Below are 55,419 nucleotides of genomic sequence, written 5' to 3'. Positions count from 1 at the left end.
CGCCGGAATCGGATGATATTCAGACCGTTCATCAACAGGAAGCTGCCTTCAATCAGGGTGCCGCCGAGCGAGCCCAGCCAAAAGTTGTGGATCACCCAGCAGGCGGTCGAACACCACATGACGCAGCGGACGGTTAGACCCGAGCAGCGAAAGAGCGCCCAAGTACTGGCCAGGGTGCCAATAATCGGCAGCAGCTCCATGGAGTGCTGCAGCTTCGCCAGCCCCAGCACCAGGGTGAGCACGATAAACAGGGCCATCACCCACAGCCTGCGGGTGCGCATGGAGATCAGGGTGCGGACGGTATTCAGCTCGGCGCTCATTCCCGCCGGCCAGGCGCCCATCAAAAAGAAATGCACGCCAATAGTGGCGCTATAGACGGCCAGCTGTAGCTTAAAGCGATGCTCATCGCGGTTGAAAAAGGTCGTAATCCCGATCAGAAAGGCGATAACGCCGACGCCCTGGGCAAGCCAGTATGCGGTCATGAAAAGTCCTTATATACCCGTCATACTTCAAGTTGCATGTGCGTTAGCTGCGTTCGTTCACCCCGGTCACTTACTTCAGTAAGCTCCCGGGGATTCGCTCACTTGCCGCGTTACTCGGCCTGCGGTCTCGCCCCTTCGGGGCCAGCGCCAGCGCTGTTCAAAGCACAAGTGCTTTGTCCTGCAACTCGAATTATTTAGGGTATAAGACAAAACGGCGCATCATACTCTGAAACGCCGCTTTTGAAACGACTCCCTTTATTACTCAACAAGGTTTCACGCCGCAGCTGTGGCGTGAAAGATAACGAGTAATTAAAGGGTGACGCCGCTTTTGAATATCGCCAGCTCGCGGAAATCATTACGCTCATTGCAGGTCTGCTTACCGTTCGCAAAGGCCACAATGGTATCGACAAACTCCTCCAGCAGCTGCGGCATCGCTTTACCGTGAATCAGCTGACCGGCATCGAAGTCGATCCAGTGTTTTTTCTTTGCCGCCAGCTCGCTGTTGGTGGCAATTTTCACCGTTGGCACAAAACCGCCGTACGGCGTGCCGCGACCGGTGCTGAAGAGCACCATATGGCAGCCCGCGCCGGCCAGGGCGCTGGTCGCAACCGCATCGTTGCCCGGGGCGCTCAGCAGGTTCAGGCCGTGCACTTTTAGCCGCTCGCCATAGCGCAGGACGTCGACCACCTGGCTGGAGCCCGCTTTCTGCGTGCAGCCCAGCGACTTATCCTCCAGCGTCGTGATACCGCCCGCTTTGTTGCCCGGCGATGGATTCTCATAAATCGGCTGGTCATGAGCGATAAAGTACTGTTTGAAATCATTAACCATCGTCACCAGCTTGCCAAACGTCTCTTCATCGCGACAGTGGCTCATCAGCAGCTGCTCGGCGCCGAACATTTCCGGCACTTCGGTCAGCACGGTGGTGCCGCCGTTGGCAATCAGATAATCCGAGAAGCGGCCCAGCATCGGGTTTGCGGTGATGCCGGACAAACCGTCAGAGCCGCCGCACTCAAGACCAAACTTCAGTTCGCTCAGCTTACCCGGCTCGCGCTTGTCGTGGCGCATCACCTCATACAGCTGGCGCAGATGCTCCAGCCCGGCTTCCACTTCGTCATCCTGGTGCTGGCAGATCATAAAGTGGACGCGGTCAGGGTCGAACTCGCCCAGCGTTTCGCGGAAGGCATCAACCTGATTGTTTTCGCAGCCCAGACCCACCACCAGTACCGCCCCGGCGTTCGGGTGGCGCACCATATTTTGCAGCATGGTACGGGTGTTGATGTGATCGTCACCGAGCTGTGAGCAGCCGTAGGTATGGCTGAAGAGATGAACGCCGTCGATACCTTCCGCGTCGTTGGTTTCCTTCAGAAAACGGTTCTGCATCTGGCGCGCCATGGCGTTGACGCAGCCGACGGTCGGCAGGATCCACAGCTCGTTGCGCACCCCGACTTCGCCGTTGGCGCGACGATAAATCTGGATGTCGCGATCCGCCGGCTGCGCGGCGGGTTCGATCAGATCCGGTTGATAGCTGTACGCGTCGAGATCGCTTAAGTTAGTACGCGTATTATGGGAGTGTATATGTTCCCCCGGCGCAATATCCGCCAGCGCATGCCCTATCGGCAGACCATACTTAATGACGTTGTCTCCCTTCGCAATGCCGCGCAGCGTAAACTTATGCCCGCGCGCAATATCCTGCGCCAACGTGACCGTATCGCCGTCAATGGTGACTACCGTGCCTGCCGCCATATCCGCCAACGCTACCGCGACGTTATCGTGCGAATGGATTTTAATGTATTGCATATCAACCGACCTCTGGTCTTAGTTCAGTTCAATGGCGAAGTAGTCACGCGCATTGTTAAAGCAAATGTTTTTCACCATCTCGCCCAGCAGCTGAATATCCGCCGGCGCTTCTCCCGCTTCAACCCAGCGGCCAATCATCTGGCACAGGATGCGGCGGAAGTATTCATGACGGGTGTAGGAGAGGAAGCTGCGGCTATCGGTCAGCATCCCGACAAAGCGGCTCAGCAGGCCAAGCTGCGCCAGCTGGGTCATCTGACGTTCCATACCGTCTTTCTGATCGTTGAACCACCAGCCGGAACCGAACTGCATCTTGCCCGGCATGCCTTCGCCCTGGAAGTTGCCGATCATGGTACCCAGCACTTCGTTGTCGCGCGGGTTCAGGCAGTAGAGGATCGTTTTCGGCAGCAGGTTTTCTTCGTTCTGTTTGCTGAGCAGTTTGGACAGCTCTTCCGCCATCGGGCGGTCGTTAATGGAGTCAAACCCTACATCCGGCCCTAACAGTTTGAACTGGCGCAGGTTGTTGTTGCGCAGCGCGCCGATGTGGTACTGCTGCACCCAGCCGCGGCGGGCGTATTCCGCGCCGAGGAAGACCAGTACCGCCGTTTTGAACTGCGCGACTTCATGCTCGCTGAGGGCTTCACCCGCCAGACGACGCGCCAGGATGCTATCCAGTTCGCTTTCGTTGGCTTCGGCGAACAGCACCACGTCGAGCGCGTGGTCAGACACTTTACAACCGTGAGCGGCGAAGTGATCCAGACGTTTGGTCAGCGCGGACTGGAGGTCGGCAAAGCGGCGAATATCGGTGTCAGACACTTCACCCAGCTTCACCATGTAGTCGTTGAAGGTGGCCTGTTCGATGTTGAAGGCTTTGTCCGGGCGCCAGCTCGGCAGTACTTTCACGGAGAATGAACTGTCTTTAGCGACGGCGGCGTGATGCTCCAGCGAATCGACCGGATCGTCGGTGGTGCCGACCATTTTCACGTTCATCTGCTGCATGATGCCGCGAGCGGAAAAGCTATCCTGCGCCAGCAGATCGTTGCACTGATTCCAGATTTCATCCGCCGTCGCCGGAGAGAGAACCTTACCTGTAATACCAAAAGGACGGCGCAGCTCAAGATGCGTCCAGTGGTATAACGGGTTACCGATGGTATGCGGTACGGTGGCCGCCCAGGCGTCAAATTTCTCGCGATCGGAAGCATCGCCGGTGCACAAACGCTCGGCTACGCCGTTAGTACGCATCGCGCGCCATTTATAGTGATCGCCTTTCAGCCAGATGTCATACAGATTTTTGAAACGATAATTCTCCGCGATCTGCTGCGGCGGCAGGTGGCAGTGATAGTCAAAAATCGGCTGGTCTTTCGCGTAATCGTGGTACAGGCGGCGGGAAAACTCGGTATCAAGCAGAAAATCTTCGGTCATAAACGGTGTCATTTTCGTGTCCTCTTCGCCCCCTGGGGAGCCCATCAGATGATTGACTATAATGCTGACAAAGTTATCACACCAATTTCCACAGGCCGAAGTATTTTTCGTGAGTTAGATCAATAAACGATGACAAAAAAAGTACCATCAAAGGAGTAAACGCCCCGCCAGAGCGCGCCAGCTCTGGCCTTTTTCGCATGAACGAATGCCCACACAAACTTTCCCACTTTTGTGACGTCACTCAACTTTTGAAGTTGTATGACAAGTTATCTTGCTGCCGTCGAAACATATAAACCGACGGAATGCATTACCGACGAACTATCACGTCGGATTTACCGGTATGGACACCGAATTAGACACAACAGTTAATGGCAAGGTTCGGGCCATACGAGGTTTCCTCTCCTGAACCCTCCGTTTCACCTTCTTCGCCTCAGTTACAGGGCTGGAAGATAGCCGCACCCGCTGCGGATATATAACAAACGATGAGGTTTACATGCGTAAAATTAAAGGGTTACGTTGGTACATGATCGCACTGGTGACGTTAGGTACCGTGCTGGGGTACCTGACGCGTAACACTGTGGCGGCAGCTGCGCCGACTCTGATGGAAGAGTTACACATCTCCACCCAACAGTATTCCTATATCATCGCGGCCTATTCCGCTGCCTATACCGTTATGCAACCCGTTGCCGGCTACGTGCTGGATGTTTTAGGCACTAAAATCGGCTATGCCTTCTTTGCTATCGCATGGGCGGTGTTCTGCGGCTCTACGGCGCTGGCGGGAAGCTGGGGCGGTCTGGCACTGGCGCGCGGCGCGGTGGGTGCCGCCGAAGCGGCAATGATCCCTGCGGGCCTGAAAGCCAGCTCCGAATGGTTCCCGGCAAAAGAGCGTTCTATCGCCGTTGGCTACTTCAACGTCGGCTCCTCGATCGGCGCCATGATTGCCCCACCGCTGGTGGTTTGGGCCATCGTGATGCACAGCTGGCAGATGGCGTTTATTATCTCCGGCGTTCTGAGCTTTGCCTGGGCGATGGCGTGGCTGATTTTCTACAAACACCCGCGCGATCAGAAAAAATTAACTGAAGAAGAACGCGACTACATTATCGGCGGCCAGGAATCTCAGCATCAGACCAACAACGGCAAGAAAATGTCGCCGTGGCAGATTCTGCGCAACCGTCAGTTCTGGGGTATCGCCCTGCCGCGTTTCCTTGCCGAGCCGGCGTGGGGGACCTTCAACGCCTGGATCCCGCTGTTCATGTTTAAAGTCTACGGCTTTAACCTGAAAGAGATCGCGATGTTTGCGTGGATGCCGATGCTGTTTGCCGATCTTGGCTGTATCGTTGGGGGCTATCTGCCGCCGCTGTTCCAGCGCTGGTTTGGCGTTAACCTCATCGTTTCGCGCAAAATGGTCGTCACCCTGGGCGCGGTGCTGATGATTGGCCCGGGGATGATCGGTCTGTTCACCAGCCCGTTTGTCGCTATCGCCCTGCTGTGCGTCGGCGGCTTTGCTCACCAGGCGCTGTCCGGTGCGTTAATTACCCTCTCTTCCGACGTGTTTGGGCGTAACGAAGTAGCGACGGCGAACGGCATGACCGGTATGGCCGCCTGGCTGGCGAGCACGATGTTTGCCCTGGTGGTTGGCGCGCTGGCGGACACTATCGGCTTTAGCCCGCTGTTCGCCGTGCTGGCGGTTTTCGATGTGCTGGGCGCCGTGGTTATCTGGACCGTGCTGAAAAATAAATCGGCGGATGACGACACGACACCGCTGGAAACGAGTAAACCCGCCACGCAAAGCTAGAGGCACGCGAGTTATCCCCTCCGAAAGCCGCCTTGATTAAGGCGGCTTTTTCGTCTCTTCTTATGGTGAGAAGCGCGTAAAAGTGGTATAACAAATCCAATATTGTCGCCATCTCCCGGGAGCGAATATGGAAATCACTGAATCGCGTCGTCTGTATCAGCAGCTTGCTGCTGAGCTTAAAACGCGCATTGAACAAGGTGTCTACCTTGTGGGCGATAAGCTACCCGCAGAGCGGTTTATCGCTGATGAAAAAAGCGTAAGTCGTACCGTGGTTCGCGAAGCCATCATTATGCTGGAAGTTGAAGGCTACGTTGAGGTCCGCAAAGGCTCCGGCATCCACGTCATCTCTAATCATCCAAAACATCAGCAAATTGCCGACGAATCGCTGGAATTTGCCAATTATGGTCCTTTTGAGCTGTTGCAGGCCCGTCAGCTGATAGAAAGCAATATTGCCGAATTCGCGGCGACTCAGGTGACCAAGCAGGACATCATGAAGCTGATGGAAATCCAGGAAAAAGCGCGTAAAGAGAAGTGCTTCCGCGATTCCGAATGGGATCTTCAGTTCCATGTCCAGGTCGCGCTGGCGACGCAAAATACGGCGTTAGCCGCTATCGTCGAAAAAATGTGGACCCAGCGCGTGCATAACCCGTACTGGAAAAAACTGCACGACCATATCGACTCACGTACCGTCGATAACTGGTGCGACGATCATGACCAAATTCTTAAAGCGCTGATTCGCAAAGATCCGCATGCGGCTAAGCTGGCGATGTGGCAGCATCTGGAAAATACCAAGCTGATGTTGTTCAACGAAACCAGCGACGACTTTGAATTCAATGCCGATCGCTACCTGTTTGCCGATAATCCCGTGGTTCATCTCGATACGGCCGCCAACGGCGTAAAATAGACGTTCTCCTTCTGCAGGGCAGCGATTCCTCCGCTGCCCGTAAAGCCTCAGGGTAAGCAAAGCATATATAGTGTCAGCCTGTGTAAATACACTCGCCACCCTCCTTCGCAATCAGCAAAATCAGAATGCAACAAACTGCAATTTCTATGACGTAAAGTCAGCGGGTTTGTTACAATTAGATGCATTTTGTCGTTCTGAGAGTTAGCTTTGGCTTACTTCACTTTTAAACAGGGAACCGTTCAGAGCGCAGTAGCGACCATAATCTAATAAAAAGCTATGTCGCCGTGCATATACCGCGTTCAGACGTGCCGTTAACCGATGTACCAGGAATCGTGAATGGAACTATTAACCCAATTATTGAACGCCTTGTGGGCTCAGGATTACGAAACTCTCGCTAATCCCTCCATGATTGGCATGCTGTACTTTGTCTTATTTATGATTTTGTTCCTTGAGAACGGTTTGCTGCCCGCCGCCTTTTTGCCCGGCGATAGCCTGCTTGTGCTGGTCGGCGTCCTGATAGCCAAAGGCGCGATGGGCTTTCCGGAAACGCTGCTGCTGCTCACCGCGGCGGCAAGTCTCGGCTGCTGGCTGAGCTATATTCAGGGCCGATGGCTTGGCAATACGCGAATCGTACAAAACTGGCTATCGCACCTCCCTTCGCACTATCATCAGCGCGCGCATCACCTGTTCCATAAGCACGGGCTTTCCGCACTGCTGATTGGCCGCTTTATCGCTTTCGTTCGTACGCTGCTGCCGACCATCGCCGGGCTATCAGGCCTGAGCAGCGCACGCTTCCAGTTTTTTAACTGGATGAGCGGGCTGCTGTGGGTTCTGATTCTGACCTCGCTGGGATACCTGCTGGGGAAAACGCCGGTATTCCTGAAGTATGAAGATCAGCTGATGTCCTGCCTGATGCTGCTGCCCGTCGCGCTGCTGGTGTTTGGCCTGATAGGTTCGCTGATTGTCCTGTGGAAGAAAAAATACAGAAGCCGGGGCTAACGATGGAGATGACACGCTCCTCTCTGCGTCAGATAAGCTGGGTGCTGGGCGGTTCGCTACTCCTGTGCGGCCTGTTCTGGCTCTGGCTCACCGTGCAACAGCAGGAATCCACGCTGGCTATTCGTCCCGTTAGTCAGGGTATCAGCATGCCGGACGGTTTTTCCGTCTGGCACCATCTCGATGCTAACGGTATCCGTTTTAAAAGCATTACGCCGCAGAATGACGGTTTGCTTATCAAGTTTGACTCCAGCGCTCAGGGCGCTGCGGCAAAAGAAGTTTTGGGCCGCGCTCTACCGCATGGTTATATTATCGCTTTAGTGGAAGACGATGATTCGCCTACCGCCTGGATTTCGCGCCTGCGCGATACGCCGCACAGATTCGGGTAATCCACGAAAATTCCGAATATATTCACCCTGTTTGGTGATTTCCCGGTTTACTTACTATCATTAAGTTTGCGGGCGTCACCAGACTCACGTTACTCAACTGGATAGGGGATATCCTGAGATATTCCCCCACACAATGGAAGGTCGTATCCATGAAACACCGCATCGCTTTGATCCTGGTTCTGTCATCACTGAGCGCCAGCGCCTTTGCCATCTCCCCTTGCCAGGAAAAAGAGCAGGATATCCAGCGGGAGATCAGCTACGCAGAAAAGCATCATAACCAGCACCGTATTGACGGTCTGAAAAAGGCGCTGAGCGAAGTAAAAGCGCACTGCAGCGACAGCCAGCTCAAAGCCGATCACCAGAAAAAAATCGCCAAACAGCAGGAAGAAATTACCGAACGTCGGAACGACCTGCGCGAAGCCGAACAGAAAGGCGATGCTGACAAAATCAGCAAGCGTCAACGTAAACTTGATGAAGCGCAGCAGGAACTGAAAGAGCTGCAGTCTCGCGAGTACTAATCGATTAAGCAAGACCAATATGGACCACTTTAACAGGAGATAAACATGGCTAAAGATAACGTTGCAGAAGACCTGCGTGCGGAACTGAAGACGCTGGCTGATACCCTGGAAGAAGTGCTGAACTCCTCCACGGATAAGTCGAAAGAAGAGATTGGTAAGCTGCGCAGTAAAGCCGAAAGCGCGCTGAAGGAAAGCCGTGTTCGCCTGGGTGAAACCAGCGATGCTCTCCTGAAGCAAACGCGAGAAACCGCTGCGCGTGCAGATGAATACGTCCGTGAAAACCCCTGGACCGGCGTGGGAATTGGTGCTGCCGTCGGGCTGGTACTGGGTGTCCTGCTGACGCGTCGTTAATTATGGCGAACTCTAAAAGCACGCAAGGGCCTGGGCAAAGCGTTTTCGGCATCGGACAGCGAATAGTCACTTTGCTGGTCGAGATGGTGGAAACGCGCCTGCGCCTGGTCGTCGTGGAGCTGGAAGAGGAGAAAGCCAATCTCTTCCAGCTGTTCCTGATGCTCGGGCTGACGCTGCTGTTTGCCGCGTTCGGGCTGATGAGCATGCTGGTGCTCATCATCTGGGCCGTCGATGCGCAGTATCGGCTCAACGTGATGATCGCCACCACCGCTATCCTGCTGCTGGCAGCGCTCATTGGCGGTATCTGGACCTTACGCAAAGCCCGACGTTCAACGTTCCTGCGCTTCACGCGTCAGGAGCTGGCTAACGACCGCGCATTGCTGGAGGACGATAAGCCATGAGCCGCGAACAGCAGGAACGCGAACGACAAAAAGCGCTTTTGCTGCGCCTGATCCAACAGCAGCGGCTGGACCTTAGCGCCAGCCACCGCCACTGGATTGAAGCGACCGCGCCCATTGATCGCGGCTGGAACACCTTCCTCAATCTGCGTTCATGGGCAATGGTCGGCAGCGGCATCGTGGCAATATGGTCCGTTCGCCATCCGCGCTTTTTGATGCGCTGGGCAAAGCGCAGCCTCGGTATCTGGAGCACCTGGCGGATGGCACGCAATCTGCTGCGTCAGTCCACCTCGCGCTAAGGCTAATGACCGGGTCCGGCGCCAGCCGCCGCCCGGCATCCCTCTCGCCCCACTGTCCCCGTCAGGTTTGCCCCTCTTCTTGCTCACCAGCAGAACGCTTTCGCCTTTCAGCGTCTGCCATCATTTTGCGCAGCACCGCCTGTACGACCCGTTACATCCCCTCTTACATTCATGTCCTTTATCAATAATTACTCAGAAACTTTGAAAAAGATCTACAGTTTTCCTTGCTAACAATCACATCTCATCCTCGCTAATATCCTCTCCATCGACAGCAAGCCCGCGTAACTACGCAGGATTGCACCAAAAAACAAAATCGCCGCCCTTTGGGTTTTCTGGAGTAAGAAATGAAAAAATTAGAAGATGTTGGTGTACTGGTAGCGCGCATTCTGATGCCCATTCTGTTTATCACCGCAGGTTGGGGAAAAATCACCGGTTATGCGGGTACTCAACAATATATGGAAGCCATGGGCGTCCCTGGGTTTATGCTGCCGCTGGTTATCCTGCTTGAATTCGGCGGCGGTCTGGCGATTCTGTTCGGTTTCCTGACCCGCACCACCGCGCTGTTCACCGCAGGCTTCACCGTGCTGACCGCGTTTCTGTTCCACAGCAACTTTGCTGAGGGCGTGAACTCGCTGATGTTCATGAAAAACCTGAGCATCGCAGGCGGCTTCCTGCTGCTGGCTATCACCGGTCCAGGCGCCTTTAGTATTGACCGCGTCCTGAATAAAAAGTGGTAAGCGCACTATACTAGTAAATAAAAAAGCGAGGGGACTTCTCCTCGCTTTTGCTATCTGAAGGAGGAAATAATGGGACAATTAGTTGACGGCGTCTGGCACGATACCTGGTATGACACCAAATCCACCGGAGGGCGATTTAAGCGTTCTGTGTCCGCCTTTCGCAACTGGCTAACCGCCGACGGCGCGCCGGGCCCAAGCGGCGAAGCCGGGTTCGCTGCGGAAAAAGACCGTTACCATCTGTACGTTTCTCTGGCCTGCCCATGGGCGCATCGCACCCTGATCCTGCGCAGCCTGAAAGGACTGGAGCCGTTTATCTCCGTCTCCGTGGTCAACCCCCTGATGTTCGAGAACGGCTGGACTTTCGACGATAGCTTCCCGGCAGCGACGGTCGATACCCTCTACCAGCACGAATTTCTTTATCAGCTTTATCTGCATGCCGATCCCCACTATAGCGGGCGCGTCACGGTGCCGGTATTGTGGGACAAAAAGCAGCAAACCATCGTCAGCAATGAGTCGGCGGAAATCATCCGCATGTTGAATACCGCGTTTGACGGACTGGGTGCCCGCGCTGGAGATTACTACCCGCCTGAGCTGCGCGCGCAAATTGATGAGCTGAACGGCTGGATCTATGACAACGTCAACAACGGGGTCTATAAAGCCGGATTCGCCACCAGCCAGCAGGCCTATGACGAAGCGGTCGATGCGGTGTTTACGTCTCTGGAGCGTCTGGAACAAATCCTTGGTCAACACCGCTTCCTGACCGGTAACCAGCTGACGGAGGCCGATATTCGTCTGTGGACCACCCTGGTTCGTTTCGACCCGGTGTATGTGACTCACTTTAAATGCGACAAACGCCGCATCAGCGATTATCTGAATCTTTATGGCTTCCTGCGCGATATCTACCAGATGCCGGGCATCGCGGAAACGGTGGATTTTGCCCATATTCGCAACCATTACTACCGTAGCCATAAGACGATCAACCCAACCGGGATTATCTCCGTCGGCCCGCAGCAGGATCTTAACGAACCGCACGGCCGCGATCTTCGCTTCCGCTAATCCGTTGGGCGCCATTTACCGCGCCCAATAATTCACAAAACAAATATTTACCAGCATTTCATTCACGTCTATTCTTATTTCGATCGCTTTAAAAACAAGTGATTGACGGTTAATCGAGGCGTAAAAATGGACTGGTATCTTAAAGTATTAAAAAACTACATTGGATTTGGCGGCCGCGCCCGGCGCAAAGAGTACTGGATGTTTATTCTGGTCAACATCATCCTGACCGGCGTACTCAGCATTATTGATAAAATGCTCGGATGGCAGCGCGCCGGAGGGGAAGGCATTCTGACGACCATCTATGGCGTGCTGATATTCTTACCGTGGTGGGCGGTGCAGTTTCGTCGATTGCACGACACCGACCGCTCGGCATGGTGGCTGTTATTACTGCTGATCCCCGTGATCGGCTGGCTGGTGATCCTGGTCTTCAATTGCCAGAACGGCACTCCAGGCAATAACCGCTTCGGGCCGGACCCGAAACCGACCTCTTACTGACCATGCGCCCCTCGTCAAAAAGGGGCGCATTTTGTTTTATCTTGCCATAAATAGCTTCGGGATTTCCCGCAGACACCATGATTTTGCCTCACCCATGCTGTCCCGGCGCCAGGCCATAATAATGTCGATCTCGTTGCTGTACTCCGGGCTGACCACCCGCAGGCGCCCTTCGGCAATATCCCGCTCAACCAGCGGATAGGGCATCGTGGCGACGCCCAACCCTGCCAGCAGCGCCTGGCGTTTATCTTCGATCGAGCTCACGGTTAATCGCGGCTGTTTATCAAGCAGCTGCACCGTCAGCACCGGACGTTCGCGGGCGGTGTCCGCCACCGCCACGCCGCGATACTTCACGCGCGTGACTTCAGAAAGCGGCTCAGGCTCGAGGTGAATGGGATGGTCGGGGGCGGCAACGTAGACGCTCATAACCGAATAGAGCTTACGGGAGTTAATTTCCGAGGAGGAACGAAAATGCATATCCGGCGCAACGACAATATCCGCCCGCCCCTGCTCAAGGCGCTCCCATGCCCCGGCCAGCACTTCGGTAATAATCGACAGCTGGGTGTTCGATTTGGTCGCGAGCTTTTCAATTAGCGGAAACAGGTCGGTGGTGGGTACCAGCGCCTCGGTGACGATGGTCAGGTGCGTTTCCCAGCCGCGCGATAGCGCTTCGGCATCGGTTGTCAGCTTATCCGCCGCTTCCAGCAGAACGCGCCCGCGCTCGAGCAGCATTCGGCCTACGTTGGTGAATTTTGTTCGATGACCTGAACGGTCAAACAGAACGACATCCAGCTCTTCTTCCAGCTTTTGCATGGTATAGCTGAGCGCTGAAGGCACCCGACCAAGCTCATCAGCCGCCGCCGCAAAGCTTCCGCGCCGGTCAATCGCATCCATAACGCGTAACGCTTCCAGCGTTAATGCTCTCTCTTTAGCCATCGTTCTCTCATTCAGGAAATTTGAACATACCGGGCAGAATATCTGGCTAACAATACAGCGTCCATACCTTTACCATTGATTTAGTGTAAAGAGAGGTCAAGAAGATGATTACAACCCGAACAGCCAAACAGTGCGGTCAAGCCGACTTCGGCTGGCTGCAGGCCCGCTACACCTTTTCCTTTGGCCACTACTTCGACCCGAAATTGCTAGGTTACGCGTCGCTGCGCGTGCTCAACCAGGAAGTCCTGGCGCCCGGCGCGTCGTTCCAGCCGCGTACCTATCCGAAAGTCGACATTCTGAACCTGATACTGGAAGGTGAAGCGGAATACCGCGACAGCGATGGCAACCATATCCAGGCTAAAGCTGGCGAAGCGCTGCTGATATCCACCCAGCCCGGCGTGAGCTACAGCGAGCACAACCTGAGCAAAGAGAGCTCGCTGACGCGAATCCAGCTGTGGCTGGACGCCTGCCCGCAGCATGAAAACCCGCTGGTGCAAAAAATCGCTATCGCCGAGGGAACGCAGCAGCTGCTGGCTTCGCCGGACGGCAGCCAGAACAGTCTCCAGCTGCGCCAGCAGGTATGGATCCACCATATCAATCTGGCGAAAGGCGAGCAGCTTAACGTGCAGCTCCACGGCCCGCGCGCCTACCTGCAGTCGATTCACGGCACGGTACATGCGCGAGTGCAGGAAGAAGAGAAACAGGCTTTGACCTGCGGTGATGGCGCGTTTATTCGTGACGAAGCTAACATTACCCTCGTTGCCGATACGCCGCTGCGCGCTTTGCTGATAGATTTACCAGTGTAACAACGGCAGTAAGGGAGTGTGTTAGTGGGCAAGAAGAAAACAAAAAAAGCGGCGCTGGCAGCGTCGCAGCCGCAGCCAGAAACCATGACAACGGTTAGCTTTGGTTATGAAGAGATGTTGAGCGAACTGGAGGCGATCGTCGCAGAAGCGGAGATACGGCTCCAGGAAGAAGAAAGCGTCGCCTGACGTCAATATCGGCCCCGGCCGGGGCCGATAAATTTACTCACTCAGCGCCTGAGCTAAATCTTTTTGGACCTGCTTACGCTGTTCTGGCGTCAGGACCTGATTCACATCAAAATAGTACTTCACGCGATAATAGCGGACCTGCTGTTCGACTTTACTAAACGCCGCCAGCTGATCTTTGACCGCTTTTTCATTCCATTTTCCGGAATCAATCACATCAAATAATACGCCGTCTTTAATATCTTTCTGGGAGATCTGCTGAACGTTTTTTTCCAGCTGCTGGTGCAGGCTTTTAATTTTCGTTACCTGATCCTGGGTCAGTTTTAAGTGTTGGACAATCGGATCCTGCGCCGGGGCTGGCGCAGCGTTAACATCCGCAGCCTGTGCCGCCATTGAGAAGCCCGTAGCGAGGACGGTTGTCACTGCAATGCGAGTCATTAATTTCATTTTTTGTTTTATCCTGATTAATTATCACCGATGTGGCTGGCTATTATTTTTCATAAGCCGATGACGAAATGTAAAAAATAGTTCGCATAAATGTAGTTAAATCAGGAAATACATAACAAACATGAATACTACAATTGAAGTCATTTATTTTAAATATATTAATTAAGCAAGAAGGACGCATAACCGTATGAGTCATAATGCGGTTGATGGCAGACCTGTTTCCCCCATTGTGCCGCTTGCTTTTGGGGGCAGCGTCGTGGACAGTCATTCATCTGTCCTGTATTTCAACCTGCCGTATGAAGCAAAAACCCCCGCCATCGCTGGCAGGAGTTTTGTAAAAAGTTGAAGCTGACCGTTAAGCCGCTTTCTTGTGGGGTATAGCGTCGTGGACAGTCATTCATCTGCCCTCTGTTTCAACCTTTAGCCGAAAACAAAAACCCCCGCCATTTCTGACGAGGGTTTTCTTTGAATGAGGAAGCTGACCGTTAAGCCGGGTTCTGTCGTGGACAGTCATTCATCTAGGCCAGCAATCGCTCACTGGCTCAAGCAGCCTACCCGGGTTCAGTACGGGCCGTACCTTATGAACCCCTATTTGGCCTTGCTCCGGGTGGAGTTTACCGTGCCGCGAACTGTTACCAGACGCGCGGTGCGCTCTTACCGCACCCTTTCACCCTTACCTGATCCCACTTACGTGGGCCATCGGCGGTTTGCTCTCTGTTGCACTGGTCGTGGGCTTGCGCCCCCCAGGCGTTACCTGGCACCCTGCCCTATGGAGCCCGGACTTTCCTCCCCTCCGCCCGTCTCCCCCGAAGAGGACGACGACGAAGCGGCGACTGTCTGGTCAGCTTCGGCGCGAAGTATAGAGGGTTTACCGACGGTTGTCATCCTTCTGTCGCCATCCCAACCTGCAATGTCGCCGCAATATTACGCGACGCATGATAAATATTGTCCGCCGCGCCGCGAAACGCCTCTTCGAGCGTCGTTACGCTGGTCAGCACGCTAAACACCGCATCAATCCCATACTGGTGAACCACGCCGACGTCCCGGGTCAGACTACCGGCAATGCCAATTACCGGCTTATGATACTTTTTCGCCACGTTCGCCACGCCAACCGGCACTTTACCGTTAATACTCTGGCTATCCAGCCGGCCTTCACCGGTCACCACCAGCGAACAATCGAGGATATGCTCTTCCAGATTCAGCGCCTGGGTCACGATTTCAATCCCGCTGCGTAATTCAGCGTTCAGGAACGCCATCAGCGCTGCGCCCATACCGCCCGCCGCGCCCGCGCCAGCAACCTGCTTCACATCGACATGCAGATCGGCCTTAATAACGTCCGCATAGTGCGCCAGGTTGCTGTCCAGCTCGCGGATCATCGCTTCGGTAGCCCCTTTCTGCGGACCAAATATCCTTGATGCGCCAGTATCGCCAGTCAGCGGATTGGTGACATCGCAGGCGACCCGAATAGCGCAATCATGCAGTCGCGCATCAAGACCGGAGAGATCTATCGAATTGAGGCTACACAGACTACCGCCGCCGTTGCCAATCTCCGCGCCATTGGCATCGCAGAGACGCGCGCCCAGCGCCTGAACCATTCCCGCGCCGCCGTCATTGGTGGCGCTGCCGCCAATGCCAATGATGATATTTTTCGCCCCATGATCCAGCGCCTGCAAAATCAGCTCGCCGGTACCGCGCGACGTCGTCAATAGCGGGTTACGCTGAGCGGGCGGAACCAGCCCCAGCCCGCTGGCCGCAGCCATTTCGATAAACGCGGTTTTGCCGTCTCCGGAAAGCCCCCAGCAGGCATTAACCGGAACACCCAGCGGCCCCGTCACGCAGGCGCTCATTTCGGTTCCCTGCGTCGCGGCAATCATCGCCTCAACGGTACCTTCTCCGCCATCGGCGAGAGGAACCTTCACGTAGAGCGCATCGGGGAAAATTTCCCGAAAACCTTTTTCTATAGCCTGAGCAACCTCGGTGGCCGAGAGGCTTTCTTTATAAGAGTCTGGGGCGATTACGATTTTCATAGTTATGTAGCCTGACAGTGCCGCGCGAGGCAAGAATTACAGGGCGCGCATCCGCGCCCTTCTTGTTAGCGAGTGACTTCCACTTTCGCCAGTTTTTCGTAGTAGCATGCAAGCGCGCTGTGGTCGGCGGTACCCAGACCGTCGGCGCGCAGCGCCTGCATCATCTCCATCACCGCGGCGGTCAGCGGCAGCTGGGCGCCCACGCCGTGAGAAGTGTCCAGCGCATTCGCCAGATCTTTGATATGCAGATCGATACGGAAACCCGGCTTGAAGTTGCGGTCCATCACCATTGGCGCTTTGGCATCCAGTACGGTGCTTCCGGCCAGCCCGCCGCGGATGGCCTGATATACCAGATCCGGGTTCACGCCCGCTTTGGTCGCCAACGTCAGCGCTTCGGACATCGCCGCAATGTTCAGCGCCACGATCACCTGGTTGGCCAGCTTGGTCACGTTGCCCGCGCCGATCTCGCCGGTATGCACCACCGAACCCGCCATCGCTTTCAGCAGATCGTAATATTTGTCGAAAATCGCTTTATCACCGCCCACCATCACCGACAGCGTACCGTCGATGGCCTTCGGTTCGCCGCCGCTGACCGGCGCATCCAGCATATCGACGCCTTTCGCTTTCAGCGCTTCGCTGATTTCGCGGCTCGCCAGCGGCGCGATGGAGCTCATATCGATCAGCACGGTGCCCGGCTTCGCGCCTTCAATAATGCCGCCTTCACCCAACGCCACCTCTTTCACGTGCGGGGAGTTCGGCAGCATGGTGATGATCACATCGCACTGCTCGGCAATCGCTTTCGCTGACGCGGCGGTTTCTGCGCCTGCGGCAATCACTTCGGCAATCGCTTCCGGGTTACGGTCAGCAACCACCAACGAGTAACCTGCCTTGAGGAGGTTTTTACTCATTGGTTTACCCATGATACCGAGGCCAATAAAACCAACTTTCATTGTCATGTCTTTATCTCTCTAGTTTCGGTGGTGGTTATTTCTTAAAGGAGTCAGCCAGCTTCTGCGTGGCAGAACGGAAAACGCCCAGGTCGCTGCCGACGGCAACAAAGGTCGCGCCCCATTCCAGATAGCGGCGCGCGTCGGCTTCAACCGGCGCCAGAATGCCGCTCGGCTTACCGTGCTTTTTCGCGCTGGCAAAAATGTGCTGAATAGCTTTCTGCACTTCCGGATGGGAAGCATTGCCCAGATGGCCCAGCGCAGCGGCCAGATCGCTTGGGCCGACAAAAATACCGTCAACGCCCGGCGTGGCGGCTATCGCATCAACGTTATCCACGCCCTGCTGGCTCTCAATTTGCACGAGAATGGTGATGTTGTTGTTCGACTGCGCGAAGTAATCCGGCACGGTGCCAAACATATTGGCGCGGTGCGAGACGGATACACCGCGAATGCCTTCTGGCGGATAGCGGGTTGAGGCGACGGCGTTAACCGCCTGCTCTTCCGTTTCGACAAACGGAATCAGGAAGTTATAAAAACCGATATCCAGCAGACGCTTAATAATCACCGGCTCGTTGGTCGGTACGCGAACGACCGGCGCGCTGGCGCTGCCTTTCAGCGCCATCAGCTGCGGGATAAAGGTTGAGATGTCGTTCGGCGCATGTTCGCCGTCCAGTACCAGCCAGTCGAAACCTGCCAGACCTAAAACTTCGGTGCTAATCGGGCTCGCCAGCGCGGACCAGCAGCCGATCTGAACCTGATGCGCCGCCAGGGCCGCCTTAAATTTGTTCGGGAAGATATCGTTGTTCATCGTTTATACCTTGTCACTTAACCGTTAATTATTTCTGCAGTTCCATGCGTTTGATGTCGCCGACCACAAACAGATAGCAAACCATCGCCATCAGGGCTGAGCATCCGACGAAGACCAGCGCTGCGTTGAATGAGTGCAGCTCGCTCACCAGGTAACCGATAACCAGCGGGGTTACGATGGAAGCGACGTTACCAAATACGTTAAAGACGCCGCCGCACAGGCCGACAATCTCTTTCGGCGCGGTATCGGAAATCACCGGCCAGCCCAGCGCGCCGAACCCTTTACCGAAGAAAGCCAGCGCCATCAGGGTCACCACCAGCGCGGTGTTATCGGTGTAGTTACACAGAATGATGGTGGAAGCCAGCAGCATTCCGAGGACGATCGGCAGCTTACGCGCCACGGTGATGGAAAAACCGCGTTTAATCAGATAGTCGGAGAACACCCCACCCAGCACGCCGCCGGCAAAACCGCACAGCGCCGGAATCGATGCGACCAGACCCACTTTCAGAATCGACATGCCCTTTTCCTGCACCAGATAAATCGGGAACCAGGTGAGGAAGAACCAGGTGATGGTATTGATAAAATATTGGCCGAAGAACACGCCCAGCATCATGCGGTTGGTCAACAGCTGCTTGATATAGTGCAGTTTAGGTCCGCTGGTCGCCGCGCTGCCGGGCTTTTTATGGTCCATATCAACGACGGCGCCGTTCTCGGAGATAAACTTAAGCTCCTCCTGCGTCATGCGCGGATGGTCGGTGGGGTTATGGATCAGTTTTACCCACAGGCCGGTCAGCACAAAGCCAATCACGCCCATGACGGTGAAGACATGCTCCCAACCCCAGGCGAAGGTCAGCCAGCCCAGCAGCGGCGAGAACAGCGCCAGGGAGAAATACTGCGCGGAGTTAAAGATCGCCGATGCGGTCCCGCGCTCTTTCGTCGGAAACCACGCCGCGACGATACGGGCGTTTGCCGGGAAAGATGGCGCTTCAGAGAAACCCAGCATAAAGCGCATAAAAAACATTGAGATACCCGCCCACGCCAGTGGAAACATATCCACAAAGCCTTGCAGGAAGGTAAACAGCGACCAGAAGAACAGGCTGTAAGAGTAGACTTTCTTCGAGCCAAATTTATCGAGCAGCCAGCCGCCGGGGATCTGCATCAGCAGGTAGGCCCAGCCGAAAGCGGAGAAAATATAGCCCATCGAGACCGCGCTCAGCTGCAGCTCTTTCGCCACCTCTGTACCGGCGATCGAGAGCGTCGCCCGGTCGGCATAGTTAACGGCGGTAACAATGAAAATGATCAACAGAATTAAATATCGAGTTGGCACTTCCCTTTTCTGTTCTATCGTTGCATCCAGACTCATCTAATATTCCTCAGGTACAACACACCTTCCATTATTTATTTTGGCGTGATTCTTCATTATTCAGAAATCAATATCAGGAGGTATCGATTTACTTATCCGGCGCATTGCAAGCATGACTCAGTATAATCAGCTTGCGAGCGTTAAACACTGTGCATATAACCTGTAAATGGCGTTTAATTATCGTTATTGTTGTGCAAATGCAATAATCAGTGGGCGCTGTTCCACAGTTCCAGCGATTTCCCTCTTTAACGTATTCGCCCGCGCAGCAATGGGTGATTTAGATCACATTTTCAGATTCAAACACCTGACATTCTCTATTTCATAAATTTGCACATCAGAAATTGAATATACCCTAAATATTTCGAGTTGCATGAAGGCGGCAACGCAGGGAATCCCCAGGAGCTTACTAAAGTAAGTGACTGGGGTGAGCGAGGAAAGCCAACGCACATGCAGCTTGAAATATGATGGGTATAAACGTTTTATTTTATTATTCGCACCTTGCTGGAGAATACTGGACAATGGCTGATATTGAAATTAGACAAGAATCGCCAACGGCGTTTTATATAAAAGTAGACGAAACGGATAACGTGGCGATTATTGTTAACGATCGCGGTTTAAAGGCCGGAACGCGTTTCCCTGACGGGCTCACGCTCGTTGAACATATCCCGCAAGGCCATAAAGTCGCGCTGGTCGATATTCCCGTCCACGGTGAAATCATCCGCTATGGCGAAGTGATTGGCTATGCGGTACGCGATATTCCGCAGGGCAGCTGGATTGACGAATCGCTGGTCGAACTACCGAAAGCGCCGCCGCTGCATACCCTACCGCTGGCGACCAAAGTCCCGGCGCCGCTGCCGCCGCTGGAAGGCTATACCTTCGAAGGCTATCGCAACGCCGACGGTAGCGTGGGCACTAAAAACCTGCTCGGCATTAGCACCAGCGTGCACTGCGTGGCGGGCGTCGTCGATTATGTGGTGAAAATTATCGAACGCGATCTGCTGCCGAAGTATCCCAACGTCGATGGCGTTGTGGGTCTGAACCACCTGTATGGCTGCGGCGTGGCGATTAACGCCCCAGCGGCGGTCGTCCCGATCCGCACCATTCATAACCTGGCGCTCAATCCAAACTTCGGCGGCGAAGTGATGGTGATTGGCCTTGGCTGCGAAAAACTGCAGCCGGAGCGCCTGCTGGAAGGCACCGACGATGTGAAAAGCATCCCCGTGGATAGCGCCAGCATCGTCAGCCTGCAGGATGAGAAGCACGTCGGTTTTAAATCCATGGTGGATGACATTCTGCAGGTCGCCGAGCGCCACCTGGAGAAGCTGAACCAGCGCCAGCGCGAAACCTGCCCGGCCTCCGAGCTGGTTGTCGGTATGCAGTGCGGCGGCAGCGATGCGTTTTCTGGCGTCACCGCCAACCCGGCGGTGGGCTACGCATCCGATCTGCTGGTGCGCTGCGGGGCGACCGTTATGTTCTCGGAAGTCACCGAAGTGCGCGATGCGATCCACTTGCTGACGCCGCGCGCCATCAACGAAGAAGTCGGAAAACGCCTGCTGGAGGAGATGGCCTGGTACGATAACTATCTCGATATGGGCAAAACCGACCGCAGCGCCAACCCCTCCCCGGGCAACAAGAAAGGCGGCCTGGCGAACGTCGTCGAGAAAGCGCTGGGCTCTATCGCTAAATCCGGGAAGAGCGCGATTGCCGAAGTGCTCTCTCCGGGGCAGCGCCCGACCAAACGCGGGCTGATTTACGCCGCGACGCCGGCGAGCGACTTTGTCTGCGGTACTCAGCAGGTGGCTTCCGGGATCACGGTGCAGGTCTTTACTACCGGTCGCGGTACGCCGTACGGCCTGGTCGCCGTGCCGGTCATAAAAATGGCGACGCGTACCGAGCTGGCAAACCGCTGGTATGACTTAATGGATATCAACGCGGGAACCATCGCCACCGGAGAAGAAACCATCGAAGAGGTTGGGCTGAAGCTGTTTGAATTTATTCTTGACGTCGCCAGCGGCCGCAAGAAGACCTTCTCGGATCAGTGGGGATTGCACAATCAGCTGGCGGTGTTTAACCCGGCGCCGGTGACGTGATGGATTAAAGCACGTTATCCCGCTCGTGATGCTTCGGGCGGGATACCTCTGCTATTGATGCGCGTTAAGAAAGTCCTCTATCTGCGCCTTCGTGGACGTTCCCTCCATCGGGCCACGGCGGGAAATCGCCAGAGAACCGCTGGCGTTGGCCCATCTCAGTGCCTCATGCGGCGATGCGCCGGACAGGAACAGGCTGACAAAGGTCGCACCGAAGCAGTCGCCAGCTCCCGTTGGGTCCACGACCGGGACATGAAAACCGGCAACATGATGCGTTTCCCGGGCGCTGAAATAGCTCGCTCCGCGCGGGCCGCGTTTAATCACCACGTGCTTAACGCCGCGCTTTAAAAGCTTATCCACCAGCACCTGTTCATCGCGCCCCGGGTTGAGGCCAAAGTAATCCAGTTCGCCATCGCTGGGCAAAAAGATATCGGTGTAATCAAGGATATACTCAAAAGCCTGCGACATTTCGGGGATATTCAGCATCTCTTTACGGATATTCGGATCGAACGAAACCGTGCCGTTGCGCGCTTTGATATTTTCAATCGCTTTACGCATCGCGTCGATCATGCGAAACGAAAACAGCGAAGAGCCCATAATGTGAAAATGGTTGCACTGGCTAAGCAGAGTGTCATCAATATGGTCAGCGGTTAGCAGACCGCAGGCGCTGTTTGGCATGTTAAAAATAAAATCGCGCTGCGCCTGGCTGCGGTAGCTCACAAAAGCGCTGCCGGTGGTCGCCTTTTGCAGTATGGCGATGCCATTAATATTCACGCCGTCGCTTTCCAGCCGCGCGATATTCATTTCACCAAACGCATCGTTGCCGACGCAGCTAAAAAGCACCGACCCTAACCCCAGCTTTGCAACCTGATCGGCGAAAATTGCCGGCGCGCCGCTGGGATATGGTCCCCAAAACTCTCCCGGGCGCGAAAAGCCCTGGTTCTCTTCTTTTGCCAGAAACTCCACCAGTAGTTCGCCGATGGTGCAAATGGTCACATTCATCATCGCTCCTTTACTTTGCCTTTTGCAAAGCAGGGTTGAGCCATGTCAGGCACTCGTTATTGGTATAGCTGTTAGTCAGGCCAGCGGCGAGAAGGCGGGCATGATACTCCGCGGCGACAATCTGCGGCGTCACGATGCCGCTAATTTGCTGCAAATCGCCAATCGGGTAGCGCTTGTCGCCATAGACCGGACGATGCGCGACGACCGCAATCGCCCTCTCACTTTGCGCCACCGCTTCGCTCAGCAGGCGGGCGCTGGCTTCCTGTCTGACGCTTAAGGTGCCATCTTCAGCAATGTGGTCGACAGCGATCAGCGCTCGCGAGGGACGATAATGACCCAGCGCGCTCAGCGCCAGATCGCCTTCGACTATTTTGCCGCTACTCCCCAACACACCGCCGAGCAGCACGGTTTCTCCGTTCAGGAACTCCTGCGCCAGTGGCACATGCGCCAGGTCGTTTAATAGCAGGCAGAGCTCGTCATAACCGGCAAGGAAAGGGATCACTTTGCGTAAGATTGATCCCTGCCCCAGGAACAGCGTTTCGCTATCTTCGATCTGTGCGGCGATCTGGCGCGCCATTTCGGTCTCCAGCGCTTTGTCCGTGGCAACCGGGGCTTCCTGAGCCAGGGCGACCGGAGCGCCCGCCTGGGAAGTATAGATTGCGCCGCCAAACGAGCGCTTCAGGTAGCCCTGCTGTTCAAGGTAGTTCAGGTCGTTACGGATCGTTACCCCTGAAACAGCCAGCATTTCAGCCAGGTCGTCGACTTTGATCTCTCCGTTCTTGCGCACGATCTCCGCGATGTCCAGGCGCCTTTTCAGCAGACTTGTAGACGGTTTTGCCACAGTGTTGTGCCTTCTTATTTTCTCCCAGAATAACTTTCATTTTTAAATTTCCCCGCTGCATTGTCAAACGCAAGGCCTTCCATACCTGTTTCACATCGATTTAAAAACATTTAATTCAGTAAGTTACATAAAACATCGTCATTTAAGGTACTTTTAAAAAAGAAAACAAACAAGACTATATAACTTTCATTTTTAAAATTACATCACTGTTGTGTGCGATTGATCACAACAATACGTCGAGACGATCGCTACATTACTTTCAAAATGAAGATTCAAAACACAAAAGCACTTACAACATGAAAGCAAAGGAGAACGAATGTACATTATTTCGAGTAAAAACATGCTGTTGAAAGCTCAGCGCCACGGCTATGCCGTTCCCGCCTTTAATATCCACAACCTGGAAACGATGCAGGTGGTGGTAGAAACCGCCGCCGAACTGCGTTCTCCGCTGATCCTTGCCGGCACCCCGGGAACTTATAGCTATGCAGGAACCGGGAACGTGGTGGCGATCGCTCGCGATCTGGCTAAATACTGGGATCTTCCCTTAGCGGTCCACCTCGATCACCATGAAGATCTGACCGATATCACGCATAAAGTGCAGGCCGGTATCCGCTCGGTCATGATCGATGGTTCACACTCGCCTTTTGAAGAAAACGTCGCGTTAGTCAAGAGCGTGGTTGAACTGAGCCATCGCTATGATGCCAGCGTTGAAGCCGAACTCGGCCGTCTGGGCGGCGTGGAGGATGATTTGGTGGTCGATGCAAAAGATGCGCTGTATACCAACCCGGAACAGGCGCGCGAATTTGTCACCCGCACCGGCATCGACTCGCTGGCGGTGGCTATCGGTACGGCGCACGGCATGTACGCCGCAGAACCCAAACTCGATTTTGAGCGCCTCGCCGCCATTCGCGATCGCGTTGACGTCCCTCTGGTTCTTCATGGCGCATCCGGGCTGGCCGATAGCGATATCCGCCGGGCAATCTCTCTGGGCGTGTGCAAAGTCAACGTCGCTACCGAGCTGAAAATCGCGTTCTCCGATGCCCTGAAGCAGTACTTCGAGGAAAATCCGGACGCTAACGATCCGCGTCATTACATGAAACCGGCCAAAGCGGCGATGAAGGATATCGTACGCAAAGTCATTCACGTTTGTGGCTGTGAAGGACAACTGTAATTTTCGGATCGAAGGAGCAATGTCGTGATCCATACCCTGACACTCAATACGGCAATCGATATGAATATCTTTTGCGATCCGCTGAAGCCGTCGGCAGTGAACCGAACCCGGCACACCGAATATTGCCCGAATGGCAAAGGAGTGAACGTTTCGCTGATATTAAATCACTATCAGCAACCCACTCACATTATGGGTATTTTCGGTGGTTTCACTGGCCGTTATATCGTGGAAGAGTTACGTCAGAAAAAAATTAAAGTGACGCCGACATGGGTATCTGAGCCAACCCGAATTAATATTTTTATAAATGACGGCGCAGAGGAATATAAGCTCGTTAACCCCGGTGCAAAAATTGATGACGAGTGTAAACAGCAGGTTATTCATCATCTGCAATGCGTCACCTCCGGGGATTATTTAGCGATCAGCGGCAGCCTGCCGCCGGGAATTGAAAGCCGGTTCTATAGCGAGATCATTGAATTATGTCAGCAGAAAGGCTGCGAGATTATCCTCGATATCAGCCATCCGGTTCTGCGCCAGCTGCTGGAATTACGGCCATTGTTGATCAAACCCAACGATGACGAGCTGCGGGAAATATTTGGTCTCGACGTCAGCGACCATCAGCAGGTACGCGAAGCTATGCGTACCCTGCATCAGTTGGGCGCTCGCAACGTGCTGCTGACGATGGGTGCGGAGGGCCTCTACTTTTCCGATGGCGCAAGCGTGTGGTTTTGCTCCGCACCGAAAATTGACCTGGTCAGCTCCGCCTGCGCCGGCGACGCCGCGCTGGGCGCCTTTCTCAGTAAATGGCTTAACGAAGACGATGTCGCTCACGCCCTGGCACTAGCCAGCGCGACCGGCGCCGACGTCGCCGGTTCCGCCGGATTAGGAAATTTACAACGCACAGAAGAATTATTACAGCAAATTCAGGTCGTTCAATTATAAAGGTCCGATTATGAAAAAAATTATTGCAGTTACCGGCTGCCCTACGGGTATTGCGCATACTTTTATGGCTGAAGAAGCCTTAAAAACCGCAGCGAAGAAATTAAATGTCGACATTAAAGTGGAAACCAACGGGGCTTCCGGCGTTGAAAACGCCATTACCCCCGCGGATTTAGAAGATATTTATGGTGTAATTATTGCCGCCGATAAAGACGTTAACGCCGAGCGATTTAATGGTCTGCCGGTCATTGAGGTTCCGGTTAAAGAAGCCATTCATCATCCGGTCGATTTAATTAATAAAGTGATCGGCGGCCAGGCGTCGCGCCGTCAGGGTATTTCTTCCTCGCCGGAGTCACCGGAGAAATACGCGCAAGAGTCTTTCGGACGCCAGGTTTATAAGCACCTGATGAGCGGCGTGTCCAACATGCTGCCGTTTGTGGTTGCCGGGGGGATTTTAATTGCCATCTCCTTCCTGTGGGGTATCTACTCAGCCGATCCGAACTCGCCGCAGTATAACGTTATTGCCGCGACGCTGATGAAAGTAGGCCAGCAGGCCTTCTCAATCATGGTGCCGATTTTTACCGCTTATATCGCCTGGTCTATTTCCGGCCGCCCCGGTATGGTTGCGGGCTTCGTCGGCGGCTTACTGGCCAACGCGACCGGCGCAGGCTTTCTCGGCGGGATTATCGCTGGTTTCGCCGCCGGTTATTTTATGTTGCTGATCCGCAATATGCTCAACGGCCTGCCGCGTCAGTATGAAGGGCTGAAATCGATCTTCATTATGCCGCTCGTTGGCGTGCTGGTAATAGGCGTGATGATGGTGCTGCTGGGTCAACCTGTCGCCGCCATCAACAACGCGATGATGAACTGGCTGAGTTCATTACAGGAAGCAAACCCGATTCTGCTGGGCATTGTGGTAGGCGCGATGTGCTCCTTCGACTTCGGCGGTCCGGTGAATAAAGCCGCCTACGTCACCGGTACGCTGCTGCTTGGCCAGGGGAACTACTTCTTTATGGCCGGGGTTTCCGCCGCCTGTATTACGCCGCCGCTGGTTATCGCGCTGGCGACAACCTTCTTCCCGAAAGGCTTCAGTGAAGAAGAGCGCGCCGCCGGGATGGTCAACTATATCCTCGGCTGCACCCATATTACTGAAGGCGCTATTCCATTCGCCGCGAAAGATCCTTTACGCGTCATCCCCATGATGATGATCGCCTCTTCCATCTCTGCGATTCTCAGCTATAGCCTGCAAATCCAGGTTCCTGCTCCGCACGGCGGCTTCCTGATCCTGCCGCTGGTAAGTAAACCGCTAATGTGGGTGCTGTGTATTCTCGCCGGTTCCGCCTGCGGCGCGGTCATGCTGGGATGCTGGAGGCTATGGCAAAAACGGACCCAGGAAGCAGCGACGCTTGCCGGTGCCATTAAATAAGGAGCTATTTATGCAACTGACTTGCGCAGATATCCATTTCGATCGCGCGATCAAAACGAAAGATGAAGCGCTGCAACGCGTCGTTGGCAGATTAACCGAAGCCGGGCATACCACGCCCGCTTATCTGAACGGCATGCGCGAACGCGAAGGACAAATCAGCACGTATCTTGGCAACGGTATTGCCATTCCTCACGGCACGCCGCAGAGCCGCGATGCGGTACTGAAAACCGGTGTCAAAGTACTGGCTTGCCCGCAGGGGGTGGATTGGGGAGAAGAACAAGCGGCTTATCTGATTGTGGGGATCGCCGCGCAGGACAACGAACACCTTGATATTCTTCGCCAGCTTACCCACGCCCTGAGCGACGAACGCGTACCTGCAGCGCTATCGCGCGCTGAGAGTCCGCAGGCGGTGCTGGAGATTCTGGCCGGCAATATCTTCCCGGCCGAAGGGGAAGAGATTGAACCGCCCCCGGCGTTCGATGAAGAGGCGACTTTTACCCTGCGCAATCCCCACGGACTGCACGCGCGGCCAAGCGCTGTACTGGTGAAAGCGGTGAAGCAGTGGCGATCGCAAATTCGGGTGGAAAATCTCGACACCCGTTCCGCTATTGTTGACGCCAAAAATCTGATGCGGGTGGTTTCTCTCGGCGCAAAACAGGGACATCGGCTGCACTTTATGGCCAGCGGGGAAGATGCCCATCAGGCGCTGGAGGCTATCGGTACGGCCTTTAATGCCGGATTAGGCGAAATTGCCGCTCAACCGCAGCAGGTGGTTCAGCCAGCAGAAAAGCCTAAACGGAGCTGGATTTCACGAATATTTAGTTAAATTTCAATAAATTAAAAACGCTCTGCCGTCATCGCCAGAGCGTTTTTTTATCTTTAACTTTCGTAACATTACGTTTTATCTTTCTTTTTTTCGAGATTGATCACAAATCAAAACAAAGGAGTTTGCGGGCAAAACAAAACATAACGAATATATTCGAAAGAAAACGGAGGTTTTAAATGAAAGATATTATTTCCCGCCACAAAGCTGGCGAACACATCGGCATCTGCTCAGTTTGTTCCGCGCATCCGCTGGTTATCGAAGCCGCGTTACGTTTCGATCTGCATACCAACAACAAGGTTCTTATCGAAGCAACCTCTAATCAGGTTAACCAGTTTGGCGGCTACACCGGAATGCAGCCTGCGGACTTCCGTGATTTCGTGAATAAAATTGCCCGCGAAGTCGGTTTCCCGTCAGAGCGCATCATCCTTGGCGGCGATCATCTCGGGCCGAACTGCTGGCAGGGCGACCCCGCCGCCGAAGCGATGGAAAAATCGGTCGATCTGATTAAAGCCTACGTCGCCGCGGGCTTCAGCAAAATCCATCTCGATGCCTCAATGTCCTGCGCTGACGATCCGGTACCGCTGGACCCGGCCGTCGTCGCCGAACGTGCCGCTCGCCTGTGCCAGGCCGCGGAAGAGACGGCAACCGACGCGCAGAAACGCCATCTGACCTACGTCATCGGCACCGAAGTTCCGGTTCCCGGCGGCGAAGCCAGCACCATCGGCAGCGTCCACGTAACCCGCGCCCAGGATGCGGCGGCAACGCTGGAAACCCATGAAGCCGCTTTCCGCAAGCTGGGTCTTAACGCAGCGCTGGAACGCGTCATCGCTATCGTGGTACAGCCCGGCGTTGAGTTCGACCATACGCAAATTATTCATTACCAGCCAGAGGCCGCCAAAGCGCTCTCCGCGTGGATCGAAGGCACGCCGATGGTCTACGAAGCGCACTCGACTGATTACCAGTCTCGTCAGGCCTACCGGGCGCTGGTGCGCGACCATTACGCCATCCTGAAAGTTGGCCCGGCGCTAACCTTCGCGCTGCGCGAAGCCATTTTTGCCCTCGCGCAAATGGAAAATGAGCTGATCGCTCCGGAATCCCGCAGCCGCGTGATGGAAGTGATTGATGAAGTAATGCTTAACGAGCCGGGCTACTGGAAGAAGTACTACCGCCCGACCTGGAGCCAGGCAATGGTGGATATCCACTTCAGCCTGTCCGATCGCATTCGCTACTACTGGCCGCATCCGCGTATTCGCCAGAGCGTGGAAAAGTTAATTGCAAACCTGACCGAAACTAAACTGCCGCTGGGCCTTATCAGCCAGTATATGCCCGTGCAGTTTGAACGACTGTCGTTAAACGAACTCGCCGCCGTGCCGCACGACCTCATCCTCGACAAAATTCAGGATGTGCTGCGTGCCTACCGTTACGGCTGTTCATCCGAAATCGCCTGAAGTAAAGAGGATTTATGAGTCAATTTTTTGTTCGTACCGGCATTCATTTTAGTTCCAGCCGGCAGGCGCTGGAGCACATTGGCGAAGAGATGCTGGCGCGCGGCGTTGTGCACGACAGCTATCCACTGGCGCTGCTCGAACGAGAAGCAACTTTCCCCACCGGCATTGCGCTGGAGCAGCACGCGGTCGCGATTCCCCACTGCGAGGCGGTACATGCGAAGTCTCCGGCTATCTACCTGATTCGCCCGGACAACCCGGTCCCTTTTCAGCGTGCTGACGACGACGGCGAAATCGACGTTTCGTTAATCATCGCGCTGATTGTAGAAAATCCGACTGCACAGCTACAGCTGCTGCGCCGGTTATTTAGTGAGCTACAAAACCCGAACACGCTTGAAGCATTGCTGGCTGCCTCACAGGAGCAGCTGCCCGAGCTGTTTCGGCACTCTATCCTTGAGTCAGAGCCCAGCGCTCAGGCTTTATAACAGACTGATAATAAAAGGGGTACCCTATGAAACGTAAAGTAATCGTCGCCTGTGGCGGCGCTGTCGCCACCTCGACCATGGCCGCAGAAGAGATCAAAGATCTGTGCGCGGACCACAGCATCGAGCTGGACCTGGTGCAGTGTCGGGTGAATGAAATCGAAACCTATATGGACGGCGCGCACCTCATCTGCACCACCGCCCGGGTTGACAGAACCTTTGGCGACATTCCGGTGGTTCACGGTATGCCTTTCATTTCTGGCGTAGGCATTGAAGAACTGCAGCAAAAAATCCTGAACATCCTGACGGAGTAACGCCCATGTTTAGCGAAATCATGCGTTATATCCTCGACCTTGGTCCAACGGTGATGCTGCCGATCGTGATCATCATCTTCTCCAAAATACTGGGGATGAAGCTCGGGGACTGTTTTAAATCAGGCCTGCACATCGGGATTGGTTTCGTCGGTATCGGCCTGGTTATCGGCCTGATGCTCGACTCCATCGGCCCGGCGGCGAAAGCGATGGCGGAGCATTTCCAGATTAACCTGCACGTGATTGATATTGGCTGGCCGGGGTCGTCGCCGATGACCTGGGCCTCGCAAATCGCGCTGGTGGCGATTCCCATCGCCATCGCGGTCAACATTTTCATGCTGGTCACCCGAATGACTCGCGTCGTGAACGTCGACATCTGGAACATCTGGCATATGACCTTTACCGGCGCAATGCTGCATATCGCGACCGGTTCTTACTGGATTGGGATTCTTGGCGTAGTGGTGCATGCGGCTTTCGTCTACAAGCTCGGCGACTGGTTTGCGAAGGATACCCGCGACTTTTTCGGCCTCGATGGTATTGCTATTCCGCACGGTAGCTCGGCGTATTTAGGGCCGATAGCGGTGCTGGTCGATACGATTATCGAAAAAATTCCCGGCCTGAACCGCATCCACTTCAGCGCTGACGACATCCAGAAACGCTTCGGTCCGTTTGGCGAACCGGTCACCGTCGGTTTTGTAATGGGTCTGGTCATCGGCGCGCTGGCGGGCTACGACCTGAAGGGCATCCTCCAGCTGGCGGTGAAAACCGCGGCCGTCATGCTGCTGATGCCGCGCGTCATCAAACCTATCATGGATGGCCTGAACCCGATTGCCAAACAGGCGCGTAAACGTCTGCAGGCGAAGTTTGGCGGCCAGGATTTCCTGATTGGTCTCGATCCGGCGCTGCTGCTTGGTCATACCTCGGTCGTATCGGCCAGCCTGATCTTTATTCCGCTAACTATTCTGATCGCGGTTGTGGTGCCGGGCAACCAGGTCCTGCCGTTCGGCGATCTCGCGACCATTGGATTCTTTGTCGCCATGGCGGTGGCGGTACACCAGGGGAACCTGTTCCGCACGCTGATTTCCGGGATCATCCTGATGGGGATAACGCTATGGATTGCCACGCAGACCATCGGCATGCATACCCAGCTGGCGGCTAACGCCGGGGCTCTGAAGACGGGCGGCCTTGTGGCCTCTATGGACCAGGGCGGTTCACCGGTTACCTGGCTGCTCATTCAGCTCTTCACCTGGCAAAACGTGGTGGGTTTTGTGGTTATCGGCGTCATCTATGTTGCCGGCGTGCTGTTGACGTGGCGTCGGGCGCGCAGCTTCGCCGCCGCAGAGAAAGCCGCCGTCGCGCAACAAAGCCCGGGCGTTTCTTAATCTCAAGGGGGAGCATCCGCTCCCCCGGACATTTCTGGAGAATATTATGCAATCAGTGGTTATCCATGCTGAGGGGACAGTGCGCGTTGAAGAACGCCCGATACCGACTCTACAAACGGAAAATGATGTCCTGGTCAAAGTCGTCAGCTCCGGATTGTGCGGTTCCGATATTCCGCGCATCTTCGCCAAAGGCGCCCACTACTATCCCATCACCCTGGGTCATGAGTTCAGCGGCTATGTTGAATCTTACGGCTCAGCGGTGACCGACCTGCAGCCGGGCGACGCGGTAGCCTGCGTGCCTCTGCTCCCCTGCTTTAACTGCCCCCAGTGCCAGCGCGAATACTTCTCTCTCTGCAAACAGTACCAGTTTGTCGGTTCGCGCAGCGAAGGCGGAAATGCGCAGTACGTGGTGGTCAAACGCGCCAACCTGTTCCGTCTGCCGGACCAGATGCCGATTGATGACGGCGCGTTTATTGAACCGATGACCGTCGGCCTGCACGCCTTCCATCTGGCTCAGGGCTGCGAAGGGAAAAACGTCATTATTATTGGCGCAGGCACAATCGGTTTGCTGGCGTTGCAGTGCGCCCGCGAACTGGGCGCCAAAAGCATTACGGCAATCGATATCAACCCGCAGAAGCTGGCGCTGGCAAAAACGCTCGGCGCAACGCACGTCTTTAACAGCAAGGAGATGAGCGGCAAACAGATTCAAACGGCGCTGGAAGAGATTCAGTTCGACCAGCTGGTGCTGGAAACCGCCGGTACGCCGCAAACCGTGGCGCTGGGCATTGAGGTCGCCGGACCGCGCGCGCAGCTGGCGCTGGTGGGTACCTTGCACCATGACTTAACGCTGCCTTTCGCCACCTTTGGCCAGATTCTTCGAAAAGAGCTGACTATTGTCGGCAGCTGGATGAACTACTCGGGCCCGTGGCCTGGAAAAGAGTGGCAAACGGCGGTTCGCCTGCTGACGGAAAAACGCATTCAGCTTGCCCCGCTTATCACCCACATCGGCGATGCCGAAAGCTTTGCCCGCGAAGTCCAGGCGCTCAACGGTGCGCCGATGCAGGGGAAAATCCTGCTTAAACTCTCCTGACCAACTGAGCCAGCAATCAGAGCTGGCTCACATAACCTTTCGAAAATTATCGTTCAACTTTCATTACCCTTCGATTACACTAAGATCAGTTAATTATCAGGCAAATTAATATGAACTCATTCGAGCGAAGGAATAAAATTGTCGAAATGGTCAATGCGCAGGGTAGCGTATTGGTGCTGGACCTTTCGAATCTCTTTGGCATCTCCGAAGTGACAATCCGGGCCGATCTCCGTTTACTGGAAGAAAAAGGGTTACTCACCCGCTTTCACGGCGGTGCCGCAAGGCCCGGCAGCAATTTGACCGAAGGAGATAATCTGGAAGTGGTGCTTGAAGATCGTTATCAGTTGGCCAGCGATCCGAAAAAACGGATAGCCCAGGCCGCGGCGGCGATGATTAGCGAAGGCATGACGGTGATCCTGGATAGCGGCAGCACTACCCTACTGATTGCCGAGGCGCTGGTACGTATGACCAATATCACGGTGATTACCAACAGCCTGCCCGCGGCGTTTACGCTATCCGAAAACAAAGATATCACCCTGGTGGTCTGCGGCGGCACCGTACGCCACAAAACACACTCCATGCACGGTACCATCGCCGAACGTTCTCTTCAGGGCATCAGCGCCGATCTGATGTTCGTCGGCGCAGACGGCATCGATACCACCAACGGCATCACCACCTTCAACGAAGGTTACTCCATCAGCGGCGTCATGGCCGCCGCGGCACATAAGGTCATTGCCGTGCTGGACGCCAGCAAATTCAATCGCCGCGGGTTCAATCAAGTTCTACCGATGGAGAAAATAAACTGCGTGATTACCGACAGCGAAATAAATGAAGAACATCGGAAGGCATTAAAAAGTACCGGGATTGAGTTACACATCGTATAGAAAATAAGGCAGATGCGGTGACATCTGCCCTATTGACCATCACGTTTTGTACGCTGATAACCCGCTAAAGAATGCGCCAGGCTCCCCTTTTTTTTGCGCCGGTCCGCTGTAATCTTCCCTTTTGCTGCAGCGTCTTCAGATACCGCTCAACGGTTCTGGCAGAAACATCTATTTCCTGAGCCATGTCTTTCGCGGTGCGCGTGGGTTCTTTAGACAAAAGCTTGAGGATCCGTTCCTCAACGGCCGCCAGCATTTCCACTTTTTCTTCCGACATTTCTTCCGACAGAGAAGCTGTTTGTCCTATGCCATCTTTCAACGCGATAACCATATTTTCCAGCATAAATTCAATAAACGGCGTGCTGTCACTCTGGCTATCACACATCCCTAAAACCTGGTAATAGCGCTCCTGCTGATAATGCATCAACGTTTCAACTGGTAGCCAGGCAAGCTCCGCGCGCCATTGGCTAAGAATTAAGGTTTGCCACAGGCGTCCCATTCGGCCATTACCATCGGCAAATGGATGGATAAACTCAAATTCGTAGTGGAAGACAGCTCCAGCGATAAGCGGATGAATGTCAGTGACTTTCAGCCATAGCAGCAACTCGTTTATCAAACGCTCGACCTGAGAGGCGGGGGGAGCCATATGAACCAGTCTGGTATCCCGGAAGATCCCTAAATCACCGTCACGCAGCTGGCCGGGGTTATCAACCAGCCCTATCATCAGCGTCCGGTGGGCGGTCAAAAGATCGGTTAACCGGTGGCTTTTCCATGTAGGCATTTTTTCATATGCCAGAAGAGCGTTTCTCACTTCCTGAATATCTTTTGCTGGCGCAAGAACACGTTTACCCTCCACTAGCGCAGTGACCTGATCGGTACTCAGGCTGTTATGCTCTATCGCCAGCGACGCCTGAATCGTACGAATACGATTCTCTTTTCGCAGAAGGGGGGAGGCTCGTCCCGTTTGAGCTGACCAGTGCCCTAACAGCTCACCAATCTCAACAACCAGATTGAGAATGGCAGGAGTAATGCTAAACGGCGGCTGGTAATGACTCATGAGATTAGTCTCCCTGCTGCTCCAGGGCATACTTATACAGGGCGTTTTTCTTCACGCCGTGGATTTCCGCAGCCAGCGCGGCGGCTTTTTTCAGCGGCAGCTCAGCCTGCAGCAGGGCCAGCGTACGCAGCGCTACCGCCGGCAGCGCCTCTTCCTGCGCTTTAAAACCTTCTACGATCAGCACCATCTCACCTTTACGGCGATTTTCGTCCTCTTTCACCCATGCCAACAGCTCGCCGATCGGCGCGCCGTGAATCGATTCCCAGGTTTTGGTCAGCTCACGCGCCAGCACCACGTAGCGGGACTCCCCCAGCACAGCGCAGATATCCTCCAGGCTTTCCAGCAGACGGTGGGTAGACTCATAAAAAATAATCGTCCGCGGCTCTTCTTCCAGCGCCTTCAGCGTGTCACGACGCCCTTTGGATTTGGCAGGCAGAAAGCCTTCATAGCAGAAGCGATCCGAAGGAAGACCCGCCGCGCTCAGCGCCGCAATCGCCGCACAAGGGCCAGGCAGAGGCACCACACGGATATTAGCTTCACGGCAGGTGCGCACCAGATGATAGCCGGGATCGTTAATCAGCGGCGTTCCGGCGTCGGAAACCAGCGCGATGTTTTGCCCCGCTTTAAGCTTCGCGACCAGCGTTTCCGCCTTTTGCTGCTCGTTGTGGTCATGAAGCGCGAATAAACGGGCGTTGATCGCAAAATGCTGCAGCAGCAAACCGGTATGGCGGGTATCTTCCGCTGCAACTAAATCAACGGCTTGCAACACTTCCAGCGCGCGTTGCGTGATATCAGACAGATTCCCTATCGGAGTGGGCACAATATAGAGCTGTCCCTGAGAATTATCTGCTGATTCGTGTTGTTTCATTGTCTCGTCCGTATTGCCGAATTAATATTGAGCATTGAGCCAAAAAAATATCACTGGACACATATGGTACCGTCAACATTTCTTCGTTCTAAACCCGTGCGTTGTCTGCCCGTACTGCTGGCCGCGCTGATCTTTGCCGGCTGCGGTACCCATACTCCGGATCAAAGTACGGCGTATTTGCAGGGTACGGCTCAGGCAGACTCCAGTTACTATCTGCAACAAATGCAGCAAAGCACGAATGATAGCAAGACCAACTGGCAATTACTCGCCATTCGTGCACTGCTGAAGGAAGGTAAGAAACCGCAGGCGATCGACCTGTTCAACCAGCTACCGTCTAATCTCAACGGTGCGCAAAGCCGCGAAAGGTCGCTGCTGGCGGTAGAAGTGAAGCTGGCGCAGAACGATTTCCAGGGCGCGCAGACGCTGCTCAGCAAGCTCGACCCGGCAAGCCTTGAGGAGAACCAGCTGCCCCGCTACTGGCAGGCGCAAATTGACGCCAGCCAGGGTCAACCCTCGCTGAACCTGCTGCGGGCCCTGATTGCCCAACAGTCGCTGTTAAGCCTGCCTGCGCAAAAGCAGAAAAACATCGACGCGACCTGGAAAGCGCTCACCGCCATGACCAAAGATCAGGCCAACGCGCTGGTCATTAACGCCGATGAGAACGTCCTGCAGGGCTGGCTGGATCTGCAGCGCATGTGGTTTGATAACCGCAGCGATCCGACGATGCTCAAGGCGGGAGTGAAAGACTGGCAGACTCGCTACCCGCAAAACCCGGGGGCGAAAATGCTGCCGACGCAGTTAGTGAATATGCAGAACTACCAGGCCGCATCGATCAATAAAATCGCCCTGCTGCTGCCGTTAAACGGCCAGGCGGCAATTTTTGGCCGCACGATCCAGCAGGGCTTTGAAGCGGCGAAGAACGGCGCGCCTGCCGTTGCAGGAAGCGCAGTACCCGCCCAGGTCGCCCAGGCGGCGAACGTTGCCGAAAGCGCCGTAGTCAGCCCATCGCAGGCGGAGGTCACCGATCTGACGACCACCAATAACGCTCAGACTCCGGTACAGGCGCCAGCGGCCGACCAGGCGCAAACCGCGGCGCCGGTCACCGCGCCGGCGGTAGTACAAGCCCCGACGCCGGAGGCCACCAGCCAGCCGGCGGAAGCGCCGCAGGCTCAGGCCGTCGCCGCAACGCCAGCCAACCCTTCCGCAGAACTGAAAATCTACGACACCACCACTCAGCCAATGAGCCAGCTGCTGGCCCAGGTGCAGCAGGATGGCGCGACCATCGTCGTCGGTCCGCTGCTGAAAGATAATGTCGAAGATGTCATCAAGAGCAATACCTCGCTGAACGTGCTGGCGCTCAATCAGCCGGAAAAAGTCGAAAGTCGGGCCAATATCTGCTATTTCGCCCTCTCGCCGGAAGATGAAGCCCGCGACGCGGCGCATCACATTCACGATCAGGGCAAACAGACTCCGCTGCTGCTGGTGCCTCGCGGCGCCCTGGGCGATCGGGTGGTTACCGCCTTCGCCAACGAGTGGCTGAAGCTGGGGGGCGGTACCGTCCTGCAACAGCGCCTGGGCTCCACCGCCGAGCTGCGCGGCAGCGTCAACAGCGGTATTTCGCTAAGCGGTACGCCGGTCTCAACCCTGCCGTCAGCGCAAGACAGCGCCCTGGGTAGCCCGAGCGATGTGCCGGTCAGCAGCACCGGCGGCGTCGACGCCGCGTATATCCTGGCCACGCCGGAACAAATCGCTTACATCAAACCGATGATCGCACTGCGTAACGGCAGCCAGAGCGGCGTGACGCTCTACGCCAGCTCCCGCAGCGCCCAGGGGACTTCCGGACCGGACTTCCGTCTGGAGATGGAAGGTCTGCAATATAGCGAGATCCCGATGCTGGCGGGAAGTAACCCTGCCCTGCAGCAGCAGGCGCTGGCCGCCGTTCGTAACGACTACTCGCTGGCGCGCCTGTACGCCATGGGCGCCGACGCCTGGTCCCTTGCCAACCATTTCTCGCAGATGCGCCAGGTTCCCGGCTTTGAGCTGAACGGCAATACCGGCGATCTCACGGCCACTCAGGATTGCGTGATCAACAGGAAACTGTCATGGCTCAAATACCAGGGTGGGCAAATCGTCGCGGCCAACTAAGTAAACAGACCGGCGATGCCTGGGAAACCCAGGCGCGCCGCTGGCTGGAGAGCCAGGGTCTGCGTTTTATCGCCGCCAACGTCCGCGAGCGCGGCGGCGAGATAGACCTCATCATGCGCGACGGCAGCGTCACCGTCTTTGTCGAAGTACGCTATCGTCGCAGCGCAAACTACGGCGATGCCGCCTCCAGCGTGACGCCGCAAAAGCAACAAAGACTGCTCAAAGCCGCGCGTCTGTGGCTCTGCCGACAGAATGGGAGCTTTGAGACTGTGGATTGCCGTTTCGATGTGGTAGCCTTCACCGGAAACGACATCCAATGGCTAAAAAACGCCTTTGGCGAATAGCGTAAACGAATTAAGGGATCCCGTGCTCGACAGAATCAAAGCCTGCTTCACCGAAAGCATTCAAACCCAAATTGCAGCAGCGGAAGCACTCCCGGACGCCATCTCCCGTGCGGCGATGACGCTCGTTCAGTCGCTGCTGAACGGCAACAAAATCCTCTGTTGTGGTAATGGCACTTCCGCCGCCAACGCACAGCATTTTGCTGCCAGTATGATTAACCGTTTTGAAACAGAGCGTCCTGGTTTACCCGCCATTGCACTAAATACCGATAATGTGGTCTTAACCGCAATTGCCAACGATCGCCTGCATGACGAAATCTATGCTAAGCAGGTGCGAGCGTTGGGACACGCCGGCGACGTGCTGCTGGCGATTTCTACGCGCGGCAACAGCCGGGACATCGTGAAAGCCGTGGAAGCGGCGGTCACCCGCGATATGACTATCGTGGCGTTAACCGGTTATGACGGCGGTGAACTGGCTGGCCTGTTAGGGCAGCAGGACGTCGAAATCCGCATTCCGTCGCATCGCAGCGCGCGAATTCAGGAAATGCACATGCTCACCGTCAACTGTCTGTGCGATTTGATCGATAACACGCTTTTTCCACACCAGGACGATTAAGGAGAACACATGAAGGCTCTCTCGCCCCTCGCCATTCTGCTGTCTGCGCTACTGCTTCAGGGATGCGTTGCTGCCGCGGTAGTCGGAACGGCAGCAGTCGGCACTAAAGCCGCGACGGACCCGCGTACGGTAGGTACTCAGGTGGACGACAGCACGCTGGAACTGCGCGTTAACAGCGCGCTGTCGAAAGATGAACAAATTAAGAAACAGGCCCGCATCAACGTGACCGCCTACCAGGGCAAAGTTCTGCTGACCGGGCAGTCCCCAACGTCCGATCTCTCCGCGCGCGCGAAGCAAATCGCTATGGGCGTAGAAGGTACGACGGAGGTGTTTAACGAAGTGCGTCAGGGCCAGCCGATCGGCTTAGGAACCGCGTCTTCGGATACCTGGATCACCACCAAAGTCCGCTCCCAGCTGCTGGGTACCGACCAGGTGAAATCCTCCAACGTGAAGGTGACAACCGAAAACGGTGAAGTGTTCCTGATGGGTCTGGTCACCGACCGTGAAGGACGCGCGGCGGCGGATATCGCCAGCCGGGTGAGCGGCGTGTCTCGCGTCACCACCGCCTTTACCTATATCAAGTAAGCGTCTCTGCCTCCCGGCCTGCGCCACGCTGAGCCGGGCTACGTGTTCACCGTTGGCTGTGGGCCGGTAGCCCGGACAGGCGCGCAGCGCCGCCTCCGGGAAGATCATCAGAGTAAAGCGACGCCCCCAACCACCGCGCCGCACAGCGCCACCAGCCCGCCGGTCAGCCACAGCGCCTTCGCCGGGAACGCTTTACGCAGCATAATCAGTGACGGTACGCTGACAGCAGGCAGCGTAATCAGCAGCGCCAGCGCGGGCGCCATGCCCATACCTGCCAGCATCATGGTCTGCACAATCGGGATCTCCGCCGCCGTCGGTATCACAAACAGACAGCCGGCAATCGCCATGGCAATCACCCAGAACAGCGTATTCTCCACCACGCCATCGGCGTGAGGGAATAGCCACACCCGCGCGGCGCCCAGCACCAGAACCGCCAGAATATAAACCGGGATGGTATTCCAGAACAGCGTCCACAGCGCGCGCAGCCAGCGGCTGAAGAAGCCTTCCTGCGCGGTTTCCGCAGGCAATTCAGGCACATCTGCGGGCTGCGTCGCCGCTTCTTTCACCCATTTCTGAACCAGCGTGGCGACCACCAGCACAGTCGCCAGTCCCGCCAGCAGGCGAATCAGCGCAAACTGCCAGCCCAGCACGAAGCCCATAAACACCAGCGTCGCCGGGTTGAGCAGCGGATTGCCCAGCCAGAATGCCAGCGCGCCGCCCATGGATACCTGCTGTTTACGCATTCCCGCAGCCACCGGCGCGGCGCAGCAGGTGCACATCATCCCCGGCAGAGAGAACGCGGTCCCCAGCAGCGTACCGCGAAAACGCGATTGCCCTAACGTGCGCCACAGCCAGTCACGCGGGATCAGCACCTGAATGAGCGATCCCAGCAGCACGCCTAATACCGCCGCTTTCCATACCGCCAGGAAATAGACCAGCGCGTAATCCCAGGCCGCAGCGAAAGGATTCGCATCGCTATTTGCAAGAATGGATTTGCCGATACTGTGCGTCTCAGCGGCGGTAAAGGCTTTGCCGTAATAGGGCTGCCATTTAACGAACCACAGACCAACGATAACGACGAGAAAAAACAGCGCGGGCTTCCACCATTGAAACGGTGCTGCCGCCTGAGATGAAGACTGACCAGCCATAGCATTCCCCAAGGAGTGTCATGATAAATTGAGGACATGAATACTACGCCTCCGGGGAAACTTTGGAAATCAGTAATCCCCCGCGCGCGTGGCCCTCTCACGCAGCTGCGACGAGGAGAGAATGCGGACGCCTTCCTGCGCGGGCGAGAGCGCCTCCGCGAGTAGCGCGCTTGCCACGTCCCGCGCGTCTATCGATTTCAGGTTGCCCGGCAGCAGGCTAAAAAGCGGCGCCAGGAGCGTCTCGCCGGTGCGTTTTTTTTCGCGCTCGCCTACCAGCATTGATGGACGGGCAATCGTCAACCTCGGCCACTGCTGCGCAATCAGCGCCTCTTCCATCTCGCCTTTTACCCGATTATAGAAAAAGGGGGAATGCGCGTTCGCCCCCATCGCGCTGACCACCAGCATATGCTGCGCGCCCAGCTTTTTCCCCACCAGTGCGGTATCAATGACCAGCGTATAATCGGCATGCACAAACGCCTCTTTGCTTCCCGCTTCCCGGCGGGTGGTCCCCAGGCAGCAGAAAACAATATCGACCGGATCGACCACCTGCGCCAGCGCGTCCGTGAGCTGCGGATCGTGCGGGTTAAATACGCCGGAGATATCGCTCAGCGGCCGACGCGTGGGCGCAGCAATGGACTTAATATCCTGTGCGTTGAGTAGCATTCGCAGTAAGTGACCACCAACTAACCCGGTTGCCCCCGTTAACAGTACTTGACTCATCGAAACTCCTTTGCAGATTTTTCTATGTTGCGATCCCAGCCTCATGTTCCAGACTTAATACTCTACGAGGTAATTATCCATCATCATCAGGGAAATGCCTCATTCCACACCGAAACACTGGAGGAAGAATGAGTAAGAAGATAGCCGTTTTAATTACCGACGACTTTGAAGACTCGGAGTTCACCTCACCCGCGGACGCCTACCGTCTGGCCGGACACAAGGTGGTGACCATTGAAAAACAGGCGGGGAAGAAGGTAAAAGGGAAAAAAGGGGAAGCTGAAGTCGTTATCGATAAAGCCATTGATGACGTCAGCCCTGCCGACTTCGACGCCCTGCTGCTGCCGGGCGGATATTCACCGGACTCGCTGCGCGGCGACGAACGCTTTGTCACCTTCACCCGCGATTTTGTCAACAGCGGCAAACCGGTCTTCGCCATCTGCCATGGCCCGCAGCTGTTGATTAGCGCCGATGTGATTCGCGGGCGTAAACTGACGGCCGTGAAGCCTATCGTAGTCGACGTGAAAAACGCCGGTGGCGAATTCTATGACCAGGAAGTGGTTATCGACAACGAACAGCTGGTGACCAGCAAAACCCCGGACGACCTGCCGGCGTTTAATCGTGAAGCCTTACGCCTGCTCGGCGCCTGATTCGCGCAGCCAGTGCAGCTTTTTCCCAAAGCCCAGCGTGTTATCGGTGAACTTGATCTCATCGGGACGAATCTCCCAGACTGGCGCCGATAGCATGCGGGCGACAGGAAAACGGCTGACGTAGCGCTTGCGCATCGCCGCCTCTTCTTCCCCGGTGAGGCGGCGAATTTTACCTTTGAACTGTACGCCGCGGATCAGCGCCACGCTCTTTGGCTGGCCGTTGACCGTCCCGGCCACGTTGGCGCTTTCCCCGGTCATTTGACCGTGGCGCGTTTTTTCATCGCTGAGCAGATAAAATGCGACCTTCTCCGGGTCATAAACGTAAAAAGCATTGGCGCACCACAGCTCATCATCGCGGGCGACGCACCAGGTCACGACGTGCTGCTTACCCAGCCAGCGGCCGATCGCGGCGAGCGTATCCATCTTTACTCTCCAGTATGTTATGGTGTTCACACCTTAACATAGCGACCTCTGTACCGTGTGCTGGTTTCTCTATCTGATTCGTACCGCCGATAATCGCCTTTATACCGGGATTACCACCGATGTTTCACGCCGCTTTTGCCAGCACCAGACTGGCAAGGGCGCGAAAGCGCTGCGTGGAAAAGGCGAGCTTGAGCTGGCCTTCAGTCAGGAAGTTGGTGAACGCTCACTAGCGTTACGGCTTGAGTATCGTATTAAGCAGCTAACGAAGCGCCAGAAAGAGCGCCTCGTTGCCGGGGACGGTTCATTTGAGGCGCTGCTGGAAAGCCTCAGAAGCGATTAAAGTGGTCGCTATATTCGACCAGCCCGCTCACGCCGTTCAGCGCGTCATCGGCCAGACGATGCACCTGGAAAGCCTCAGCGCTATCGGGCCAGCGGCAGCGCAGATCGAAACGCGCCGCGGGTTCAAAGCCCAGACGGCCATAGAGCGCCGGATCGCCAAGCGTCACGACGGCGGCATAGCCAAACTCGTTCAGGGAATCGAGCCCTTCATAGACCAGCTGACGCCCGATGCCCTGACCGCGGTAGCTTTCATCGACCGCCAGCGGAGCCAGTCCAACCCACTGCAGCTCTTCGCCTTCGACGGCGACCGGGCTAAAGGCCACGTAGCCTACGACCTGACCTTCGTCATCCGTCGCCACCACGCCCAGCGTGATCAGGCCATCTTCACGAAGACTGTGCACCAGCTGCGCTTCCGCGTCGCCGCCGAAGGTACGACGCAATAGAGCATCGATACCCGGCGCATCAATCCCAATCTCTACTCGAATCAGCATGCCTCACCTACCGATGTCTGTTCAGGTTTCTGCGGGCCTTTCAGGCCAGCTTCAACAAAGTCCGCCAGCTGCAGCAGCATAATACGCAGCGCCTTTGGCATCTGCTCCAGCTCAATGGCATCCATCAGGTTTTTTACATACAGTCCCAGCTCGGTATCGCCTTCGATAACCAGGCGACGCTGGAAGAACAGCGTATCCGGATCCTGCTTACGCGCCGCGATCATCAGCAGGTCGCTGGCGTCGGCGCTGAAGCTAACGTCCGCTTCAGCCGCAGGGCTGACCACCAGACGACCGTCCACCACCGAGGTATACCACAGCAGGCCGATGTCGCGCACATGAATACTTAACCAGCGCCCCTCGAGAAACTCCAGTTCCCCATCCGCCAGCGCCTGGCGAAATTGCCAGCTTAATACCTGTTCCAGCACCTGGCGCTTGAGGGCAAATGGCGCCAGCTTAACCGGCACGCTCATCATCGACGGGCCAAAGTGAACCAGTTTGGAACGCAGTTTATCCAACACAAGCTTTACTCCATGAATGCAATAGTTCCTCTATTGTGCCATATCAAATAAACGACATAGCGGCGTAAATCAACAAAATCACGATGCCGGGCCGCAGGTATTGATCCCGCCAATACGCTTTTAACTGCCTCAAATCAAAAATTGTCACCAAAAGGTTAACTAAAATCCCAGCTCATTAACCATCCAGCGTCCCTGACGGGCCGCGTTTTTCAGGAAAAATTATGGAGCTGCTCTGCCCAGCCGGTAACCTTCCGGCGCTTAAGGCGGCCATCGAAAACGGCGCCGATGCCGTCTATATCGGGCTGAAAGATGACACCAACGCCCGCCACTTTGCCGGCCTTAATTTCACCGAAAAGAAACTGCAGGAAGCCGTCAGCTTTGTGCACCAGCATCGTCGCAAACTGCATATTGCCATTAACACCTTCGCGCATCCTGATGGTTATGCCCGCTGGCAGCGCGCGGTCGACATGGCGGCGCAGCTGGGCGCCGACGCGCTGATCCTCGCCGATATCGCGATGCTGGAATACGCCGCCGAGCGTTATCCGCATATTGAGCGCCACGTTTCCGTCCAGGCCTCGGCCACCAACGAAGAGGCGGTAAAGTTTTATCATCGCAATTTTGACGTCGCCCGCGTGGTGCTGCCGCGCGTGCTGTCGATTCACCAGGTCAAACAGCTGGCGCGCGCCACGCCGGTGCCGCTGGAGGTTTTTGCCTTCGGTAGCCTGTGCATTATGGCGGAAGGGCGCTGCTACCTTTCCTCTTATCTGACCGGCGAATCGCCGAATACCGTCGGCGCCTGTTCGCCGGCGCGCTTCGTGCGCTGGCAGCAAACGCCGCAGGGGCTGGAATCACGCCTTAACGAAGTGCTGATTGACCGCTATCGGGACGGTGAAAACGCCGGCTATCCCACCCTCTGTAAAGGGCGGTATCTGGTCGACGGCGAACGCTACCACGCGCTGGAAGAGCCCACCAGCCTGAACACCCTGGAGCTGCTGCCGGAACTGATGGCGGCCAATATTGCCTCGGTGAAAATCGAGGGGCGCCAGCGCAGCCCGGCGTATGTTACCCAGGTGGCGAAAGTCTGGCGTCAGGCGATCGATCGCTGCAAAGCCGATCCGCAAAACTTCGTACCGCAGTCCGCGTGGATGGAGACCCTCGGTTCCATGTCCGAAGGTACGCAAACCACCCTTGGCGCCTATCACCGTAAATGGCAGTGAGAACAGCAATGAAATATTCATTAGGGCCGGTGCTTTATTACTGGCCAAAAGAGACGCTGGAAGATTTTTACCAGCAGGCGGCAAGCTGCAGCGCGGACACAATTTACCTCGGCGAAGCGGTATGCAGCAAACGTCGCGCCACCAAAGTCGGCGACTGGCTCGACATGGCAAAAACGCTGGCGGGAAGCGGTAAACAGGTGGTGCTTTCCACCCTCGCGCTGGTGCAGGCGTCCTCGGAGCTGGGCGAACTGAAGCGCTATGTCGATAACGGCGAATTTCTGATTGAAGCCAGCGATCTCGGCGTCGTTAACCTGTGCGCGGAACGTAAGCTGCCGTTCGTCGCCGGGCACGCGCTTAACTGCTACAACGCCGTCACCCTGCGTCTGCTGCTCAAGCAGGGCATGGTGCGCTGGTGTATGCCGGTCGAACTTTCCCGCGACTGGCTGGCGAATTTGCTGACCCAGTGCGACGAGCTGGGCATTCGCGACCGGTTTGAGGTAGAGGTCCTGAGCTACGGTCATCTGCCGCTGGCCTACTCCGCCCGCTGCTTTACCGCGCGCTCGGAAGACCGGCCGAAAGACGAGTGTGAAACCTGCTGCATAAAATACCCTAACGGGCGCGACGTGCTTTCGCAGGAGAACCAGCAGGTGTTCGTCCTCAACGGCATTCAGACCATGAGCGGCTACGTCTACAACCTCGGGAATGAGCTAAGCACCATGACCGGGCTGGTGGATATGGTTCGCCTGTCGCCGCTGGGTAGCGAGACCTTCGCTATGCTGGACGCCTTCCGGGCGAATGAAAACGGCGCGGCGCCGCTGCCGCTGACGGCGAACAGCGACTGCAACGGCTACTGGCGACGACTGGCCGGGCTGGAATTGCAGAGCTGATTAACCGCTCACTTTGTTAATGGCTATCGCTGCTTTTTAATGCACTATTAAAGATGCAGCTTTTCTGGCTGGCGTATCCTGGATACGCCAGGCTGGAAGAAGACCTTCAATCTGATGACGATGCTGTAGCAAAGTGAGCCTTTATGACTGACAAATCTGTTTCGTTCTCGGTGCTCGATCTGGCGCCGATCCCGCAAGGTTCTTCCGCAAAGGAAGCCTTCTCCCACTCTTTAGACCTGGCGCAGCTGGCGGAAAAGCGCGGCTATCACCGCTACTGGCTGGCCGAACACCATAATATGGTCGGTATCGCCAGCGCGGCGACTTCCGTACTGATTGGCTACCTTGCCGCGAATACCACCACTCTGCATCTGGGCTCCGGCGGCGTGATGCTGCCGAACCATTCGCCGCTGGTGATTGCCGAGCAGTTCGGTACGCTCAATACGCTCTACCCGGGACGCATCGATCTCGGCCTTGGCCGCGCGCCGGGCAGCGATCAGCCAACCATGCGCGCGCTGCGTCGCCATATGAGCGGCGATGTCGATAACTTCCCGCGCGATGTCGCGGAGCTGGTGGACTGGTTCGACGCCCGCGATCCTAATCCGCACGTGCGCCCGGTTCCCGGGTATGGCGAGAAGATCCCGGTCTGGCTGCTCGGCTCAAGCCTGTACAGCGCCCAGTTGGCGGCGCAGCTTGGGCTGCCGTTTGCCTTTGCCTCGCACTTCGCCCCGGATATGCTCTTTCAGGCCCTGCACCTCTACCGCACCCACTTCCAGCCGTCAGAGCGGTTAGCGAAGCCGTACGCGATGGTATGCATTAACATTATTGCCGCCGACAGCGACAGAGATGCGGAATTTCTGTTTACGTCCATGCAGCAGGCGTTCGTCAAACTGCGCCGCGGCGAGACCGGACAGCTGCCGCCGCCGGTGCAAAATATGCATCAGCTGTGGTCCGCTTCAGAGCAGTACGGCGTCGAAAAAGCGCTGAGCATGTCGCTGGTCGGCGATAAAGCGAAAATCCGTCACGGGCTGGAGTCGATCCTGCGGGAAACCCAGGCCGATGAAATCATGGTTAACGGCCAAATCTTCGATCATCAGGCGCGCCTGCATTCATTTGATTTGGCGATGCAGGTGAAAGAAGAGCTTCTCGGATAGTGAAAAATGCGGCATTTTTGCCGCATTTTCAATTAGTGATAGGTGGGTAATACGTTAAAGCTCGACAGGAAATGCACGATAACGTTACCCAGCCCGAACAGCAGAACCAAAGCAATCATCGGCTTTCCACCCCAAACGCGAAACAATGGGCTACCAAAGCGTTTGCGCGATGCGCGAGCCAGCAGCGCCGGTACAATTGCCGCCCAGATCGTCGCCGCCAGCCCCGCATAGCCGATCGCGTAGAGGAATCCGTTCGGCCACAGCAGGCCGCCCGCCATCGGCGGAACAAAGGTGAGAAGCGCGGTTTTAAAGCGTCCCAGCGCGGAGTCATCGAACCCGAACAGATCCGCCAAATAATCAAACAGACCGAGCGTCACGCCAAGGAATGAACTGGCAACGGCAAAGTTCGAAAAAATGACTAACAGCAGATCCAGACTCCGGCTGTTCAGTACCCCACTGAGCGCCTGGACCAGGACATCTATGTTGCCCCCCTTCTGCGCAATACCGATAAACTCAGGGCGTGGGATATTACCCATCGTCACCAGCAGCCACACCACGTACAGACCCAGCGCCAGCAGCGTACCGTAAACCAGACACTTAACGATTGTGCGCGGATCTTTGCCGTAGTACTTCATCAGGCTCGGCACGTTGCCGTGATAGCCGAAGGACGCGAGGCAGAACGGCAGCGTCATCAGCAGATAGGGCATATACGAGGCATTTTGTTCAGCCACGTTAAACAGGGTGGTCGGCTGAACGTGCCCCAACAGGCTGCCAAAGGTCAAAAAGAAGGTAATGACCTTAGCTCCCAGCACAATGGCCGTCATGCGGCTCACCGCTTTGGTGCTCAACCAGACGATAAACGCCACCAGCAGCGCAAAACCGAAACCTGCCGCCCTTGCCGGTACGTTCAGCGACATTTCGCTAAACGTATGGTGCAGAATCGAGCCGCTGGCGGAGATATAGGCGTAAGTCAGAATATAAAGAACAAAGGCGATCGACACGCCGTTAACCAGATTCCAGCCTTTGCCGAGCAGATCTTTAGTAATGGTATCGAAGCTCGAGCCAATCCGGTAATTCAGGTTCGCTTCGAGGATCATTAACCCGGAGTGAAGCATACAAAACCAGGTAAAAACCAGCGCCGCCAGAGACCAGAAGAACCACGCGCCGGACATCACAACCGGCAGTGAGAACATGCCCGCCCCAATAATCGTCCCGCCAATAATCACTACGCCGCCAAACAAGGACGGTCGGGTTGCCGTAGTGGTAAGTGTCGCCATTTGCCGAAATCTCCAGTCGAAAATACTTTTCTTGTTATCAACGTGACGCACTGTACCAGTACACGAGTACAAAGGGAATAAAAAAAGCCCCAATCATAAAGATCGGGGCTGTATCGTTTACTTTACGTTAGCGGAAAGCGCTAATTATGCATCGCCACCGAAACGACGACGACCTGCGGAGTCATCGCGACGCGGAGCTGAAGCATCATCGCGGCGCGGCGCGCGGCCACCTTCACGACGTTCGCCGCTGAAACGACGACCTTCACCACGGCCGCCTTCGCGACGCTCACCGCCGAAACCACGGCCTTCACGACGTTCACCGCCGCCGAAGCTACGACCGCCTTCACGACGCTCACCGCCGCCACGACGTTCGCCGCTGCGTTCAGGACGCGGCTGAGCATCGCCCAGCAGCTGCATGTTCATCGGCTTGTTCAGGATGCGGGTACGCGTAAAGTGCTGCAGCACTTCGCCCGGCATGCCTTTCGGCAGTTCGATGGTGGAGTGAGAACCAAACAGCTTGATGTTACCGATGTAACGGCTGCTGATGTCGCCTTCGTTAGCAATTGCGCCAACGATGTGACGAACTTCAACGCCGTCATCACGGCCCACTTCAATACGGTACAGTTCCATATCGCCAACGTCACGACGTTCACGCTTCGGACGATCTTCGCCGCTGCGTTCCGGACGGTCGCCGCGCGGGCCACGGTCGTTACGGTCGCCGCGACGTTCGAAACGATCGTCACGGTCGCGGAACTCGCGCTTAGGACGCATAGGCGCATCCGGCGGCAGGATCAGCGGACGTTCGCCCTGAGCCATTTTCAGCAGCGCGGCGGCCAGCGTTTCCACGTCCAGCTCTTCGCCTTCGGCAGACGGCTGGATTTTCGCCAGCAGCGCACGGTACTGATCCAGATCGCTGCTTTCCAGCTGCTGCTGAACTTTCGCCGCGAATTTTTCCAGACGGCGTTTGCCCAGCAGTTCTGCGTTCGGCAGTTCAACTTCCGGAATGGTCAGCTTCATCGTACGTTCGATATTGCGCAGCAGACGACGCTCGCGGTTCTCAACGAACAGCAGCGCGCGGCCAGCACGACCCGCACGACCGGTACGGCCGATACGGTGAACGTAAGACTCGGAATCCATCGGGATATCGTAGTTAACCACCAGGCTGATACGCTCAACGTCCAGGCCACGGGCCGCAACGTCGGTTGCAATCAGGATATCCAGACGACCGTCTTTCAGACGCTCCAGAGTCTGCTCACGCAGGGACTGGTTCATGTCGCCGTTCAGCGCAGCGCTGCTATAACCGCTACGCTCCAGCGCTTCGGCCACTTCCAGGGTCGCGTTTTTGGTACGAACGAAGATAATCGCCGCATCAAAATCTTCCGCTTCCAGGAAACGCACCAGCGCTTCGTTTTTACGCATACCGTAAGCAGTCCAGTAGCTCTGGCTGATGTCCGGGCGAGTTGTTACGCTCGACTGGATGCGCACTTCCTGCGGCTCTTTCATAAAGCGGCGGGTAATACGGCGAATGGCTTCCGGCATGGTGGCAGAGAACAGAGCGGTCTGATGACCCTCCGGGATCTGCGCCATAATGGTTTCTACGTCTTCGATGAAGCCCATGCGCAGCATTTCGTCAGCTTCATCCAGAACCAGACCGCTCAGCTTAGAGAGATCCAGCGTACCGCGTTTCAGGTGGTCCAGCAGACGACCCGGGGTACCGACAACGATTTGCGGCCCCTGACGCAGCGTGCGCAGCTGCACGTCATAACGCTGGCCGCCGTACAGGGCAACCACGTTTACGCCGCGCATATGTTTAGAGAATTCCGTCATTGCTTCAGCAACCTGTACCGCCAGTTCGCGGGTCGGCGCCAGCACCAGAATCTGCGGTGCTCTCAGCTCAGGATCGATGTTGTTCAGCAGCGGTAAAGAGAACGCTGCGGTTTTACCGCTACCCGTCTGGGCCATACCCAGAACGTCGCGGCCGCCCAGCAGATGCGGAATGCACTCAGCCTGGATCGGAGATGGTTTTTCGTAACCCAGATCGTTAAGCGCTTCAAGGATGGGAGCCTTCAGGCCCAGATCTGCAAAAGTGGTTTCGAATTCAGCCATGTAGTACGTGTGCCTCAAAATTAATGGCGGCCAGTCTACATAACTCATCGTGAAAATTTTCGGTAATTTTCATTGAAAAGTGTGAACCGGCTCAAAGTAGGTGTATTAACGAACAACAACGCCCTCACCCGCAAAGGTGATGGCAATCAAAAAAGGGCTGATGTGTTCGTCAGCTATTGCTGGTCCGATTCTGCCAGGTCATCTTGCTCCTGGCCCAAGAGCGATAATTCCAACAATGCGTATCGGTGCTCAACGTAGTTATGAACGTTGTTTGCGACCGCCAGTTTGAACAGTGCCGTAGCGCTGTCCTTGTCCCCCAGACTTAGGTAGTACTTACCTAAATAGAAGTTGGTTTCACTGAGATGCTCAGCGAGCGAGGTGTTATCCGTTGCGTCTGCCTTCAGACGGTCCATTAGCTCTTTTTCGCTAATGTCGCCAAGGTAGAACCCGACAATGTTCCATCCCCATTGTTCTTTATCCGACTTGTTTAAGCGCTGTCTCAGTGCTTCAAGCGCCTGCTTCTCATCGAGCTGACGCTCGGCGAGATAAAGCCACAGGCTTCGGAAAGGATCATTGGGATCGTCTTGATAAAACGCCAGCAGATCATCTTGCGCTAACTTAGCGCGACCGCCGTAATACAGGGCGATACCGCGATTTAAGTGCGCGTAGTTGTAAGTTGGATCAAGCTCAAGTACAGAATCAAACGCTTCATAGGCAGCATCAAAATTGCCTGCCTGCGTTAAGTAAATGCCTAAGTAATTGAATACTTCAGGCATATCCGGTCGGATTGCCAGCGCTTGTGAAAAATCATTTCGCGCTAATGCCCTCAGACCGAGACTATCATACAACACTCCGCGCTCATATAAAAGCTGTGCGCGTTCGTCATCGGTTAAAGCCCGACTGGCAAGAATTTGTTCCATGCGCGCCAGAATCACTTCCTGCTGCAAAGTCGGTTGCAATGGCACCGCGAGGACTGCGTCCTTACGCCAGGCAGAGTTGCTGCATCCTGCCAGCGTGAGAGCTGTCGCCACGAAACACCAGCGCAAAAAAGGCTTCATTTCCCACTCCCGAAGACAACGATTGGATGAACGTCCAGTTCCCCGGCTGCAAACAGGGCGTCCTGCCCGCAATGCGCCCTCCGCAATGCGGAGGGCAAACGGCAACCTTACTCGCCCTGCTGTTCGGCAGCCGGAGCTTCCGGCGCAGCCGCAGGCTGAGTTTGTTCAGTTGCTTCTTTGATGCTCAGACGGACACGGCCCTGACGGTCAACTTCCAGAACCTTAACCGGCACTTCCTGACCCATCTGCAGATAGTCGGTCACTTTCTCAACGCGCTTGTCGGCGATTTGAGAGATGTGAACCAGACCTTCTTTACCGCCGCCAATGGCAACAAACGCGCCAAAGTCAACGATACGGGTCACTTTACCGTTATAGATACGGCCAACTTCGATCTCAGCGGTGATCTCTTCGATACGACGAATCGCGTGCTGCGCTTTGTCGCCGTCGGTTGCCGCGATCTTCACGGTACCGTCATCTTCGATTTCGATAGTGGTGCCGGTTTCTTCGGTCAGCGCACGAATAACGGAACCGCCCTTACCGATAACGTCTTTGATTTTGTCCGGACTGATCTTGATCGTGTGGATACGCGGTGCGAATTCAGAGATATCGCCGCGCGGCGCGTTAATCGCCTGTTCCATCACGCCCAGGATGTGCAGACGCGCACCTTTAGCCTGGTTCAGAGCAACCTGCATGATCTCTTTGGTGATACCTTCAATTTTGATATCCATCTGCAGAGCAGAGATACCTTCGCGGGAACCCGCTACTTTGAAGTCCATATCGCCCAGGTGATCTTCATCGCCCAGAATGTCAGACAGTACAACGAAGTTGTCGCCTTCTTTCACCAGACCCATTGCGATACCCGCAACGGCGGCTTTCACCGGCACGCCTGCGTCCATCAGAGCCAGAGAAGCGCCACAGACGGAAGCCATGGAGGAGGAGCCGTTAGATTCGGTGATTTCAGAAACCACGCGAACGGTGTACGGGAACTCTTCGATAGTCGGCATCACGGCCAGTACGCCGCGCTTAGCCAGACGACCGTGACCAATTTCACGACGCTTCGGAGAACCGACCATTCCCGTTTCGCCTACGGAGTACGGAGGGAAGTTATAGTGGAACAGGAAGGAGTCCGTGCGCTCGCCCATCAGTTCATCGATATTCTGCGCGTCGCGTGCGGTGCCCAGGGTCGCAGTAACCAGCGCCTGAGTTTCGCCACGGGTAAACAGTGCGGAACCGTGGGTACGCGGCAGAACGCCGGTACGAACGTCCAGACCACGAATCATATCTTTTTCACGACCATCGATACGCGGCTCACCGGCCAGTACGCGGCTACGCACCACGTTTTTCTCGATTGCGTGCAGGATTTCGCCCAGTTCGTTAGCGTCCAGAGCTTCATCTTCCGCAACCAGGGTCGCGATAGTTTCAGATTTGATCACGTCAACCTGAGCATAGCGCTCCTGTTTGTCGGTGATACGGTAAGCATCGCTCAGGCGAGATTCAGCCAGCGCAGCAACGCGCGCGTTCAGCGCCGCATCAACCACTTCCGGCTGCCAGTCCCAGCGCGGCTTACCGGCTTCTTTCACCAGATCGTTGATGTTCTGAATAACCACCTGCTGCTGGTCGTGACCAAACACGACCGCGCCCAGCATCTGGTCTTCGCTCAGCAGTTCAGCTTCGGATTCAACCATCAGTACTGCGGCTTCGGTACCTGCGACAACCAGATCCAGTTTGCTGGACTTCAGCTCTTCCTGGGTCGGGTTCAGCACGTACTGGTCATTAATATAACCCACGCGAGCGGCGCCAATTGGGCCGTTGAACGGAATACCGGACAGGGACAGCGCTGCGGAAGCGCCGATCATCGCGACGATATCAGGGTTAACCTGCGGGTTAACGGAAACCACGGTCGCGATAACCTGAACTTCGTTAACGAAGCCTTCCGGGAACAGCGGGCGAACCGGGCGGTCAATCAGACGCGCGATCAGGGTTTCGCCTTCGCTCGGACGGCCTTCACGACGGAAGAAACCACCCGGGATTTTACCTGCAGCGTAGGTACGCTCTTGATAGTTAACGGTCAGCGGGAAGAAATCCTGGCCTGGCTTCGCTTTTTTCTGGCCCACAACGGTAACGAATACCGCGGTGTCATCCATGCTAACCATAACGGCGGCAGTTGCCTGGCGCGCCATCATGCCGGTCTCCAGCGTTACGGTATGTTGGCCGTACTGGAATTTACGAACGATCGGATTAAGCAAAATTCTATCCTTTTATCTATAGATGATGTCAAATCCACGATAAGACATCGTATGACCCGATCTTCTGCATCCTCGCGACTAATGACAACCTTTACCCGCCCCTGCGAGTCAAGCCTCTCATTAGCCGCGCGAACCTCTGCACGAAGATCATTAATAGCAACAATACATGAGTTTTTAATGAATTGCTGCCGCCCGGTCGAAAAAAGGGGCCGTGAGGCCCCTTCTTCTGAAACTCGCAGAATTAGCGACGCAGGCCCAGACGCTCGATCAGCGCAGAGTAACGTGCAACATCTTTACGTTTCAGGTAGTCGAGCAGTTTACGACGCTGAGAAACCATGCGCAGCAGACCACGACGGCTGTGGTGATCTTTTTTGTGCTCTGCAAAGTGACCCTGCAGGTGGTTGATCTGTGCAGTCAGCAGTGCAACCTGAACTTCAGTAGAACCGCTGTCGTTTTCGCCACGACCGAACTCAGAAACGATTTTTGCTTTAGCTTCAACGCTTAGAGACATTTTCGAACTCCAAAATTAAAAGAAAGAAAGGGTGCCGATCTCTAATTCAGCAACCCCTGATATAACGCTCGCAAATGTTAAAACACGTTGGCGAGTGTTAAGCGGCGATATTCTACTCGCAGCAGCCTTTTATCGCAAGGAAAGCGCTCAGACAGGGTATTCAACCACCAGACGACGAGGCGCCACGCGGCCTTCATCATCCATCTCACCCATACCAAGAAACTTCTCTTCAGCGCCTTCAGTAACGCGAACCAGCCCCTGCAGCGGCGCGCCCGATGTCCGCACCGGGTTACCGTTTTTAAAGTAGACGGCCGAGGTTTCCGGAATATTCACCAGCGGGTAATCCGAAGCCGGACTGTCCATCGGCAACAGCAGCGGGTCCAGCAGCTGGGCTGCGGGAATATCCTGCGCATGTGCTTGTTCGACAAGCGCCTGCAGCTGCTCCAGCGTCACCATCCGTTCGACGGGATATTTACTGACAGCCAGGCGACGCAGGAAAATGACGTGCGCACCGCACCCGAGTTTCTCGCCTAAGTCATCAATAATCGTGCGGATATAGGTGCCTTTCGAGCAGTGAATCTCCAGCTCGAGCTCCGTCCCCTCATGGCGAATAAACAGCAGCTCGTACACCGTAATCGGCCGGGATTCACGCGGTACTTCAATCCCCTGTCGGGCATATTCGTACAGCTTTTTCCCCTGGTATTTCAGCGCCGAATACATCGACGGTACCTGCTGGGTTTCGCCACGGAAGCCGTCGAGCGCTGCCGCCAGCTGCTCCGGGCTAAACGTCAGCGGACGCTCCTCCACCACCTGGCCATCGGCATCAGAGGTATCGGTGCGCTGGCCAAGCCTGGCAATGACGCGGTAGCGCTTGTCAGAATCGAGCAGATACTGGGAAAACTTTGTCGCTTCCCCGAGGCAAATCGGCAGCATACCGGTCGCCAGCGGATCCAGCGCCCCGGTGTGCCCTGCCCGATTAGCATTATAAAGCCGCTTAACTTTCTGCAGCACGTCGTTGCTGGATGCGCCCTGCGGTTTATCCAGCAACAGTACGCCATGCACGTCACGGCCGCGACGACGAGGACGACTCATTAGTCCTCCTTACTGTCGTCCGGGTTCACACGACGTTCATCGTCATGTTTTACCACGCTGGTCACCAGGTTCGACATGCGCATCCCTTCGACTAATGAATTGTCGTAGAAGAAAGTCAGCTCCGGCACGATACGCAGGCGCATCGCTTTGCCCAGCAGCGAGCGGATAAAACCAGACGCTTCCTGTAAGGCCTTGATCCCCGCTTTCACGGCGGCTTCGTCTTTGTCGTTCAGGAAGGTCACAAACACTTTGGCATAGGCCAGGTCGCGGGACATTTCAACGCCTGAAACGGTCGTCATCATGCCCAGACGCGGGTCTTTAATTTCGCGCTGCAGGATGATTGCGATCTCTTTTTGCATCTCCTGGGCCACGCGCTGCGGGCGACCAAATTCTTTCGCCATAATAAATTCTCCAGACAAATAAGGGGGCCACGCGGCCCCCTTTAATTTTGTATAACCGGGTGGCGCTGCGCTTCCCCGGCCTACTAAACGATTAATCGATGGTACGTTGAATCTCGATGATTTCGAACACTTCGATCATATCGCCAACGCGAACGTCGTTGTAGTTCTTAACGCCGATACCACACTCCATACCGTTACGAACTTCGTTAACGTCATCTTTGAAGCGGCGCAGGGATTCCAGCTCGCCTTCATAGATAACCACGTTGTCGCGCAGGACGCGGATTGGGTTATGACGCTTGATCGTACCTTCGGTAACCATACAGCCTGCGATGGCGCCGAATTTCGGCGATTTGAACACATCACGGACTTCAGCCAGACCAATGATCTGCTGTTTCAGTTCCGGAGACAGCATGCCGCTCATCGCTGCTTTCACTTCGTCGATCAGATGGTAGATGACGGAGTAGTAGCGCAGATCCAGGCTTTCCGCGTCGATAACTTTACGTGCGGATGCATCAGCACGTACGTTGAAGCCAACCAGAATCGCG

At 55.7% G+C, this 55,419-nt stretch carries 60 protein-coding genes and 1 other RNA gene (2 of these 61 only partly in view); 33 read left to right on the top strand and 28 right to left on the bottom strand.

Annotation, left to right across the window (positions count from 1 at the left end):
• From ABLU87_RS07320 to uxaC, 3 genes are all read right to left on the bottom strand, one after another.
• On the bottom strand, positions 1-482 hold the 5' portion of the coding sequence (locus ABLU87_RS07320; protein WP_122116833.1) for a YgjV family protein. 73 nt of this gene lie to the left of the window's left edge; the window shows 482 of its 555 coding nt (coding positions 1-482); its start codon is at positions 480-482; the stop codon falls past the left edge of the window.
• Positions 483-791: 309 nt separating this feature from the next.
• Complete coding sequence (locus ABLU87_RS07315; RefSeq protein WP_014226935.1) at positions 792-2,279, bottom strand: altronate dehydratase family protein; 1,488 nt, start codon at positions 2,277-2,279, stop codon at positions 792-794.
• Positions 2,280-2,297: 18 nt separating this feature from the next.
• On the bottom strand, positions 2,298-3,710 hold the full coding sequence (gene uxaC, locus ABLU87_RS07310; protein ID WP_049083893.1) for a glucuronate isomerase: 1,413 nt from the start codon (positions 3,708-3,710) through the stop codon (positions 2,298-2,300).
• Between the two features lie 481 nt (positions 3,711-4,191).
• Here uxaC and ABLU87_RS07305 point away from each other — a divergent pair, with 481 nt between their 5' ends.
• The 11 genes from ABLU87_RS07305 (at position 4,192) to ABLU87_RS07255 (ending at position 11,636) form a co-directional block, all read left to right on the top strand.
• Positions 4,192-5,493, top strand: a complete 1,302-nt coding sequence (locus ABLU87_RS07305; protein WP_004854445.1) for an MFS transporter — start codon at positions 4,192-4,194, stop codon at positions 5,491-5,493.
• 127 nt (positions 5,494-5,620) lie between these two features.
• The gene (exuR, locus tag ABLU87_RS07300) at positions 5,621-6,397 is read left to right on the top strand and encodes a transcriptional regulator ExuR (RefSeq protein ID WP_004854448.1); all 777 of its coding nucleotides are present in this window, start codon (positions 5,621-5,623) and stop codon (positions 6,395-6,397) included.
• A 336-nt stretch (positions 6,398-6,733) separates the two neighbouring features.
• The gene (yqjA, locus tag ABLU87_RS07295; RefSeq protein WP_004125499.1) at positions 6,734-7,396 is read left to right on the top strand and encodes a DedA family general envelope maintenance protein YqjA; all 663 of its coding nucleotides are present in this window, start codon (positions 6,734-6,736) and stop codon (positions 7,394-7,396) included.
• Positions 7,397-7,404: 8 nt separating this feature from the next.
• Positions 7,405-7,782 carry an EnvZ/OmpR regulon moderator MzrA gene (gene mzrA, locus ABLU87_RS07290; RefSeq protein ID WP_161506366.1) on the top strand — a complete coding sequence of 126 codons (378 nt, stop codon included), beginning with the start codon at positions 7,405-7,407 and terminating at the stop codon, positions 7,780-7,782.
• 149 nt (positions 7,783-7,931) lie between these two features.
• Positions 7,932-8,300: a DUF1090 domain-containing protein gene (locus ABLU87_RS07285; protein WP_014226939.1), complete on the top strand. Its 369-nt coding sequence runs from the start codon at positions 7,932-7,934 to the stop codon at positions 8,298-8,300.
• A 45-nt stretch (positions 8,301-8,345) separates the two neighbouring features.
• The gene (locus ABLU87_RS07280; protein WP_004854453.1) at positions 8,346-8,651 is read left to right on the top strand and encodes a YqjD family protein; all 306 of its coding nucleotides are present in this window, start codon (positions 8,346-8,348) and stop codon (positions 8,649-8,651) included.
• A gap of 2 nt (positions 8,652-8,653) precedes the next feature.
• A complete protein-coding gene (locus tag ABLU87_RS07275; RefSeq protein ID WP_004854455.1) occupies positions 8,654-9,052 on the top strand; it encodes a phage holin family protein in 399 nt (132 codons plus the stop codon).
• Positions 9,049-9,348, top strand: coding sequence for a YqjK family protein (locus tag ABLU87_RS07270; protein ID WP_004854457.1), 300 nt, complete (start codon positions 9,049-9,051; stop codon positions 9,346-9,348). Before ABLU87_RS07275 ends, ABLU87_RS07270 begins: the two co-directional genes overlap by 4 nt.
• Positions 9,349-9,692: 344 nt before the next feature.
• The gene (locus ABLU87_RS07265) at positions 9,693-10,085 is read left to right on the top strand and encodes a DoxX family protein (RefSeq protein ID WP_004125512.1); all 393 of its coding nucleotides are present in this window, start codon (positions 9,693-9,695) and stop codon (positions 10,083-10,085) included.
• A 69-nt stretch (positions 10,086-10,154) separates the two neighbouring features.
• A complete protein-coding gene (locus ABLU87_RS07260) occupies positions 10,155-11,141 on the top strand; it encodes a glutathione S-transferase family protein (RefSeq protein ID WP_122116832.1) in 987 nt (328 codons plus the stop codon).
• 126 nt (positions 11,142-11,267) lie between these two features.
• Entirely contained in the window at positions 11,268-11,636 is a 369-nt protein-coding gene (locus ABLU87_RS07255; protein WP_004105984.1) for a DUF805 domain-containing protein, read from the top strand.
• 36 nt (positions 11,637-11,672) lie between these two features.
• On the opposite strand, the gene ABLU87_RS07250 is transcribed toward ABLU87_RS07255, so the two are convergent.
• Positions 11,673-12,569: a LysR family transcriptional regulator gene (locus tag ABLU87_RS07250; RefSeq protein ID WP_014226944.1), complete on the bottom strand. Its 897-nt coding sequence runs from the start codon at positions 12,567-12,569 to the stop codon at positions 11,673-11,675.
• Between the two features lie 104 nt (positions 12,570-12,673).
• Here ABLU87_RS07250 and ABLU87_RS07245 point away from each other — a divergent pair, with 104 nt between their 5' ends.
• Positions 12,674-13,375: a pirin family protein gene (locus ABLU87_RS07245; protein WP_122116831.1), complete on the top strand. Its 702-nt coding sequence runs from the start codon at positions 12,674-12,676 to the stop codon at positions 13,373-13,375.
• A 24-nt stretch (positions 13,376-13,399) separates the two neighbouring features.
• On the top strand, positions 13,400-13,561 hold the full coding sequence (locus tag ABLU87_RS07240) for a hypothetical protein (protein ID WP_004125524.1): 162 nt from the start codon (positions 13,400-13,402) through the stop codon (positions 13,559-13,561).
• 33 nt (positions 13,562-13,594) lie between these two features.
• Here the strand turns inward: ABLU87_RS07240 and ABLU87_RS07235 are convergent, their stop codons facing one another.
• The 6 genes from ABLU87_RS07235 to garP all read right to left on the bottom strand — a co-directional run bounded on the left by ABLU87_RS07235 (position 13,595) and on the right by garP (position 19,150).
• Complete coding sequence (locus ABLU87_RS07235) at positions 13,595-14,005, bottom strand: Spy/CpxP family protein refolding chaperone (RefSeq protein ID WP_014226947.1); 411 nt, start codon at positions 14,003-14,005, stop codon at positions 13,595-13,597.
• A gap of 470 nt (positions 14,006-14,475) precedes the next feature.
• Positions 14,476-14,854: RNase P RNA component class A (gene rnpB, locus ABLU87_RS07230), an RNA gene on the bottom strand.
• A 32-nt stretch (positions 14,855-14,886) separates the two neighbouring features.
• Entirely contained in the window at positions 14,887-16,032 is a 1,146-nt protein-coding gene (gene garK, locus ABLU87_RS07225; protein ID WP_025108329.1) for a glycerate 2-kinase, read from the bottom strand.
• A 65-nt stretch (positions 16,033-16,097) separates the two neighbouring features.
• The gene (gene garR / locus ABLU87_RS07220) at positions 16,098-16,988 is read right to left on the bottom strand and encodes a 2-hydroxy-3-oxopropionate reductase (protein ID WP_004105999.1); all 891 of its coding nucleotides are present in this window, start codon (positions 16,986-16,988) and stop codon (positions 16,098-16,100) included.
• Positions 16,989-17,016: 28 nt separating this feature from the next.
• Positions 17,017-17,787 (bottom strand): 2-dehydro-3-deoxyglucarate aldolase, encoded by a 771-nt coding sequence (garL, locus tag ABLU87_RS07215; protein ID WP_025108328.1) that lies wholly within the window; start codon positions 17,785-17,787, stop codon positions 17,017-17,019.
• Between the two features lie 28 nt (positions 17,788-17,815).
• Entirely contained in the window at positions 17,816-19,150 is a 1,335-nt protein-coding gene (garP, locus tag ABLU87_RS07210; RefSeq protein ID WP_032751391.1) for a galactarate/glucarate/glycerate transporter GarP, read from the bottom strand.
• A gap of 518 nt (positions 19,151-19,668) precedes the next feature.
• Between garP and garD the strand changes: the two genes are divergently transcribed.
• Positions 19,669-21,240: a galactarate dehydratase gene (garD, locus tag ABLU87_RS07205; RefSeq protein ID WP_014226951.1), complete on the top strand. Its 1,572-nt coding sequence runs from the start codon at positions 19,669-19,671 to the stop codon at positions 21,238-21,240.
• Positions 21,241-21,291: 51 nt separating this feature from the next.
• Here the strand turns inward: garD and ABLU87_RS07200 are convergent, their stop codons facing one another.
• Both ABLU87_RS07200 and ABLU87_RS07195 read right to left on the bottom strand, forming a co-directional pair.
• Complete coding sequence (locus ABLU87_RS07200) at positions 21,292-22,239, bottom strand: sugar kinase (RefSeq protein ID WP_049082256.1); 948 nt, start codon at positions 22,237-22,239, stop codon at positions 21,292-21,294.
• 10 nt (positions 22,240-22,249) lie between these two features.
• The gene (locus ABLU87_RS07195) at positions 22,250-23,044 is read right to left on the bottom strand and encodes a DeoR/GlpR family DNA-binding transcription regulator (RefSeq protein WP_162097181.1); all 795 of its coding nucleotides are present in this window, start codon (positions 23,042-23,044) and stop codon (positions 22,250-22,252) included.
• 352 nt (positions 23,045-23,396) lie between these two features.
• Between ABLU87_RS07195 and ABLU87_RS07190 the strand changes: the two genes are divergently transcribed.
• The 10 genes from ABLU87_RS07190 to ABLU87_RS07145 all read left to right on the top strand — a co-directional run bounded on the left by ABLU87_RS07190 (position 23,397) and on the right by ABLU87_RS07145 (position 33,033).
• The gene (locus ABLU87_RS07190; protein ID WP_014839619.1) at positions 23,397-24,251 is read left to right on the top strand and encodes a tagatose bisphosphate family class II aldolase; all 855 of its coding nucleotides are present in this window, start codon (positions 23,397-23,399) and stop codon (positions 24,249-24,251) included.
• Between the two features lie 24 nt (positions 24,252-24,275).
• Positions 24,276-25,190 (top strand): 1-phosphofructokinase, encoded by a 915-nt coding sequence (gene pfkB / locus ABLU87_RS07185; protein WP_122116725.1) that lies wholly within the window; start codon positions 24,276-24,278, stop codon positions 25,188-25,190.
• A 10-nt stretch (positions 25,191-25,200) separates the two neighbouring features.
• Positions 25,201-26,613, top strand: a complete 1,413-nt coding sequence (locus tag ABLU87_RS07180; RefSeq protein ID WP_014226956.1) for a PTS fructose transporter subunit IIBC — start codon at positions 25,201-25,203, stop codon at positions 26,611-26,613.
• Positions 26,614-26,623: 10 nt separating this feature from the next.
• The gene (locus ABLU87_RS07175) at positions 26,624-27,439 is read left to right on the top strand and encodes an HPr family phosphocarrier protein (protein ID WP_122116726.1); all 816 of its coding nucleotides are present in this window, start codon (positions 26,624-26,626) and stop codon (positions 27,437-27,439) included.
• A 176-nt stretch (positions 27,440-27,615) separates the two neighbouring features.
• A complete protein-coding gene (gene gatZ / locus ABLU87_RS07170; RefSeq protein WP_122116727.1) occupies positions 27,616-28,887 on the top strand; it encodes a tagatose-bisphosphate aldolase subunit GatZ in 1,272 nt (423 codons plus the stop codon).
• Between the two features lie 14 nt (positions 28,888-28,901).
• A complete protein-coding gene (gene gatA / locus ABLU87_RS07165) occupies positions 28,902-29,369 on the top strand; it encodes a PTS galactitol transporter subunit IIA (protein WP_122116728.1) in 468 nt (155 codons plus the stop codon).
• Between the two features lie 26 nt (positions 29,370-29,395).
• Positions 29,396-29,680 carry a PTS galactitol transporter subunit IIB gene (gene gatB / locus ABLU87_RS07160; RefSeq protein WP_004106023.1) on the top strand — a complete coding sequence of 95 codons (285 nt, stop codon included), beginning with the start codon at positions 29,396-29,398 and terminating at the stop codon, positions 29,678-29,680.
• 5 nt (positions 29,681-29,685) lie between these two features.
• A complete protein-coding gene (locus ABLU87_RS07155) occupies positions 29,686-31,059 on the top strand; it encodes a galactitol-specific PTS transporter subunit IIC (protein ID WP_122116729.1) in 1,374 nt (457 codons plus the stop codon).
• A gap of 46 nt (positions 31,060-31,105) precedes the next feature.
• Complete coding sequence (gene gatD / locus ABLU87_RS07150; protein WP_014226961.1) at positions 31,106-32,149, top strand: galactitol-1-phosphate 5-dehydrogenase; 1,044 nt, start codon at positions 31,106-31,108, stop codon at positions 32,147-32,149.
• A 110-nt stretch (positions 32,150-32,259) separates the two neighbouring features.
• Positions 32,260-33,033, top strand: a complete 774-nt coding sequence (locus tag ABLU87_RS07145; protein ID WP_014226962.1) for a DeoR/GlpR family DNA-binding transcription regulator — start codon at positions 32,260-32,262, stop codon at positions 33,031-33,033.
• Positions 33,034-33,097: 64 nt separating this feature from the next.
• Here the strand turns inward: ABLU87_RS07145 and ABLU87_RS07140 are convergent, their stop codons facing one another.
• Together ABLU87_RS07140 and rsmI are read right to left on the bottom strand one after the other, a co-directional pair.
• Positions 33,098-34,087 (bottom strand): Fic family protein, encoded by a 990-nt coding sequence (locus tag ABLU87_RS07140; protein ID WP_014226963.1) that lies wholly within the window; start codon positions 34,085-34,087, stop codon positions 33,098-33,100.
• Positions 34,088-34,091: 4 nt separating this feature from the next.
• A complete protein-coding gene (gene rsmI, locus ABLU87_RS07135; protein WP_014226964.1) occupies positions 34,092-34,955 on the bottom strand; it encodes a 16S rRNA (cytidine(1402)-2'-O)-methyltransferase in 864 nt (287 codons plus the stop codon).
• 63 nt (positions 34,956-35,018) lie between these two features.
• On the opposite strand from rsmI, the gene ABLU87_RS07130 reads away from it, so the two are divergent.
• Genes ABLU87_RS07130 through dolP form a run of 4 tightly spaced genes read left to right on the top strand, consistent with a single transcriptional unit; the run spans position 35,019 to position 38,642 of the window.
• Positions 35,019-37,100: a penicillin-binding protein activator gene (locus ABLU87_RS07130; protein WP_102804058.1), complete on the top strand. Its 2,082-nt coding sequence runs from the start codon at positions 35,019-35,021 to the stop codon at positions 37,098-37,100.
• The gene (locus tag ABLU87_RS07125) at positions 37,058-37,444 is read left to right on the top strand and encodes a YraN family protein (RefSeq protein WP_014226966.1); all 387 of its coding nucleotides are present in this window, start codon (positions 37,058-37,060) and stop codon (positions 37,442-37,444) included. Before ABLU87_RS07130 ends, ABLU87_RS07125 begins: the two co-directional genes overlap by 43 nt.
• A 22-nt stretch (positions 37,445-37,466) precedes the next feature.
• Positions 37,467-38,057, top strand: a complete 591-nt coding sequence (gene diaA / locus ABLU87_RS07120) for a DnaA initiator-associating protein DiaA (RefSeq protein WP_002918211.1) — start codon at positions 37,467-37,469, stop codon at positions 38,055-38,057.
• Positions 38,058-38,066: 9 nt separating this feature from the next.
• Positions 38,067-38,642, top strand: a complete 576-nt coding sequence (dolP, locus tag ABLU87_RS07115) for a division/outer membrane stress-associated lipid-binding lipoprotein (RefSeq protein ID WP_004125578.1) — start codon at positions 38,067-38,069, stop codon at positions 38,640-38,642.
• Positions 38,643-38,749: 107 nt separating this feature from the next.
• Here the strand turns inward: dolP and ABLU87_RS07110 are convergent, their stop codons facing one another.
• Positions 38,750-39,790, bottom strand: coding sequence for a permease (locus ABLU87_RS07110; RefSeq protein WP_064404317.1), 1,041 nt, complete (start codon positions 39,788-39,790; stop codon positions 38,750-38,752).
• A 69-nt stretch (positions 39,791-39,859) separates the two neighbouring features.
• On the bottom strand, positions 39,860-40,510 hold the full coding sequence (locus ABLU87_RS07105; RefSeq protein WP_102804061.1) for an NAD(P)H-binding protein: 651 nt from the start codon (positions 40,508-40,510) through the stop codon (positions 39,860-39,862).
• A 128-nt stretch (positions 40,511-40,638) separates the two neighbouring features.
• Between ABLU87_RS07105 and ABLU87_RS07100 the strand changes: the two genes are divergently transcribed.
• Positions 40,639-41,157, top strand: coding sequence for a type 1 glutamine amidotransferase domain-containing protein (locus ABLU87_RS07100; protein ID WP_122116730.1), 519 nt, complete (start codon positions 40,639-40,641; stop codon positions 41,155-41,157).
• On the opposite strand, the gene ABLU87_RS07095 is transcribed toward ABLU87_RS07100, so the two are convergent.
• Positions 41,137-41,580, bottom strand: a complete 444-nt coding sequence (locus ABLU87_RS07095; RefSeq protein ID WP_046878315.1) for a YhbP family protein — start codon at positions 41,578-41,580, stop codon at positions 41,137-41,139. The two genes, ABLU87_RS07100 and ABLU87_RS07095, sit on opposite strands and share 21 nt — an antisense overlap.
• Before the next feature lie 55 nt (positions 41,581-41,635).
• On the opposite strand from ABLU87_RS07095, the gene ABLU87_RS07090 reads away from it, so the two are divergent.
• The gene (locus ABLU87_RS07090; RefSeq protein ID WP_004854522.1) at positions 41,636-41,920 is read left to right on the top strand and encodes a GIY-YIG nuclease family protein; all 285 of its coding nucleotides are present in this window, start codon (positions 41,636-41,638) and stop codon (positions 41,918-41,920) included.
• On the opposite strand, the gene ABLU87_RS07085 is transcribed toward ABLU87_RS07090, so the two are convergent.
• A complete protein-coding gene (locus ABLU87_RS07085; protein WP_004125592.1) occupies positions 41,907-42,410 on the bottom strand; it encodes an N-acetyltransferase in 504 nt (167 codons plus the stop codon). The genes ABLU87_RS07090 and ABLU87_RS07085 overlap by 14 nt on opposite strands.
• Entirely contained in the window at positions 42,404-42,928 is a 525-nt protein-coding gene (locus ABLU87_RS07080) for an SCP2 domain-containing protein (protein WP_004854523.1), read from the bottom strand. Before ABLU87_RS07080 ends, ABLU87_RS07085 begins: the two co-directional genes overlap by 7 nt.
• 221 nt (positions 42,929-43,149) lie before the next feature.
• Between ABLU87_RS07080 and ABLU87_RS07075 the strand changes: the two genes are divergently transcribed.
• From ABLU87_RS07075 to ABLU87_RS07065, 3 genes are all read left to right on the top strand, one after another.
• On the top strand, positions 43,150-44,145 hold the full coding sequence (locus ABLU87_RS07075) for a peptidase U32 family protein (protein WP_004106058.1): 996 nt from the start codon (positions 43,150-43,152) through the stop codon (positions 44,143-44,145).
• A gap of 8 nt (positions 44,146-44,153) precedes the next feature.
• Positions 44,154-45,032 (top strand): U32 family peptidase, encoded by an 879-nt coding sequence (locus ABLU87_RS07070; RefSeq protein WP_064404321.1) that lies wholly within the window; start codon positions 44,154-44,156, stop codon positions 45,030-45,032.
• A gap of 143 nt (positions 45,033-45,175) precedes the next feature.
• Complete coding sequence (locus tag ABLU87_RS07065; protein ID WP_032693258.1) at positions 45,176-46,183, top strand: LLM class flavin-dependent oxidoreductase; 1,008 nt, start codon at positions 45,176-45,178, stop codon at positions 46,181-46,183.
• 32 nt (positions 46,184-46,215) lie between these two features.
• Here ABLU87_RS07065 and mtr read toward each other — a convergent pair whose 3' ends face one another.
• The 9 genes from mtr to infB all read right to left on the bottom strand — a co-directional run.
• On the bottom strand, positions 46,216-47,460 hold the full coding sequence (gene mtr, locus ABLU87_RS07060) for a tryptophan permease (protein ID WP_025108146.1): 1,245 nt from the start codon (positions 47,458-47,460) through the stop codon (positions 46,216-46,218).
• Positions 47,461-47,604: 144 nt separating this feature from the next.
• Positions 47,605-49,566, bottom strand: a complete 1,962-nt coding sequence (locus ABLU87_RS07055; protein ID WP_122116731.1) for a DEAD/DEAH family ATP-dependent RNA helicase — start codon at positions 49,564-49,566, stop codon at positions 47,605-47,607.
• Positions 49,559-49,639: a protein YrbN gene (gene yrbN / locus ABLU87_RS07050; RefSeq protein ID WP_085954934.1), complete on the bottom strand. Its 81-nt coding sequence runs from the start codon at positions 49,637-49,639 to the stop codon at positions 49,559-49,561. The genes ABLU87_RS07055 and yrbN overlap by 8 nt, the downstream gene beginning before the upstream one ends.
• Positions 49,640-49,739: 100 nt before the next feature.
• Positions 49,740-50,624, bottom strand: a complete 885-nt coding sequence (gene nlpI, locus ABLU87_RS07045) for a lipoprotein NlpI (protein ID WP_004854535.1) — start codon at positions 50,622-50,624, stop codon at positions 49,740-49,742.
• Between the two features lie 107 nt (positions 50,625-50,731).
• Positions 50,732-52,870: a polyribonucleotide nucleotidyltransferase gene (pnp, locus tag ABLU87_RS07040; RefSeq protein WP_009651902.1), complete on the bottom strand. Its 2,139-nt coding sequence runs from the start codon at positions 52,868-52,870 to the stop codon at positions 50,732-50,734.
• Positions 52,871-53,111: 241 nt separating this feature from the next.
• Positions 53,112-53,381 carry a 30S ribosomal protein S15 gene (rpsO, locus tag ABLU87_RS07035; protein WP_002918244.1) on the bottom strand — a complete coding sequence of 90 codons (270 nt, stop codon included), beginning with the start codon at positions 53,379-53,381 and terminating at the stop codon, positions 53,112-53,114.
• A gap of 147 nt (positions 53,382-53,528) precedes the next feature.
• Positions 53,529-54,473, bottom strand: coding sequence for a tRNA pseudouridine(55) synthase TruB (truB, locus tag ABLU87_RS07030; protein WP_122116732.1), 945 nt, complete (start codon positions 54,471-54,473; stop codon positions 53,529-53,531).
• A complete protein-coding gene (gene rbfA, locus ABLU87_RS07025; protein ID WP_004106092.1) occupies positions 54,473-54,874 on the bottom strand; it encodes a 30S ribosome-binding factor RbfA in 402 nt (133 codons plus the stop codon). The genes truB and rbfA overlap by 1 nt, the downstream gene beginning before the upstream one ends.
• 91 nt (positions 54,875-54,965) lie before the next feature.
• Positions 54,966-55,419: the end of a translation initiation factor IF-2 gene (infB, locus tag ABLU87_RS07020; protein ID WP_025108147.1), read on the bottom strand. Its footprint extends 2,237 nt past the window's final position; 454 of the gene's 2,691 nt are visible here — the last part of the coding sequence; its start codon lies beyond the right edge, outside the window — the gene reads right to left on this strand; it ends in the stop codon at positions 54,966-54,968.

Source organism: Klebsiella sp. CB_Kp196 (assembly GCF_040061575.1).
Classification (GTDB): Bacteria; Pseudomonadota; Gammaproteobacteria; order Enterobacterales; family Enterobacteriaceae; genus Klebsiella; species Klebsiella michiganensis.
Note: the sequence above shows the minus strand (reverse complement) of the source record. Positions and strands in the feature narration are given on the sequence as shown.

What these genes read in the sequence shown, in the direction of transcription:
- ABLU87_RS07315 (WP_014226935.1), bottom strand. Translation starts at nt 2,279, where the DNA reads ATGCAATACATTAAAATCCATTCGCACGATAACGTCGCGGTAGCGTTG.
- uxaC (WP_049083893.1), bottom strand. Translation starts at nt 3,710, where the DNA reads ATGACACCGTTTATGACCGAAGATTTTCTGCTTGATACCGAGTTTTCC.
- ABLU87_RS07305 (WP_004854445.1), top strand. Translation starts at nt 4,192, where the DNA reads ATGCGTAAAATTAAAGGGTTACGTTGGTACATGATCGCACTGGTGACG.
- exuR (WP_004854448.1), top strand. Translation starts at nt 5,621, where the DNA reads ATGGAAATCACTGAATCGCGTCGTCTGTATCAGCAGCTTGCTGCTGAG.
- yqjA (WP_004125499.1), top strand. Translation starts at nt 6,734, where the DNA reads ATGGAACTATTAACCCAATTATTGAACGCCTTGTGGGCTCAGGATTAC.
- mzrA (WP_161506366.1), top strand. Translation starts at nt 7,405, where the DNA reads ATGACACGCTCCTCTCTGCGTCAGATAAGCTGGGTGCTGGGCGGTTCG.
- ABLU87_RS07285 (WP_014226939.1), top strand. Translation starts at nt 7,932, where the DNA reads ATGAAACACCGCATCGCTTTGATCCTGGTTCTGTCATCACTGAGCGCC.
- ABLU87_RS07280 (WP_004854453.1), top strand. Translation starts at nt 8,346, where the DNA reads ATGGCTAAAGATAACGTTGCAGAAGACCTGCGTGCGGAACTGAAGACG.
- ABLU87_RS07275 (WP_004854455.1), top strand. Translation starts at nt 8,654, where the DNA reads ATGGCGAACTCTAAAAGCACGCAAGGGCCTGGGCAAAGCGTTTTCGGC.
- ABLU87_RS07270 (WP_004854457.1), top strand. Translation starts at nt 9,049, where the DNA reads ATGAGCCGCGAACAGCAGGAACGCGAACGACAAAAAGCGCTTTTGCTG.
- ABLU87_RS07265 (WP_004125512.1), top strand. Translation starts at nt 9,693, where the DNA reads ATGAAAAAATTAGAAGATGTTGGTGTACTGGTAGCGCGCATTCTGATG.
- ABLU87_RS07260 (WP_122116832.1), top strand. Translation starts at nt 10,155, where the DNA reads ATGGGACAATTAGTTGACGGCGTCTGGCACGATACCTGGTATGACACC.
- ABLU87_RS07255 (WP_004105984.1), top strand. Translation starts at nt 11,268, where the DNA reads ATGGACTGGTATCTTAAAGTATTAAAAAACTACATTGGATTTGGCGGC.
- ABLU87_RS07250 (WP_014226944.1), bottom strand. Translation starts at nt 12,569, where the DNA reads ATGGCTAAAGAGAGAGCATTAACGCTGGAAGCGTTACGCGTTATGGAT.
- ABLU87_RS07245 (WP_122116831.1), top strand. Translation starts at nt 12,674, where the DNA reads ATGATTACAACCCGAACAGCCAAACAGTGCGGTCAAGCCGACTTCGGC.
- ABLU87_RS07235 (WP_014226947.1), bottom strand. Translation starts at nt 14,005, where the DNA reads ATGAAATTAATGACTCGCATTGCAGTGACAACCGTCCTCGCTACGGGC.
- garK (WP_025108329.1), bottom strand. Translation starts at nt 16,032, where the DNA reads ATGAAAATCGTAATCGCCCCAGACTCTTATAAAGAAAGCCTCTCGGCC.
- garR (WP_004105999.1), bottom strand. Translation starts at nt 16,988, where the DNA reads ATGACAATGAAAGTTGGTTTTATTGGCCTCGGTATCATGGGTAAACCA.
- garL (WP_025108328.1), bottom strand. Translation starts at nt 17,787, where the DNA reads ATGAACAACGATATCTTCCCGAACAAATTTAAGGCGGCCCTGGCGGCG.
- garP (WP_032751391.1), bottom strand. Translation starts at nt 19,150, where the DNA reads ATGAGTCTGGATGCAACGATAGAACAGAAAAGGGAAGTGCCAACTCGA.
- garD (WP_014226951.1), top strand. Translation starts at nt 19,669, where the DNA reads ATGGCTGATATTGAAATTAGACAAGAATCGCCAACGGCGTTTTATATA.
- ABLU87_RS07200 (WP_049082256.1), bottom strand. Translation starts at nt 22,239, where the DNA reads ATGAATGTGACCATTTGCACCATCGGCGAACTACTGGTGGAGTTTCTG.
- ABLU87_RS07190 (WP_014839619.1), top strand. Translation starts at nt 23,397, where the DNA reads ATGTACATTATTTCGAGTAAAAACATGCTGTTGAAAGCTCAGCGCCAC.
- ABLU87_RS07180 (WP_014226956.1), top strand. Translation starts at nt 25,201, where the DNA reads ATGAAAAAAATTATTGCAGTTACCGGCTGCCCTACGGGTATTGCGCAT.
- ABLU87_RS07175 (WP_122116726.1), top strand. Translation starts at nt 26,624, where the DNA reads ATGCAACTGACTTGCGCAGATATCCATTTCGATCGCGCGATCAAAACG.
- gatZ (WP_122116727.1), top strand. Translation starts at nt 27,616, where the DNA reads ATGAAAGATATTATTTCCCGCCACAAAGCTGGCGAACACATCGGCATC.
- gatA (WP_122116728.1), top strand. Translation starts at nt 28,902, where the DNA reads ATGAGTCAATTTTTTGTTCGTACCGGCATTCATTTTAGTTCCAGCCGG.
- gatB (WP_004106023.1), top strand. Translation starts at nt 29,396, where the DNA reads ATGAAACGTAAAGTAATCGTCGCCTGTGGCGGCGCTGTCGCCACCTCG.
- ABLU87_RS07155 (WP_122116729.1), top strand. Translation starts at nt 29,686, where the DNA reads ATGTTTAGCGAAATCATGCGTTATATCCTCGACCTTGGTCCAACGGTG.
- gatD (WP_014226961.1), top strand. Translation starts at nt 31,106, where the DNA reads ATGCAATCAGTGGTTATCCATGCTGAGGGGACAGTGCGCGTTGAAGAA.
- ABLU87_RS07145 (WP_014226962.1), top strand. Translation starts at nt 32,260, where the DNA reads ATGAACTCATTCGAGCGAAGGAATAAAATTGTCGAAATGGTCAATGCG.
- ABLU87_RS07140 (WP_014226963.1), bottom strand. Translation starts at nt 34,087, where the DNA reads ATGAGTCATTACCAGCCGCCGTTTAGCATTACTCCTGCCATTCTCAAT.
- rsmI (WP_014226964.1), bottom strand. Translation starts at nt 34,955, where the DNA reads ATGAAACAACACGAATCAGCAGATAATTCTCAGGGACAGCTCTATATT.
- ABLU87_RS07130 (WP_102804058.1), top strand. Translation starts at nt 35,019, where the DNA reads ATGGTACCGTCAACATTTCTTCGTTCTAAACCCGTGCGTTGTCTGCCC.
- ABLU87_RS07125 (WP_014226966.1), top strand. Translation starts at nt 37,058, where the DNA reads ATGGCTCAAATACCAGGGTGGGCAAATCGTCGCGGCCAACTAAGTAAA.
- dolP (WP_004125578.1), top strand. Translation starts at nt 38,067, where the DNA reads ATGAAGGCTCTCTCGCCCCTCGCCATTCTGCTGTCTGCGCTACTGCTT.
- ABLU87_RS07110 (WP_064404317.1), bottom strand. Translation starts at nt 39,790, where the DNA reads ATGGCTGGTCAGTCTTCATCTCAGGCGGCAGCACCGTTTCAATGGTGG.
- ABLU87_RS07105 (WP_102804061.1), bottom strand. Translation starts at nt 40,510, where the DNA reads ATGAGTCAAGTACTGTTAACGGGGGCAACCGGGTTAGTTGGTGGTCAC.
- ABLU87_RS07100 (WP_122116730.1), top strand. Translation starts at nt 40,639, where the DNA reads ATGAGTAAGAAGATAGCCGTTTTAATTACCGACGACTTTGAAGACTCG.
- ABLU87_RS07095 (WP_046878315.1), bottom strand. Translation starts at nt 41,580, where the DNA reads ATGGATACGCTCGCCGCGATCGGCCGCTGGCTGGGTAAGCAGCACGTC.
- ABLU87_RS07085 (WP_004125592.1), bottom strand. Translation starts at nt 42,410, where the DNA reads ATGCTGATTCGAGTAGAGATTGGGATTGATGCGCCGGGTATCGATGCT.
- ABLU87_RS07075 (WP_004106058.1), top strand. Translation starts at nt 43,150, where the DNA reads ATGGAGCTGCTCTGCCCAGCCGGTAACCTTCCGGCGCTTAAGGCGGCC.
- ABLU87_RS07070 (WP_064404321.1), top strand. Translation starts at nt 44,154, where the DNA reads ATGAAATATTCATTAGGGCCGGTGCTTTATTACTGGCCAAAAGAGACG.
- ABLU87_RS07065 (WP_032693258.1), top strand. Translation starts at nt 45,176, where the DNA reads ATGACTGACAAATCTGTTTCGTTCTCGGTGCTCGATCTGGCGCCGATC.
- mtr (WP_025108146.1), bottom strand. Translation starts at nt 47,460, where the DNA reads ATGGCGACACTTACCACTACGGCAACCCGACCGTCCTTGTTTGGCGGC.
- ABLU87_RS07055 (WP_122116731.1), bottom strand. Translation starts at nt 49,566, where the DNA reads ATGGCTGAATTCGAAACCACTTTTGCAGATCTGGGCCTGAAGGCTCCC.
- yrbN (WP_085954934.1), bottom strand. Translation starts at nt 49,639, where the DNA reads ATGAAAATTACCGAAAATTTTCACGATGAGTTATGTAGACTGGCCGCC.
- nlpI (WP_004854535.1), bottom strand. Translation starts at nt 50,624, where the DNA reads ATGAAGCCTTTTTTGCGCTGGTGTTTCGTGGCGACAGCTCTCACGCTG.
- rpsO (WP_002918244.1), bottom strand. Translation starts at nt 53,381, where the DNA reads ATGTCTCTAAGCGTTGAAGCTAAAGCAAAAATCGTTTCTGAGTTCGGT.
- truB (WP_122116732.1), bottom strand. Translation starts at nt 54,473, where the DNA reads ATGAGTCGTCCTCGTCGTCGCGGCCGTGACGTGCATGGCGTACTGTTG.
- rbfA (WP_004106092.1), bottom strand. Translation starts at nt 54,874, where the DNA reads ATGGCGAAAGAATTTGGTCGCCCGCAGCGCGTGGCCCAGGAGATGCAA.